This is a genomic window from Methanovulcanius yangii (assembly GCF_018687785.1).
GTDB lineage: Archaea > Halobacteriota > Methanomicrobia > Methanomicrobiales > Methanomicrobiaceae > Methanovulcanius > Methanovulcanius yangii.
This window is the reverse complement of the sequence record NZ_LTBL01000001.1, coordinates 1,834,885-1,891,403: the sequence shown is the minus strand read 5'-3', so window position 1 is coordinate 1,891,403 and position 56,519 is coordinate 1,834,885. Positions and strand designations below refer to the sequence as shown.

Below are 56,519 nucleotides of genomic sequence, written 5' to 3'. Positions count from 1 at the left end.
CACGGGCCGGAGATGTGAACGATCCAAACTGGCCCGAGCGAGCGGAGCCACAGACCGAAAGGGGCCAATCGCACCAGCGAGGGGGCTGCCGGGGAACGGCCACGTCCGCCATGGATGCATGGCTGTGACCGGAAGATCCTCAGCACAGAAATGCCCCCCACGTCAACCACGTTTACCAAACCACCTCACATTTAGGCCGGATCTGCCCCCCTCCCGCACATACACTTTAATAGTTGTACGTCAATTTTGCGTTTGACTGGGGATGGCGTATACGGGGCATTGACGACGGGCCCTGATGCCCGCCCCGGTCCGGGAAAATGTGTGCCCGGAGGCAAAAGTTATGCAACTTGGACCTTTGGGAAGAGGCGGGGCCCGCCGACGGACCCGCCGCCGCTGGAAGAGGCGCATGTCACTCATGCTGAGTGCACAGCAGAAAGCCCAAATCCGGCAGCAGACCGGGAAGAACCCGGATGAGATGACGAACGACGAACTGGATGAAGCGATTACCACGGCGGGTATCGATCTTCCGGATGAAGAACCGGACTATCTCGATGAACTCGAGAAGCTCGCCGGCCTCAAAGAGAAGGGTGTTATCACCGAAGAGGAATTTGAGGCGAAAAAAAAGCAGTTGATGGGGCTCTGACACCCGAAAGGGGACGGGGGGCAGAGGCCCGCATCACTGGTTAAGGGAACAGACACACTCCATTCCCTTATCCTCCATGACAATTTTTTATTCACTCAGGGAGCCCGTGATCTCTTCTTTCCGGTGGTGTTTGAAGTAGAAGACGCCCATGATGGCGACGAGGATGGAGCCTGCGAGGACGAACATCATATCGAGCATCGTATCGGTGAGGCCGTTTTGCATCGGACCGGCAAGCGACCCTCCAAAGAACGTGTCGATCAGGAATTCGTAGATCTCCCAGAACCCCCCGAGCGCCATCCCGAAGATGATGGTAAAACCTACGATGAAGGGGGCGGTGAGGTTCATCTTCCAGTACTTGTCGAGGAAGACGACGCCCAGAAAGCCCAGCAGGGCGACGGCGGTCCCCGAGACGAGGTGGGCCACCTTGTCGTAGTACGGGTAGTAGAGCTCATAGTACCCCTGGATATAGCCTGCCGTATGGAACCATAACGCAAGGGCGATCAGGAAGAAGACGAACCAGGGCAGGTGGATGTTCATCCGCTGGGCGACCACGTACGGGACGAGAGTGAAGATGAACATGATGAGTGCGGAGAAGAAACCGACCAGATTTCCGGTAAAGAATGCATACACACAGTTCAGACCGATGAGCGCCTGAAAGAAGTATGCAAGGTACATGCCATACTGCTTTTCCATGCCCAGAAATCCATTTTGTAGTATTTATATTTATTCACAAATCCCGCACAACGGCCAATGATGGCAAATAAATCCGATATAATCCGCCCGATTTGCAAATAATCGATAAACCGGCATTATTATAGGAATTCCGCCCTATGCCAGTACAAATGCTTCCGGATGTGGGCCTGTCACTGCCGCTTGAGATCTCCATCTATCTCTTTCTGGTCCTCACGATGTTCTCGATGGGGCTTGCCCTTACGACCCGCCGGATAGTGGAACCGCTCCGCCAGCGCCGCCTGATGGGCACGGCCTTTCTGGTCAATCTCCTCCTCATCCCCATGGCGGCGATCCTCGTCGTACGGCTTCTTCCCATGGATGCGGCGGTGGCGGCGGGCATCCTCATCGTCGCCTGCGCACCGGGATCGACGATCGGCCCGAAGCTCGCGGAGTTCTCGAAGGGCAACATCTCGCTTGCGATCAGCATCATGTTCTTTTTGAGCGTCCTTGCCATCTTCACGACGCCTGCGACCCTCACCCTCATCCTGCCGGGCGCCATCGTCGAGCGGGTGGACTTCGTCGATGTGATGACGACCCTTACCATCTTCATCATGGTCCCGATGATGGCGGGCCTTGCGATCAACACGTGGGCCGAATCGTTCGCCGACAGGATCCGGTACGGGGCGTTTCTCCTCTCGAACCTCTCCATCGTCCTCGTCGGCATCATCTTCATCACCGTGCAGATCACGGGCGAAGTGAGGTTCTACGACATGTTCCTCAAGGTCGGCATAACGGCCCTTCTCGCCGTCCTCCTCATCGTCGCCGCCTCGATGCTCCTCGGCTACTTCCTCGCGGGCCCGGATCGCGAAAACCGGCAGGTCCTCGCGACCTCGTCGGCGAACCGGAAACCTCGGCGTCTCCCTCCTCGTCGGGGCCTCGGCCCTCGCCGCCTACGGCGAGGCCTTCATCATCATCATCGTCTATGCAATCGTGCAGACGATTGTATCAGGGCTGATCGCGGTGAAGTGGGGGCGGATTGAGCGGAGGAGGCGGAAGCTGGAAGCGGCCGGATTACCTCCGGATGCTCCGGGATGAACCCAAAAAATACGGACGCACTTCATGAGTGAGGCCACCGTCAGGACCATAATAATATGATTTCCCACCCTATGCCGGAAAAGACAGGTACGGACGGACGGACGATGAATCGAATGAGGGTGGCAATGATGCCTGATGCCATATCAGGCCGGGGTGATGCCGTATGAGTTATGAAAACCCGGGCCTCCCTGATGTAGCAGTGGAGGATCTGCTATTATACCGGCTGGGTGGGGGGTTCTACCGTACCTATCTGGCAACCACCGGCCTTACCGCCGACGAGCGGGTCCTTGAGTTCGGGTGCGGCGGAGGGACGATGTCCCGGCATATCCTCGCCCGGCTTGGTGGGGACGGGCGACTGACCTGCGTGGACATATCCGCATTCTGGATGGAAAAGGCAATGAAGCGGCTTTCAGGCGATTCGCGGGCCACCTTCATCTGTGGCGATATTACGACAACCCCTCTGCCGGACGACGAATACGATGTTATTTTCATCCACATTGTGCTCCATGACGTCCCCGCCGCCGACCGGAAGGCGATCGCCACCGCCCTCGCCTCTCACCTTGCACCCGGCGGAAGAATATGCATACGCGAACCCATCAATAGGAACCATGGCATGCCTCCATCCGAGATCCGGGCCCTCATGCAGGCCGCAGGACTGGTGGAAGTGGAGGGAACCGCGGCTGCATCGAGTTCGATTTTATTTGGGCACTTGTTTTCCGGGGAGTTTCGGCGGCCGTAAGAGGAGTAACACCCCCTCTCCCGCCCGCCCTTCGGCCGGGCTCCTCCTCCCCCTGAAGGGGGAGGCAGTCATTGTGATAGTCCCTGTTCTGGAATCATTCCACATACTTCCAATAATCAAGCAGACAAAAAAACAGCTCGCCGATGAAGGGGCTATCGCAAAAGCTGGGGGGCTGCCGGGGGGACCGCAGGTCCCCCATGGCTTATCACCGTCCATCAGTTCTGAACACATTACCACCCCCCCAAACCCATAAATACCCAGCCCCGAATTATTCCGCATCAGCACGCGGAGACATCATGATACACCTGTTCGGTCGCACAAAGAAGGAAGAATCGGCGTCCGGGGCATCCGGGGAGAATGCGGGCGAAACCGGACAGCCCGGGGGGGCCGCGGGTGCCGGCGGGGCCGCCCCTGCGGTGGGGGCGGCGGCAACGGACGGCCGCAAGTGGGGCGTTCTTGCCATCATCTCCATGGCGGTCTTTATCATGGTCATCGACACCACCATCATGAACGTCTCCATCTCCGCCCTCGTCGTCGACCTGAACACCGACGTGCCGACCATCCAGGCGATCATCGCCATCTATGCCCTGACGATGGCGTCCTTCATGCTCATCGGCGGCAAGCTGCAGGACGTCCTCGGGCGGAAGAAGGCGTTTCTCATCGGGGTCGGCATCTACGGGGTCGGCACCTTTACCGCCTCGATGAGCTGGAACGCGGCCGTCCTCCTCATCGGCTGGTCCATCTTCGAGGGGCTGGGGGCGATTCTCATGATGCCCGCGACGACGACGTTTCTGACCTCCACCTACCAGGGGCGCGACCGTGCCGTCGCGTTCGGGGTGTGGGGCGGCATCGGCGCCGCGGGCGCCGCGTTCGGGCCGATCATCGGCGGGTATCTCACCACGTTCTACAGCTGGCGCTGGGCCTTTCGGATCGAACTCCTCGTCGTCATCATCATCCTTCTCATGTCCTATCTCCTCACCGACTCCCGCCCGACCCTGAAGTGGCGCGACCTCGATGTCGTCGGCACCCTCCTCTCCTTTGCGGGACTCTGTGCGATCGTAATGGGCATCCTCCTCCTGCGCAACTACGAGCTCTGGCAGTACATCTCCACCCTCATCGGCGCAGGCCTCCTCCTTATGGGAGTCTTTTTCCTCTGGCAGAAGCGGCGCAAGACGAAGGGCCGGGTCCCCCTCGTCGACGTTGCCATCTTCCGGAGCCGGTCCTTCGTCCTCGGCAACAGCATCTGTGTCCTCCAGAACCTCACGCTGGCCGGGTTCTTCTTCATCATCCCGGTCTTCTACCAGCAGGTGACGGGCATCTCCGCCTTCGAGACCGGGCTCCTCCTCCTTCCGATATCGATTGCGATCTTCATCTTCTCGATCGCCGGCGCCCGTCTTGCCGCATTCCTTTCCCCGAAGCACCTCATCATGATAGGCCTCCTCCTGGGAATCACCGGATCATTCATGCTCCGGGGCATCTTCGGGCTTGATACCGGCTCCGCCGAATTTATCCCCGGCTCCGTCGTCTTCGGGATAGGAAGCGGCATAATCCTCTCGCAGGTGACGAACCTCACCCTCTCAGCCGTCCCCGACAGGCATGCGACCGATGCCGCAGGGGTCCTGAACACCCTTCGCCAGCTCGGCACCTCGCTCGGTACGGCGCTCATCGGGGTGATCCTCATCATCTTCATCTACACGGGCATCATCGGCGAGATAGAGCATCAGGCGGCAATCGCCGGCATTCCCACAGAAGAAGTGGCAGCCGGGCTGCATGGCTGGGTGGATAAGATGCAGACCGGCACACCGGACCTTGTCGTCCCCGATGCGGTTCTCGCGCAACTCACCGAGATCATCAATTCCGCCATCAGCGCAGGTATGCTCCACTGCTTCGATGCGATCGCCATCTTCCTCGGCATCGCCTTTCTGGCGGCCCTCTTCCTGCCCCGGCGGGCGCAGCCGGCAGGCCGGGAAGAAGAGCCCTGAAATCCCCGCCGATGCGGGACATTCTCTTTTTCCCGCAGGAGCAGTCACCCCCCACCCTATTTCTCATCGGGAAGACGATAGCAGACCGCGGGATTGAACCCGCCGGATGGCCCGGATGCGGGAACCGTCCCTGCGGCATACACCATCTCCCCCTCCCGCTCGTCCAGAATCCGTGCGATCACGTCATTGTACGGCTCCCGCGGGTGGACCTTGCAGCGGTCGAGCCGGTCCTTGAGCTCCCGCGTCACCTTGATCGTCGTGGCGGCAGGTTTCATTATACCTCGGTATACCCAAGTATACCATAAACCCTTTCCGGGACCCCCGCCACCCATCACCGGAGCGATCACAACACTCATTAGACCGCCGCCCCGAAACAACAGCATGAAGACCGCGTGGTCGTCCGACCGCCTCACCTACACCTTCTGCACCCGTCCCGACCTTCCGGAGATCGCGGCGATGCTCGTAAAACCGACGGTCTGCGAGTGGCTCTTCTTCGGCCCCAACCCGCCGGAGGTGACCCACGCCTACTTCGAACCGCTCATCGACGGCATGGCGGAGGCGCTGGCCGAGGGCACCCCCCCGAAGAGCTACGTCTTCACCGTCCGCACCCGTCCGGGCCCGGAAGGGACGAGCGCCTTCGTCGGCCAGTGCGCCATCGTGGAGGACGACTTCTCCGAGGGGGCCTACCTCATCGGCTACCAGACGGACGATACGCAATGGGGGAAGGGATACGGGACCGAGATGTGCCGGTTTCTCGTCTGGTTCGCCTTCACCCTTGCAGGCGCCTACCGCCTCAACGGCGACTGTGCGGCGGGCAACGTCGCATCGGTGAAGATTATGGAGGGATGCGGGTTCGTCCGCGAGGGGCGCCAGCGCAAGTTCTGGCACGTCCGCGGGGGCTACCATGACCGCCTCCTCTACGGCCTCCTCGCAGATGATCTGCCGTCGGGCCTGCCGCCGTGGCAGGGACTTTTTTCCTGAACCGCGCCCGTTTCAGTGATAAAAAGAGAGAACAATCAGGCGACCGAGAGGAGATACTCCTCCCACCGGTCGAGTTCCGCCTCCACCTGGAACTCCTCCATCTCCCCCGCGTTGAAGACATAGAACGAGGGCACCACCTCCATCCCGCAGAACTCGAAGGTGTTGTGCCAGAGGCTCTTCAGGTGCAGGTTCAGGTCGCCGTGCGGGCCGTCCTCCGTATAGAGGTCCGCCGATGACCCCATGGTGGTCGAGATCATCGCCTTCTTCCCCTTCAGGAGACCATCGGCGTAGATCATCCCGTTCGGGAGGTCGACGACGAAGCCCTGGACAAAGACCCGGTCAAACCACCCCTTCAGGATGGCAGGCATCGAGCTCCACCAGATGGGGAACTGGAAGAGGAGCATGTCCGCCCACTTCACCTTCGCAATCTCCGCCATGACGTCCGGGGCGAGTTTGCCCCGGACAAAGCCCGCCATCATCTCATTGGGAATCGAGAAGAAACTCCTGCTGCAGGGGTCGGGGAAGTCGTCCTGGTCCAGCGCCGCCTTGAACTTCATCGCATAGAGATCCGATACCTTCACCTCGTGCCCCGCTTTCAGGAGTACATCGACCGCCCGGTCCTTCATCGCCGCATTGAAGGAGGCCGGATAGGGATGTGCATAGACTATCAGTACATTCACGCCTTATCACCTCGGTAATGAACGGGAATGGGAATGCAGGTTTATCAATCTTTCCGCCCCCTTCCCCCCCCCCTTAGTTCTGCATCCATTCCGCCTCCATTCTGCAGGATAACAGCCAATCGGGAAGGTGCGAGGTATAAATATCCCCTGTTCAAACCTTTGAAGCATGGAAATATCCTATATCGACAAGATCAAGGGGTTCCTCTTGGACCCCGTCGCAACCCTCGTCGCACACCGGGGCGAGGCGCTGGAGGACGCATTCAAATATCTCGTAGTCCTCCTCGTCATCTTCGCCGTCCTGCAGGCACTCTTCACCTCCGTCTTCATCGGGGCGATGGCCTTCCCCGGCATGACCGTTGCCGTCTTCGCCCTTCTCGGAATCGTCTTCGGCATCGTGGGCGGTCTTCTCGGCTTTGTCATCGGCGGCGTCATCCTGCACCTCTTCGTCCTCATCGTCGGGGGACGGATGGGCCTGTCCGCGACCCTGAAGGCGGTCATCTATGCGGCGACACCGGGTCTCCTCTTCGGCTGGATCCCGTTCGTCGGCTTCATCGCCTCCCTCTGGGCCCTCGTCCTCGAGGTGCTCGCCATCCGCGAACTCCACGAGATCTCCACCGCCCGTGCGGTCTTTGCGGTCGTCATCCCGTTCGCCCTTGTCGTCATCCTCGCAATCCTCGCGATCGGCTTTTTCACGATCGCCTCGGTTACCTCCGGCCCGGTGATGGGGCCCTACTAATTCTTTTTTTCGACACTTTCCGCCCCTAACGTCTGCTCCGCCGCCAGAAACCTTATCCTCCCTCCCCTGCCAATTCCGCAGTATGCAGATCGCCGTCATCGGGACCGAATCCCTCGGGGTGCGGGCCCTCTGCTGTGTGGTACAGGCCGCCGGCCGACGCATCCTCATCGATCCCGGTGTCGCCCTCGGGTATATGCGAAACGGCCGCCTCCCCCACCCCCGGCAGGTGGCGGTCGGCGCAGCCGTCCGGGAGCGGATCCTTGCGGAGGTGCCCCGTGCAACCGACATCGTCATCAGCCACTACCACGGCGACCACGTCCCCCTCAAAGACGCCAACCCCTTCCAGCTCCCGCTCGCCCGCGTCCCGCCCCTTCCAGACCGCATCCGGCTCTGGTGCAAGGGCGAAGAGGGCCTCTCCCCCCTCTCGCTCGGGCGGCGGGAGGACCTTGCGGCGCATCTCGGAAGGGAGCCTGCCCCGGCGGAGGAGACCGGCGACGATGTCCTTTGCTTCTCCCGCCCCGTCCTCCACGGAACGCCGGCATCGCACACCGGCACCGTCATGATGACCTGCATCCGTGACGGGGCGGGTACCTTCGTCCACGCCTCCGATATTCAGATGCTCAACCGGGAGGCGGTCGATATCATCCTTGGCTGGCAGCCCGACACCGTGCTCGCCGCAGGTCCGCCCCTCTATCTCCGGCGGCTCTGTGCAGATGAACTGGCCGCAGCACGGGAGAACGTCCTCGCCCTCGCGGCGTCCGTTTCCACCCTCATCCTCGACCACCACCTGCTCCGCTCGCGAGAGGGGTGGCGCTGGCTAAAGGAACTGGACACGGAGGCGGAGGGGAGGGTCTGCCCGGCGGCGGAATATATGGGCCGGACGCCGCTTCTCATGGAGGCGGACCGAAGGGAGCTCTACGAAAGGTATCCGGTTCCGCCCCGCTGGCACGACGACTATGCGAGGGGGATGGCGGAGACCGCGGCGTTTCTGGACGGGGAGCTGGAACGGGAAATCGAGCTGATACGAAGGGACTGAGAGCCAGCGGCAAAGAGGATATTTCGTACTAAAAACAGGAGAATATGGTGCCGGGACGGCCGGCAGAAGGTTCCGAAAATATTGTCCGGATTTACGCCGTCAGCACCGTCGCCCCTTCAATCGGGGAGGACGGATTGATCACGACGATCTCCGGCGGGGCGCTGGAGCGGATGTCGACGCCCACGAGGCTGGAGGAGCCGATGCCGCGGGTGATGAAGGTGGGCGTCCCCTCCCCGTCACAGAACCCGGCGATGTCGACGATCGCGGTCTCATCGAGGAGGTTGATGCCCGCCGAGCTGAACTGGCCGCCGTGGAGGTGGCCCGCGAGGATTAGGTCCGCGTCCCAGTTCGCCCGTGCGCCCGGTTCATGGATCATATAGATGGTGTAGGCATCCGTCCCGGGCACGTCCGGCGGGTCGGCAAGGCCCGCCCAGGCATCGTCCACGCCCACGAGGAGGAGCGGGGTGCCGTCCACATCGATGAGCCGGTACTCGTTTCGCAGCACATCGACGCCGTAGGACTCGAGCTCGTCTTCGACCGCGTCACCGAACGCAAAGTCGATGAGCGGGTCGTCCGCGAGCATCGAGACGTCATAGCCCTCGACCGTGAGGTTCGCCTCCTGCATCGCCAGCATCTTCGCCGGGCCGTTGAGGCCATGCACCCCTGCCACATAGTCGTGGTTCCCGAGGATCGCGTAGACCGGAGCGTCCACCTCCTCCCAGATATACTGGTTCGAGAAGTCGAGCTCATCCTCGTCGGAGGTCACGAAATCACCGCCGATGAGGACGATGGAGGGTTCAAGGGCGTTGATCTCCTGAATCACCCCTTCCAGATACTCCACATTCCCGTCCTTGACATGGGGGTCGGCGATGAAGACGATGTCATTCGGTGCTCCGGGGAGTTCGAGCACGGTAATCTCCGGTGAACTGCCTTCGACTACCATCGCCCCCCCTGCTGCGGCGATGAGAAGCAGGCCGAAGGAGAAGACGAAGTAATGCTCTTTGAGAATACGGGGACCTCGGTCGATCATGGAATCTACTCGAGATCATTTAGGAAGAGCTATATATATTGAGTAGGTTTGTGGCAATCCCGCGGACCTCAGGCACCTATCCTTAAATCCGCATACCGCCTACCAAAAAACAATGGAGTGCCCCGTATGCGGCGGAGACTGCATCCGCCCCGCAGAAGAGCTGACCCGCGGACTTGAGGAGCGGTACGCCCCCTGTCCTGACTGCAGGGACACCGTCCTCCCGAAGACGGCGCCGCCGGCGTTCACCCGCCAGCCCCCGTGCTCCTGCGGGCGCCGGCCCCTCGACGAGATCGTCGCGGACATCTGGACCATCATGGCGGAGACCGGCGACCTTGCCCCCGACGACCCCCTCATGAACGCCGGGGTGCCGCTCATCGACCCCGGATGCGTCCTCGAGGCACCCCCCCATGTGGGCAAAGACGGCCTCGTCTTCCTCTCGAAGAAGGTGACGACGGCCTCGGCAGACCGCATCATCGCCGAAGTCGCCGAGGTGAAGGGTGTCGTCCGGGACTTCGGGGGGGTGCCGGGCCTCAAAGACATCGGCGGCGAGTGGCACACCCACGAGCTCCTCGCCGGCTGCGACGTTAGGGCCAACATCTTCGAGACCGAGAACGCACCGGTCGTCACCTACCTCCAGCAGTCGGTCTTCCATATCGAGTTTCCCCGGGCCTTCGACCCGAAGATCATCAACACCTCCATGCAGACCCTGATGCACGGCCCGGAGGTCTTCTTCGATGCCTGCTGCGGCGCCGGCCGCCTCACCCTCGCCGCCGCCCAGTACGGCATCCCGCAGGTCGTCATGAACGATGCATGGTACGGCGCGGCATACTGGGCGGCGGTCAACCTCGAGGTGAACAGAACGATGCTCGGCCTCGAAACCGTTGATTACTTCTTCAGCTATGACGAATGCCGCACGACACCGGTCCGGCGCGAACCGGTGCAGATCGCAGAGGCAAACGGCCCGGAGACGGCCTTTGCCGTCTGGCAGGGCGATTTCCGCCTCATCGGGCCGCATCTCCCCGACGGCCACCTTCTCACCGTACTGGATCTCTTCGGCAAGGAGGAGCACGAACGCATGGAGCGCGAGCAGGAAGACCTCCGGCAGCGCATAGGCGGCATTGTTTTTATCCCTTAGTGCGCACATTATACGGGGACTAGTCCGGGTGGTTAGGCGTCACCTGTAACCTGAAACCGCCGATATGCGGGGGACGAACACCGGGGGCGGCTCTGTCGATCTGCCCGAATCCTTCGTTCCTGACTGAGAAGCCTTGTCCTGTGAGGTCGATGGCGAAGATCCCTTCATTCCGGAGGGAGTGAACATCTTCTTGCTGCGGGGACCGGCCGAGGCCCGGAAGGGAGCAGGCTTACCGCGGACATCCGGCGCCCATGGGGGTGCGGGGTGGAGGATGGGACGGGGGAGGAATGCAGGCACGTATTGTCAACTCCGGAAGGTCCCCATATTATTATTCGGACTGATTATTCATGGCAAAAGTGACCATCATCGGCGCATCAGGCCATGTCGGCAGATACACAGCTCTCGCCGTATCCTATATTCCCTACGTGGACGAGATCGTCCTCTATGGCAGGGAAGGGAGCGAGGAAGTGCTGCACGGCCTTGCCTGTGACCTGCATGATTCCTTTGCCGCCCGCGGGACGACACTGGAAGTCAGTTTCTCCACCACCCCGAAGGACATCACGGGGTCCGACATCGTCATCCTCACCTCGGGGGTTCCCCGAAGGGATGGTCAGGACCGCATGGACCTTGCCCATGCAAACGCCCGGCTCGTCGCCCAGATGGCGGCGATGGTCGGATGGTACGCCCCCGAATGCCTCTTTCTCATCGTGACGAACCCGGTGGACGTGATGACGGCGGTGGCCCTGAAGTACTCGGGTATGAAGCCCAACCAGGTCTTCGGCCTCGGGACCCACCTCGACTCGATGCGTCTCAAGTGGAACATCGCCCACTTCTTCGGGGTGCATGTGAGCGAAGTGCACACCCGCATCATCGGCGAGCACGGCGACTCGATGGTCCCCCTCTGGTCCGCGACGACGATCGGTGGCATCTCCATCCAGAACCTGCCGCGCTTCGAGCACCTCCCCGAGGAGCGGATCATGAGGAACGTGAAGACCGCCGGGACCCACATCATCCGCCGCATCGGGGCGACCGTCTACGGGCCGGGCGATGCCATCTCCACGATCGTACGAACGGTCCTCGGCAACGAGAACCGTATCCTCACCGTCTCCGCCCAGATATCCTCCGAGATCGAGGGTGTCGCCGATGTCTGCATCGGTGTTCCCGCCAAGCTGAACAGGGCCGGGGTCTTCCCCGTTGCCATCACCATCGACGACAAGGAGGTCGGGGAGTTCACCGCATCGGCGGACAAGATACGGGGGATCACCAAGGAAGTGCTCGACAGACTCAGCGAAGAAGGGTGCTGAAAAAAGACGGGGAGATGATAAGAGCAGGACGCAGATGAGGCGTCGCTCTTCCCCCCTATATTCTGTTTTATTTAAACTCGTAGTATTTGCGCAGCCAGTCACGGATCTGCTCGGACTCGATCCAGCCCCGATCGAGCTGGTTCACGTAGCTGTCGATGAGGTCTGCCTGCGAGAGGATCTTGTCCACGACCTCCTGGTCCTCGATGTTGAGGATGGCAAGGCCCACGATCGCCTGGAGCGGATTTCTCAGATGGTCGTTGAGGATCGCAAACTGAACCATGTTCTGTTCTATCTGGGCGAATGCCTCGCCCTTCAGCCGTTCGATCGAGCGGCGTTCGGTGATGTCACGGGCCGTGGAGACAACCGCGGGTTCACCTTCCTTCAGGTAAATGTGGGCGCTGATCTCATAGGGCGTCGTCGCCCCGTCCTTTGCGACCAGTTCCGTTTCGTAGAGGAGCGTTTCGGTGGCCTCCAGCTGAGCAATCCGGTCTCTCATGACTTCGATATCCGTCGGCACCATGATCTCCGAGGGGCGCATCGTCAGAAACTCCTCCCGGGTGTACCCCAGCGAGGAGATCGCGGCATCGTTGATATCGATGAAGGTGCCAAGAAATGCATTCTTGTTCCCCTCGCCGTCCCCTTCACTGCCGAGACGGTTGACGAGCATGACATCCTTTGTCGAGTTGAAGATGAGCTGGTACTGCTTTTCGGTCTCGCTCAGGCGCCCCTTCAGATGGTTCTGGGAGGTCTCGAGTTCCCTGAGCATCACGTTGCAGGAACGCGACAGCGATGTGATCTCATCGTCCCCGTCCTCCGGCACCCGTGCGGAGAAGTCCCTCTCGTCGCCGATCTCCTCCATGCGCACGGAGAACGTCGAGAGCCGGGAGAAGACGAAGATATGAAGGAGCCCCAGAAGGATGACGCCGAAGACGAGCCCGGTCAGGAGAATCCACCCCATGAAGTAGGCGGTGGTCTTCTCCCCCTGCAGGGAGATGTCACGGGGCATCTCCACCTTCAGGATGACCGCCGGGTCGCCGTAGAGATCGTTGACGAAGACGTAGCCCTCCATCCTCTCGTCCGTCGGCGCCGTCAGCACCACAGGAGAATTGACACCAAGGAGATCCCCGCCATGCCAGTTTAGAAACGGCTGGCCCACATTCCCTGTCGCAAGCTCCGGACTGACGACCGCAACGAGCTCCTCATAGGTAAGGATGGTGATGGGAAAGAGGGAGAGGGACTCGAGCCGGGCGATCTCCTGTTCATCAAAGACCCGCCCCATCGAGATGGTGCCGAGAAGCGTCCCGTCCTTTGCGGTCACCTGCTGGGACGAGACCATATATGGCGTCCCCGAGAGCATCAGGACCCCCAAAACCCGGCCGTCGTCGATGGCCATCGCAGGAAAGGCATAGATGGAGTCGAGGTGGTGCTCAAGGGCCTCGCCCATCGGGGTGCCGGCTCCTTTCTCCCCATCGTAGGACCGCCCTTCGATGACGGCCCCCTCCACATCAGTCAGGACGATGAAGCTCACCCCCACCTGCTCAAAGGCGGCATCATCGATGAAAGGCGGCCCGTCCCCGGCTGCACCGGACATAAAACGGACGAGGTCGTCGCGGTGGGCCCACTCCATCGTGACGGAATGGAGCATATTCATATCAGAGGCAAGGATATAGGCAACCTTGTCGGTATCCTGCATCGCCTTTTCATCCTCAACGGCATTGAACCCCTCCTTGACGAAAAGCTCTGAAGCGGCAAAGATAACGATGACAAGAGCGACGATGACGGCCACGACCATCAGTGTCGTCTTCGAAGTAATTTTCAAACGCCACACCCACTGGTACAACAGCGTCGGCCGCACCCAACCTGACTGTTGCTGTTATAGAATACTCACGGTTATTTTTAATAAAGACTCCTCATTCCGGGAGAAAGGATAAAGAATGGTGCGAACGCGAAAGAAAAAAAAGGATATGATATCCGCTTCAGGTCAGGGTGACGGAGATGATCTCGGCGGACTCGACACCTTCGAGGGTGCGAAGGGTCTCTTCTGCCTCTTCGGTCGTACCCTCGCCGTCAGGGACGACGATGGCGAGCTTAAGACTGGAAAGACCAAATCCGATGGGTTCGACGACAACGTCCTGAGTACCGGGAAGCTTCTCACGGATGAGTGCCTCGAGTGCCGCGAGGTCGACCTCGGGGGACTCGGGCATCACCTTGATGATAACTGCGACGTCACCCATGTCTCAAGGCCCCACAAATCCGCATTTCTTGCATTCGTACTGGATACTCTGGTGCCTGCAGCTGTGGCACCGGTTGATGGTTTCCCTGCACTTCGGACATTCGAAGGTGGTCCAGCCGGCCTCGGCCAGGGGGACGTTGCAGGATGTGCATTTTTCTACCGCCATGTATTCTACCTCTTGGTATCAACTGAAAGTAACCAATAAATTCGCCCTGACGAGTCTTAAACTATTGGTTTGATATATGTCCCTGTGACATCGCCCCCGCCGAGGAATGATCGTACCCGTTCGGGCCGGCGGCCGCTCACGATAGCGGCGTGCACCCGGTGTGCAAAGAGATAGGGGAGGACGCAGGGGTCCACGACATCGGTGGCGACGGGTGCCGCAATCTCCGGCAGAACACCTCCCGACGGGGCGGGGATGCCGTCCACCGATTTGAGAAGGAGGAGCGGTGCCCCCCGCCGGTCCGCCACCCACGCTGCAATCGTATCCGATGTCACCTCCCATGTGTGGGGGAGGGGGTCCTCCTCCCTCAGGGGCCCGTAGGGGAGGAGGACGCAGACGCCACGGACAGGGTCGTCGAGACCGGCGGGCCGTGCCCCCGCCGCGGCCCAGCACCACGCCATCTGCTCCATCGCGGCGACGGCCATCCAGTGGGCCTCCTCGTCGGGAACGCCCGCATCGCGGACGGCGTCCGCAAACCGTCCCCCGCCGGGGACGATGAGGAGATCGCGGCCGCTCTCTGCAAGGACGGAGACGAGTTTTGGGATGCAGTCCATGAGACTTCCCCCCGCCTTGACGACGAGGAGCCCCTCGCGAAACGGCGCCATCATGGGAGAGGGGGAAGGGGGCTCACTCCGGGACGGGGGGGCGGACGGGCGGGTCATGATCTATCCGTTGTCCGTGATGCCTCATAACCGAGACGGCCGGCGTCCTCCCCCACCGCCCCGGGGGCAGGAGCGGGAACATCCATTCGGGAAAGCATTAACGGCCTTCCCTCCAACCGGATATCATGCGTATCCCCGCCACTGCGTTCGCACTCTGCGCCATTTTTCTTCTCTGCTGCATGCATGCCTCCGGAACGGTGATGATCACCGAAATCTGCCCGGATACGTGGCTCAAGGGAGAGGCCGACGAGTTCTTCGTCATCGGCGGCGGGAGCATGGACGGGGTGCTCGTCACCGACGGAGAGGGGTCCGTCCGGTTCCCCGCGGGGACGAGGGCGACGGTGCCCCTCACCTGTGCCGCCCAGGGCACCGCCTACCATGACGTCCACGGCAGATGGCCCGACTTCGAGTGGTACGACTCCTCCCCCGGCGTCCCGGACCTCGTCCGGACCGGGCAGTTCGCCCTCGGCAATGCCGGGGATACGGTGACGGTCCTCGTCCGTGGCACGGAGATTCAGTCCGTCGGGTGGCCGGACGATGTCGTCTGCCGGGAGGGGCAGGTACACGTGTACGAGGACGGCATGTGGGATAGGCGCCCGTACTTCATCGGACAGTCCCGGTTCGCCCCCGCGACCTATACCGGTGCGACGGTCACCGCCTTTGCATCCCCCGACTGTTCGCGCGAGGTCCTGACGGAGACCCTCGCATCCGCCGACACCTCCCTCCTGATCAACGTCTATGAGTTCACCGATGCAGACATCGCGGCCGCAGCGGCAAATGCCGCCGCAGGCGGCGCCACGGTCCGCGTCCTCCTCGAGGGCGGGCCCGTCGGCGGCATCCCCGAGGGCGAGGACGGCATCGCGTGGCTCCTCACCGGCGCGGGTGCGGAGGTCCTAACGATGGCGACGACGGACGAGGCTCATGCCCGGTACCGCTACGATCATGCGAAGTATGTCGTCGCCGACGGGGAGACGGTGCTTGTTACGACCGAGAATTTCGGGGCGAGCGGATTTCCCCCGGCAGGCACTGCAGGCAACCGCGGCTGGGGAGTGGTCGTCACCCACCCCGGCGTGGCGGACTACTTCACGACGGTCTTCGTTGACGATGCGGGCGGGCCTGATGCCGCCCCCTTCCCCGGAAGCCCCCCCGGGGACGCGGACGGAGGAGGCGACGGCTCCGTCTCCCGCACCCCGGAGTTCGGCCCCGCAACCTTCACCGGCGCCACGGTCACCCCCGTCCTTGCACCCGATACGGCCGGCCTCATCCCGGCGATGATCGAGGGGGCACAGGTCTCGGTCGACATCGAACAGGCGTACATCAGTGACTGGTCGGACGGGCGGGAGAATCCGTACCTCGCCGCGGCGGTGGCCGCCGCCGGGCGCGGCGTTCCGGTGCGCATCATCCTCGACAGCTACTGGTTCAACGTGGAAGGGGAGGACGACAACGACGAGATGGCGGCGGCCATCAACGCCCGGGCGGCGGCGGAGGGCCTGCCCCTCGAAGCCCGCCTTGCCCGCACGACGGATGATGACATCGTCAAGGTGCACACGAAGGGCGTCATCGTCGACGGGGAGGAGGTGCTCGTGTCGTCGATCAACTGGAACGAGCACTCCCCCTCCTTCAACCGGGAGGCGGGCGTCATCATCCGTCACCCCGGCGTCGGGGCGTACTTCACGGCGGTCTTCGAGGACGACTGGGAGGATGCGGCGGGCACCCCGTTCACCGGGACGGCGGACGCGGATGACCGGACCCTGCGCATCCTTGCGGCCGCAGGCATGCTCGCCTGCCTCGCCTGCTACTACGCATGGCGGCAGCGGCGATGACAATCGGGCCCGTTGTATGCCGGCACCGCCCATCCCCTCTCATCCACGCCGCTGACGAGGGGCTCACCGGCCTCGAACTGCTCATCCTCTGCGCCCTTGTTCTCTGCGGCCTGTACCTCGTCCTTCACCTGACGGTCCTCGCCCCGGCCGGGGGCGACGACCGCGGGGTCGTCGTGGGCGCAATGGAGGAGGGCGGAAGCCTCCTCATAGAGGACGGCGAGGTGTACGGCTTTGCGGACGATGGCGGGCCGTACGAAGGGGTGGCCGTCACCGGTGAAGGCGGCCTGCACCCGGATATGATGGGGGCGGTCCTCGTGAGTGTTCGCCTCGCGACCGGTGATCTGGGCGGGGTCGATCTGAGCAGCGCCACCGTGACGATGACCGCAGACGGCCGGACGGCACCCCTCTCCCTTTCCGCCGCCAACCGCCCCCTTGACCGTGGGCAGTGGACCGTCGCCTCGCGGTCCCATGTGATTCCCTTCCGGCAGGCGGACGATGACCTCGTCCTCGAGCCGAACGAAATCTTCGAAGTCCTCCTCTACCCCGAAGAGCGCCTCGCCCCGAACACCCGGTTCACGGTCGGCATCACCGCAGAGGGCGGGATGCCCTTCTCCCTGCGGCGGACCGTTCCCCCGGCGATACGTTCGGTAATGGATCTGGGGTGAAGAGGAACAGGGATCGGAACACCAGAAGAAAAAAAACGATAGCGCTCACCCCCGTCCCAAATACCACTACGTGGATCGATTCAAAGATAAACGATTCAAAACGAATGAAGCAGCCGGAACGGGAATATCGCAAAAAGCGGGGGGGCTGCCGGGGGGACCGCAGGTCCCCCATGGCTCAGCACCTCCAATGGATGTGGGCAAACGAAGAGAAACGGGCGAAAAACCCCACATCCATTCTCTTCAATACACCGCAGGCCACCCGTACCCGCCCTCACCGAACATCGCCGTCACGTACCCGGCAAACTCCTCTGCAAGCGCCGGGTTCGTCGCCCCCGCCGGCACCACGACACCATAGACCACCGGCACGCCGGTCCTGACGCTCCCGATACTACTGAAGCGCTGGAAACCAAGAGTCACCTCAACGGTCCGGTAATTCTCTGCATGGACCGGGGTGCTCAGGTCGATTGCCGGCGGAAGGGAGATGTACTGCAGGCCGTGCTCCTCTGCGACGCTCTTATACTCGAAGGCATAGTCGATGCCTCCCGACTCAAGGTGGGAGAGGAGAAAGATGCTCCCGTCCCTGATGACGAGTTTCGTCCCGTCCGGCTCGAGCACCTCCGGGAGGGTGACCCTCTGCACGCCGCCCGTTTCCGTCACCGTCAGGGCCGGGGCACAGTGGTCGCCGGCGATGCCCGCGAAGAGCCCCGCCTCGCCGTAGTACTCCTCTGCAAGGAGAAGAACCATCAACGCCCGGTACCCTGCGGCATCGAGCATCGGGTTCGAGAATCCCACCCGCACATCCGGGCGGGAGAGAACTTCATACCAGTTCTCAGCTGTGATCGCATCGCCGTACCGGCTCTGCGGGGTGTAGGCGACGACCACCGCATTGCGGGCGAACGGGGTATAGGAATCTGCATAGGCCTCACCGGTGCGTTCATCCTCCCGGTACATCATATCCGGAATGAGCGTCTCGTCAGCGACGATGACGACATCGAAGTCGCGGTGAAGGTCGGTCACCTGCCGGATGCACTGGATGGACCCGTGGCCCTCCACGCGGACGTCGACGCCCGGGTGGTCCGCCTCGAAGGCCGCCTCGACCTCCCCGAGGGGGCCGAGGACACTACCCGCCGCCACCACGTTGAGGACGACCGGCTCGTCCTCCCCGCCATTCCCCGTGCACCCGCAGGTCACCAGCATGCCGGCAAGGAGGAGCAGGAGGAGGGCGGCGGGGGCGGTCCGGTCGGTCACCTTACTTCACCTCGATCGCCGATACCCACTTCACCCAGGAACTTCCCTCGGTGATGACGCCTCCTTCATCAGTGGCAACGACGACCCGGAACGGCCCGCCATCGTCATAGGAGAGGGGCTGGCCGTCCTGTTCGTACATGAGGATGACAGTGAGCGGCGGAGACGGGATCTCCTTCAGATCCTCGTCGAAGGTGATGAACCCCTCGCCCATCACCTGATCGTAATCGAAGACCCACATATACCCGTCGTCCGCCGAGATCCAGGCCTGGTTCTCTTCTTCGAAGGAGCCGGAGAGGGTGATCAGGTCGATGAGGGGGACGCCCTTTGCCTGGTACGGCCCATACTTGATGCCGACGGTCGAGACGGCATATGCCATCCCTTCCCAGGCGGGCATCGTGGCGATATCATCGTAATCATAGGTGACGGAAGTGCCTCCGTGGATTATCGTGACCGTCCCCTCAAGCGGTTCGGGCGCCGCCGGTGCCGTCTGGCCGCTGTCCGTGCAGCCGCAGGCGGCGGCAAGGACGAGGAGGAGAAGGAGCGTCCACACCGGTGCCCGTTTCATGCCCCCACCCTCCTGAGGAGAAGGCCCGCTGCTGCAAGCCCCGCAAGGCCCGCGAGCGGAGCGGGAGACTCGGTCGGAACCGGTCCGTCCGCCGCACCGTCCTCGCCGGCGAGCGACTTGACGGGCGCCGTCCGGTCGCCGCTGTAGCCGCCGCGATAGAGGCGTACCTCGTCGACCCACTTGACGGTGAAGCCGTTTGTCGAGGGGCTCAGGTCATAGAAGTGCTGGGCCGAACCCGGCATCGTCTCGTGCATGTCCCAGTTGCCGTACACATGCAGGCCCTCCGCATTCGTGGAGGTGTCGGCGAAAAAGAGCAGGTGAATCCCGTTGTAGTAGTCGTCCGGCACGTAGCCGACGCCCTGCCGGGCACCATACTCCGCCTCCTCGCCGTTGTACCAGCAGAGGACCATCGGCCCCTGCCGCGGGTCGGGGGTGTAGATGTTCTCGTACGGGAAGACGACGTTGTACCCGTCGCCCGCCTTGATCATCACCTCATCGCCGGGGGCCGCACCGCCCACGAGGTCGCAGAGGTCGGCCACGTCCGTTCCCTTCGGGGCACCGTGGTCCTTGTAATTCGCGGTCTCGTTCTGGTCCCAGGCCACCATCGGGTCCTCGGAGAAGACCGGTCCCTGATGGTAGTAATGGGTCGTGCCGTCGCCGTAGACGGGAAGGTTCGCCTCCATCCAGCGGTAATCCACGTACTTCGTTGCAAGGATGGTTTCGTTTGCCCCGTCAAGGAGGGAAATGGTGATTCCCTCCGTCGGGGTGGCGGCAGCCGGTCCTACGCCCACACAGAGGAGTGCGAGAGAGAGTACCAGGATACAGGCGATTGATCGTACATTCATTTCTTTCATCATTCAATTTCCTCATTCGTTTCTGTCTGTCCATTGCCATTCTCATCCACGAGATCGTGGAAGATGCATACCCCCTCTGCCACGCCCCCGGGGATGACGGTCACATCAACCACCCGTGACGTATCTTCGAGAGTGAACCCGACCGCATAGGTCCCGATTGCCATCCCGGAGACGGTGCAGGGCGTCCGGCACCCGATGTATCTCCCGTAGAGGTAGACCTTGGCCCCCGCCGGATCCGAGGTGAGGCACATGTCGCCCGAAGCATAGGGGGCGAGCGTAAAACCGACCTCCTCATCGACGGCCCGGGGCAGGTCCACGAGTTGTATCTCCCGTGAATCCGGCAGGTAGCCGTCCAGGTGAATCGTTACGGTGTGAACTCCCGTCGAGAGCTTTTCGACGGTGGCAGGGGTATGAAGGCCGGTCGGATACCCGTCGACGAAGATCGCCGCCCCTTCCGGCTCCGACTGAACGCGAAGGGAACAGGGGGACGATGTCATACCTGCTGCCGGAAGGACAATCTCACCATTGCGGGGTGAGAACGGGACCATCACGGAGATGAATGCCCCGTCCGTCTGCGTCGCCACCCATGAAACGGGAGTGGTAAGGGTCACATCTTTCGGGGTTTCGTAGAGGGGGTAAGCGCCATTCAAGGTGAATTCCACCGGTTCCCCATCCGCAGAGCGTATCGTCACCTCCGATTCTATGGGATCCCCCACGAGGGTGAAGTCCACCGGGACAAGCATCCCGTCATGCACCCAGACATCGGAGGTTTCCGTCCGTCCGCTTGCGCTATGCCGTACGCTCACACGGTGCAACCCCTCTTTGAGCCCGGTGAAGAGGGCGGGGGTGGTATCCCCCGTCGCCTTCCCGTCGAGGGAGATGGCAGCACCGACGGGGACGGATGTGACATACATGCCCCGGGGAGGGATGGTGGCCCCGGTCTCCCGGTCCGCCGGAGTGGCCGTTTCCTCCGGGGTCGGTACAGCGGCCGCCGGCGTCTCCTCCTGAGGAGGGGAGGTCGGCACTTCCGCTACCGGAGTCGGCGAGGTTTCTGAATTGGGGCTGTCCTGTCCAAAGAGCCCTGCCAGCCATGAGAGGATTGCACCGAACCATCCTCCGTCATCGCGGGGTTCGGGGGTCTCTTCAGTGGCGAACGCGCCCTCCATACCTTCCACGTCGCCGGAGGCCCCACTCACGAGGAGAAGATGCATCAGCGCCTCCCCGTCACCATCTGCCATGAACACGGCTCCCGTCCCGGGAACAGGAACGGGGACAAACCGTACGAGCACCGCACGCGGCAAACGTTCCACACTCGCCGTTTCCAGCCGGTGATCCCCAAGGGAAAAGTCAGGCAGGACCGAATCCGGTTTGGTGGTGAGGAGTACCTCCATTGACACATTCCCCTCGTGTGCATACGCTGCAGAAGGAAGGGTGATCTCACCGATCACGCCCGATGCAGGGGTGACTCCTTCGAAGGTTGCATACCACCCGTTCCGGGGCCCCTCGCTTGCAGTGAGGACGGCAACGGCCCCGACGATCGCCGTATCGTTGCACCCGCCGGTCCCTGTCACCCTGACCCTGCCTGCCGGTGCTTCATAGATGCCCGTAACCGCCACCGTCTCTCCAGCGGGGCCGGTAACGGAACACCCGTAGTACTCTTTTGGAAAGAGAACGGTCTCGCCGGACTGCACCTCGAACTGTGGCTGAACCCCCTCGCCACGGGTGCTGTTGTACCCGTTGGAGAGGCAGATATAGAGGCGCCCGGCCGGAGAGACCGCTTCGACAGACGCTCCCGGAGTAAGAATGTTCCCCTCTCCATCGATCAGGGAGAGGGAGGGGAGGGATACATTCTCCCCCACGGTGCCGGGGCCGAAGGAACAGAGTGTTTCGTTGGTCCTGTCCGGAATTTCAGGGGCAATGACCGGAGACAGTGCAATCAGAATCTCCGCTCCCTCGCCGTCCTCCACCCGGAAATGTCGGGTTTCGGGGACATATCCTTCCGCCGTCACCGTCACCGAATGGTTTGCGACGGTGACGGCGCCCAACGCCACCCCGGCAGGGCGCCCGATATTCTCCCCATCAAGGAAGAACACGGCATCCTCCGGCCACGTCCTGACCATGAGTGGTGCATACAGCTCCTCAAGATCAAAATGCCACTGCGCCGTCCCGTCGGCCGGGACGGTGACCCAAACTTCGCGGGGAGACGCATATCCGTCCCGGACAACGGTCACCCCATAATCTCCAACGGGCAGATCCGCAATGCTCGCATTGGTGAGGTACTCCGTCTCCTCGCCGTCGAGAATTACGGCGGCTCCGGACGGACTCGAGGTGACATTCAGGCGGCCCATCTCGGGCTTCCATGTAAAGGAATCATCACTCCCACCCCCTCCGCTAACGGGGCCGACCCCCGAGGAACCGGGATAAATTTCAATGCGGGAGAGATACTGGACCGAGAGACCCGTTGTTGTGGGATACTTGTCAGTGGGACTCCCCCAGTACCAGTGCCAGTACTCTTCAGGCAGCGTTTCCTTCATATCGGTAATGCCGAATACGTGCCATCCGTCCGGATTCGTGGAGGTATCCGCAAAAAAGACGAGCCGCATGCCTTCAAAATAATTCGGGACATACCCGTAATCAGGACGGTACCATGTCACCACCGCCGTTCCCATACGGGATGGTGGGCGATATATCGCATCATACGGGAAATATTTGTAAAAACCGTCCGATGCAATGATTTTGACAGTATCTCCGTCGGACATGCCTCCCACGAGATCACAGAGGTCCCGCACCGCCGTCCCTTTCGCCGCGCCATAGTCCTTTGTCCGGTAGTTCACGGTCTCGGCAGGGTCCCAGTAATCATAGGTCTCACCGGGATGCACCCGTTCCCATTCGCCTTCAAATACGGGCCCCTGATGGTAGTAATGGGTCGTCCCGTCGCCCTGCACCGGCAGGTTTGCCTCCATCCACTCATAGGTGACGGTCTTCTCCTGCGCAACCGCGCCCGTCGATGTGTATCGCACAACCGTCAGTTCAGTCGTGGCGGCGGCTGCAGGAACAGTTGCGAGTACCAGCATCAGGAGGAAAAGGCAGCATACGCTACACACGAGCCGGCCAACCTTCATATCACTCACGTCTGCGCCGGGTCGCATACCACCCGGCACAGAGCAGGGCGGCTGCCGCCGCGATCACGGGAGCGGGCGCGGTAGTCTCCTCCGGGGCAGGGGTGGCGGGTGCCGGCCCCTCTGCTTCGATGATCCGGAGTTCACTGACGTACTTCACCGAAAGACCGCTCGATGATGGCCATTTTCCGCTGAAATAATGCCGGTATTCGTCGGGAAGTACTGCCTGCATGTCGGTGTTCCCGAAGATGTGATTGCCATCCGGGTTCACCGAGGTGTCCGCAAAGAAGGCGAGGCGCATGCCGGTGTAGTAGTCAGGTGGATACCCCAGCCCCTGCGGCTCGGCGGCCGAGGGTTCCCCGCCGTTGTACCAGGCGAGAACCATCGGCCCCTGCCGTACCGGGGGGTCATAGACAGACGTGTAGGGGAAGTTCTTGAAGAACCCGTCCTCGGCGATGATGCGGAGGACGTCCCCTTCCTTCATGCCTCCCGCAAGGTCGCAGAGATCCGCCACATCGGTACCCTTCAGCGCACCCAGATCCCTGCTCTCCGTATTGACGGTTTCCGACGGATCCCAGAGATTTGCTTCGTCAAAGCTCGGCCCCTGCATATAGTAATGCGTACTCCCGTCGCCCATGACCGGCAGGTTTGCCTCCATCCACTCGAACGTGTAGGGACCGTTCTCTGAGAGGAGCGCCCCGTCGGAACTGTACCGCGTAACTGTGACCTCCGTCGTTGCCGCTCCTGCATGCAGAACAAATCCCGCACAGCACATGAGGATGAGGATCAGCATCACTGACTGTTTTCTTACCACGTGCCTGAACACCACCTTATCTGGTATAAATGATAGCGTTGGCCGGGGATGTGAAAAGGATTCCTTTTTTTCCTTAAAAAGTTAATTTTATTTAATTACCCCTGTTTTGTATGCGCACTCCGAGGAGGAGCCCTGCCGCCCCCCATGCCACCGCGGCAAGAGCGGGACAGGACGGATCGGCCACTGGTGGGGTCATGTCCTCGTCCGGAGCGGACGCAGGCAAAGAGAACGTATCCATCACCTGCGGTTCATCATATGGGCGTGCCGTCCCCTCGCCGGTGATCTCTCCTGCGGCGGTATAGACGCCGGTCCACCCGCCTGCACCATCATAGCCGATACGGAGGTACCCGATGGTGCGCTCGACCGCCACGATACATCCCTCCCCCTTCTCATCCGTCAGGGGATACAGGGGACCGCCCCCGGTCCCCGCAACGATCCAGACCCGTCCGTCCCGATCGTAGCGCTCGTAGGCATGGACATGGCCGGAGAGGACAAGCGGCACGTTGTGCACCGCAAAGAGCGGTTCCCACCTCTCGGCGAACTGCCGCCATCCGCCGGGGTGCTTCGCGTCGTCGGCGTACGGCGGATGGTGGAATGCAACGATGGCGGACCCTTCCGTTTCCGCCAGGGTCTCCTGCAACCAGGCGTCCTGCTCCTCAGCCCGCGGCGATGCCCAGTCGTTGCTGTCGAGCACGACCACGGGCACATCGCCGCAGGAGAAGGTGTACCACTCCGGATACCCGAAGGCGGCATACCAGACGGTGAGGTTGCGTTCATGGTTCCCCATCACCGGATAGAGGGGAATATGCGCAATGACCGGGCCCATCTCCGCAAAGAACCGCCCCCATTCGGCCTCATCGCGGGGGTCGCCGACTGTATCGCCGAGGTGGAGGAGGAACATGCAGTCTTCATCCTCCGCGATCGCCGCTGCCACGAGGGGCGTCCGCCCGTCCGGGACGGGGACCGTCGGGTCGTCCTGCGTGTCGCCGACCACCGCAAAGGTGACAGGCCCCGCCGCAGGGAATGTGGTGAAGGTGTACGGGCCGCCGCCGAGACCGTCCGCGAGGCGGTACTCATAGGTCGTATCCGGGGCAAGACCGGTGATCGGGGCATACCAGAACCCCTCCCCGGCGGAGACGGCGGATGCTTCGTTCCAGACAGTACCCCCGGGTTGCCGGTATTCCACACCGGAGACACCATCACCATGCCAGCGAACCTGAACGCTTTCGGCATCCATGCCCGTCAGGTACGGTCCCCAGAGGTCCTCCGCCCCATTCGGACCGTCGCTCCTGCCCGGAACGGCCGCCGTGCAGGGTATCAGGAGAGCACAGATCAGGAGGGCGGTGACCACAACTTTTTCCCGGTGGCCGCCCGCCCCTCCGGCCTTCACATGCATACACACCTGAAGGAATGCCCCCTTTAGGTAGATTGCGGTTCACTGCGCTGTTCAGCAGAACCCGTTGACTCCACTGGGATGAGGCGGGACCCGGTATGAAAACCGGCTCTTTTACGTCATGAAACAGAAATATTGGGATATGCTCCATCCGCAGGAGAAGACCGCCATCGCCCTTCTTACCGGTGTGATCGCCCTTCTCACCGCCGCCCATCTCGTCCTGGGGGCCCTCGGTACCGCCCCCTTTGCCGCCGCGTACAGCGGGGAGGCCGCACCGGGCGACCTCGTCATCCTCGAGGGGACGGTCGACGACGCCCGCACCACCGCACAGGGCGGCCATACCATCCTCACGATCAACGGCACGACGGTCTTCATCCCCCGGCAGGTGGCGGACGGCCGCACCTTCGCCGGAGGGCAGGTGCTTTCCGTCACCGGAACGCTGGAGCTCTACGAAGGAACACGGGAAGTGGTCCCGGCACGGCCGGACGATGTAGTCGTCCTGACATTCGCCCCCGGACCCGTCTAATCAGAAAAAATATCGGAATCGTTCTTTTTGTCGAACGAGATGCGGCCGAATCCCTTTTTCCCCTGCTTTACCTGTTCTTTCACGGCCTCTGCCTTTTCGGGCGTGTGCGGACCCCCGGCGTCGATCTTTTCATCGTGGGAGAGAGGACGCTCCGGTTCCTCCTCTATCACGGGGTGCCGTTCCGGTGGTCGCCGTCCGGAAACGCCGGTTCCCTGGTCCAGATCACTCTCGATGATCTTCTCGGTGCCCATGGTAGTTCATCGGTCATCCTCAGTGATAATACTGCCTCTTATCATCGCGAAGAGGCAAAAAAAGGTGATTTCAGGTCCCTGTCACCGGATCCAGAAGGATGGCGCAGGCGACCGTGGCGGCGGGGGTCACGGTGACGCTTCGCGAACCTGCCATGGTGCCGTTCTTCGAACATCCCACCTCATAGGTGCCGATAGGAAGGTCAGCGAAGGTCGCGGGAGTCGAGAGCCCCGTATAGCGCCCGTTCAGGAAGATGCTGGCCGCATCCGGTTCACTGGTGACGTTCAGGGTGCCTGCCGCATACTCTTTCAGCAGGAACGGGACCGTCCGGTCGCAGTCCTGAATCGTATCGGCGATATTGATCTCCTGTCCGTCGGGAAGGTATCCCTCCTTTGCAACCATCACATAGTGCCGCCCTTCGGAGACGGTGGCAATGGTGCACGGCGTCCGGTCGTCCATCAGGTAGCCGTCGACAAATACCATCGCACCTGCAGGTTCGGTCACGACCTCCACCGAGGCAAGCGGACGGCGCTTCCACTCGACGACATGGTTCATGTCCCCCACGGTGGCAACCATGCAGGAATAGAGATTCTCCCCTTCACGGAACGTGATGTAGGAGCCGGACTGCTTCACCGTCACTGCCGTCGAGGTGGAGAGTTCCGGGTAGGCGCCGTCGACGGTCATCGGCAATCCTTCATATCCCTGGTCGGGGTCCGCCGCCATCGTTGCCGTATAGACGGTGCCGACGAAATCAAAGTCCGCCGGCGTCACCGCGCCGGGATAGACCCAGACGGTCCGCGAAAGCATCGTCCGGGCCCCGGCCCCTCCGATCACCGCCACCTGGTGGGGACCGGGTTTGAGACCGGCGACGACGCAGGGGGTTCGCCCCGGCTCCGTCAGGCCATCCACCCGGACCTCCGCTCCGCCGGGGAGGGAAGAGACATACACGCCGCCGGGGAGGAGCGAGGGGGCGCATTCACCGGCATCCGGCACCGATGCGGGGGTGCCATTTACCATCGCCGCCACCGACGTCGGTTCCGGCATCAGCGCCGGTACAGACGTATCACCGGCCACTTCCGTATTTGTGCCATTCATCCCGGCGGCGTCCGCGGTGCCCTGAGATGCATCGGCCCCGAAGAGTCCGAGCAGCCATGACCACATTCCGCCAAAAAAGGAAGCATCGCCCCCGTCGCCGCCCTGCTCCGCCCCGGAAGTCCCGGCGGGAGTCCCGGTGACAATAGATGCCGTGGCAACCGGTGTTTCGTCGGGAGATGTGTCCCCTGCATCCAAGTCAGGGACGTCCCCCCCTCGGTGAAGGAGACGAATACCGTGGCCGGCTCTGCATCGGATACCGTGACGTTCCGTTCCACCGCAAGGAATTCCCCGTAGTTCATCCTGACCGTGTGGTTCCCGCAGGGAATATGAACGACGCCGTTCGTCCTGACCGGGGTCTTCACCCCGTCCACCCAGACCTCCGCCCCCGTCGGATCGGAGTAGACGTAGATCACCCCTTCCTTCGGGATGAGGGTGAAGTGGAGCGACTTCGTCGCATTGTCGCGGATGGTCACCACGGCATCGTCCGGGGTCTCATAGCCCTCGCGTTCGACCCGGACAATGTACAACCCTGACGGCAGGGTCTCGATCGTCATATTCGTCGTTCCCCCGACCGCAACCTCGTCGATGAAGATGGCAGCGCCGCCAGGAGAGGAGGTCACATTCAGGGCGCCGAAGGATGAGTCCCAGTCGGCAGGCGCAGACGGCGGGATGTACGAGGAGGCGGGGACGGCATCCGATGAGTCGCCCGAATTCCCACCGCCCGTGCTGCCGCTGCCTGCGGGAGCGTCGCCACCCCCACCGCCGCCGCTGCCGGCGACGGCGTACCCGCTGCTGCCGGCCCCGGAGAGCCGGTTCGTCCATGAGATGCCTTCACCCTGATTGGACTGTTTGCACCAGCCGTAGACGGAGAACGAGACCAGCGTGTCGCACCCTTCGACGCTGGTGTCAATGCGGACCATGCCCGCATCGATGAGACCGGAGAGACCCGAATTCAGGCCGATGGTCCCCGCGTGCAGGTCGACGAAGAGGAGGGAGAAGTCCTCCCCCGCAGCAACATTCTGGCCGTAGTAGATGGGGTAATTGAAGGGGTCGTTGTCCCCTGCGGGTTTCCACGACTGGGGGCCATAGGTAAAGTCGCCGGCCGTGAGGGTGACCGCCGCACTCTCCGCCACATAGGTGATATCCCCCATCCCCGGGGGCTGGTTGAGTTCGGGCATCGGTTCCCACTGGTACCCCCCGGCGCCGACCGTGATGCGCAGGTCGTCGGGGAGCGTCCCGTCGGCCCGGTTCTTCACCGCGACCATCAGCACGATATCGTCATCGAACCCCCTGCTCCCCGTATCCGAGGCATAGAAGGTCCCCGTGGTGGTCTCGGTCATGGTCACCTGTCCGTAGGGCTCTGCCGTGCTGGTCGTAATATGGAGGGAGTTGAGGCCGCCGCCGTCGAATTTGAGATATTTCGTTCCCCCGTTCTGCAGGGCAAGGGTTACATGCTTCACGTCGGGCAGCGGTGTCAGCGGCACATCGGCCGCCGCTACCGGGGCCGCACATATCCCGCAGAGAAGAAGAAGTACCACCCCGGCAGTACAAGCGCACTGCAGGATACGTGCCGGCGTTCTCTTCGGGATGGTTCGTCGAATGTCCTGTCTTGTCTGCATCTGATTGTCCTCTCTCATCATGATATGAGCGTCACCGCCGCCGCAATCGCGGCAAGGGCGATGAAGAAGGCGGCGTCGTGCCACCCAAAATGGTATTCGGTACTGTTCGTCGTCCGTTCCTCACGCCCGAACCCCCGGCACTGCATCGCATCGGCAACCTCATCCGATCGCCGCAGGACCGAGACCGTGAGCGGGATGAAGATGGAGAGCATCCCGGTGGTATTTCGCATAAAGCCCCGGTCGATGCCGAGCCCGCGTGAGCGCTGGGCGTCGAGGATGGAGGAGGCGTCACGGGAGAGGTGTTCGACCGATTTGAGGGCGAACCCAAGGGAGAAGGAGAAGGTGTCCGGGACCCGCATCGCCCGAAGCGCGCCCACGAAGTCGTCGAACGAGGTCGTCATCACGAAGAGAAACGAAACCCCCCCGATGGCGAAGAGACGAAGGGCCATCGCAATCGTAAAGGCGGTCCCTCCGCTCGTCAGCGCCGGGGCGAGGAGCCACCACTGCGCCGACCACCAGACGGTCCCCGACGCATGGGACGTGAAGAAGAGGTCGAGGACGATGATGACGATCATGAACGGGATGAGCATGCGCAGGGCATGGAGCCACGGCCGCATGAGCCCCGACAGTGCAGCCGCCGCGGCGACCGCAACGAGAAGAATGAGCATCACGACCGGGCTCTCCGTGAGAAGCGTGAGCAGGCTCGTCCCGAGGAGGAGGGCAAGCTTTGTCCGCGGATCGAGCCGGTGCACCACCGAATCCCCCGCAATATAGGGAATGAGATGGCCCCTGCGCCCCGTTTTTCCGGTGAAACGGCCTATCATGAGTCCCCGCTCCCCGGTGACGGTGCATTCATCTCTCCGCCGGCCATCTCCAGCACGTCGCCGCCGCACTGCGCTGCAAAAACGCGGTCATGCGTGGCAACCACCACGCAAACACCGCCGTTTGCAAGGGTTCTCAGCACCCGTGCGAGCTCCTCCTTTCGCCGCCCGTCCAGCCCGAGTGTCGGTTCGTCCAGGGCGAGGATGGGGGCGTCCATCATCAGGACCGCCGAGAGGGCCACCCGTTGGCGCTCGCCGGCGGAGAGGGAGAGGGGAGGGGTCTCCCGGTGGAGATGGGCGATGTCCATGAGGGTGCAGACCTCGTCGATGCGCCGGTCCGTCGTCCGGGAATCGATGCCCAGGTTCTCCGGGCCGAACCGCAGTTCCCGCTCGATCGTCTCCTCGAAGAGGAGGGAGTCGGCATGCTGGCCGAGGACGGCGACCGACCGGGCGATCTCTGCAACCGGACGGCCGGCGATCGTCTCCCCAAATATCCCGATCATCCCTTCGTCCGGCTGCAGGAGCCCGTTGAAGTGCCGGAAGAGCGTACTCTTCCCCGAGCCGTTCGGGCCCCGGATGATCGTGATCGTCCCGGGCTGAAGCGCCAGATCAATTCCCTTCAGGGCCGGACGCGTCGCTCCCGGATAGGTATAGCTCACCCCTTCAAGCCGGATGGCAGCCGGCCCGGCGGCCCGCCCGGCATCCATACCCGCCGCCCTCCTTCCGTCCGGCTCCGGTATCTCCGGGTCTGCCATACCGGTGGCCACCGGATGATGAGGACAGGGGTCCGCCGTCCGCTGCCCGCCGTCATAGATCACCCGCCCCTCCTCCATGACAATCTGACGGGTGAAGAACCCGGGAAAGAGCGAGAGGCGGTGTTCGACGAGGATGATGGTGATGCCGTCCTCTTTGTTGAGGGAGACGAGCATTGATTTGAGAAGCTCTGCACCGTCTGCGTCGATTCCGGAGAACGGTTCGTCGAGGATCAGCACCGAAGGGTGCATCACCATCACCGATGCAACGGCAACCCGCTGGCGCTCGCCCCAGGAGAGGGCCGTGGTTTCGCGTCCGAGAAGATGCGCCATTCCGAGCCGGTCTGCCGTCTCTGCCACGGCGTCGCGGATGGCAGCCGGGGCCCATCCCGCCTGTTCCAGGGCAAAGGCGCATTCCGCATCGACGTTGGTGCAGAGGATCTGGCTGTCGGGGTTCTGGAAGACGTAGCCCACCTGCCGGGCGATCTCGTGAACCGGGGTTCTCCGGGTGTCCTGCCCGCAGACGGTAACCCTCCCGGCCATCTTTCCCCGGCGTTTGCCGGGGATGAGGCCGGTGAGCGCCCGGCAGAGGGTCGATTTTCCCGACCCGCTCTCTCCCGAGAGGAGGATCATCTCACCGGGCCCGATTGTGAGGGTCACAGAATCAAGAGCCTTCCCCTGCCGGCGTACGCCCGCACGTGGATAGGTATACGAGAGGTCATCGACGGTGATGAGCGGATCACTCGTCGCCACCATGAATCACCCCTGCCCGCATGAGGCGCCCGGCGATGTACGCGGCGATCATGCCGCCGAGGCCCCCGAAGATCAGGTGGGTCACCGACGAGAGGCCGATACCGAGGAGGATGAACCCGGCGTTGATGCCGAAGAAGACCTGCACGGCGTAGTTGACGACCATCTTGACGATGTTGCCCGTCGCCCCGACGATGAACCCGACGGCCGGGTTCTCCAGCCGGTAGCCAAAGCCGAAGGAGGTTAGATCAATGGCGAGACCGATGGCGCAGTACTTGAAGATCGAGAAGATATGCACCGGATCGAAGCCGAAAAATGAGGCCAGAATGCCCGATATGAGGCCGATGTAGGTGCCGGAGCCGAACTTCCTGACAACAGCAACGCCGATGATGATGGGGATCACCCAGAACGCTCCGGAATGACCGGGAAGGGCAAGGGGGATCTTCAGGACGATCTTCAGGACAAAGACGAGCGCCCCGCAGAGGGAGAGGAGGGCGATCTCATTGAGGGTGAAAAAGCCTCCCGCCGCCCTCTCCTCCTTCGGGTCATCCCGGATGCGGGTCTCTACCATCCCTCTTCCTCCACGAACCGTGATGTGATCGCAACCGAAAAATCGTCATTCTGCATTCCCCGGCAGGCAACGAGAAGTGCTGTCGCCCCCATCGTCGACCCGCCCGTATGGGTGATATACAACGTCCCCTCTGCCGGCCCGTCACGGGTGATCTGCCCCTTCTTCATTGCGGGAATCGTCGTAATATGGATGGCATCCATACCGCCACCCTCCTTGAAATTCACCGGATATCCCACGGCCACCTCCTCGTCCGCATCCACAGGGACACCAGACCCGGAGATCTGCAGCACAAACCTGTTCGACTCCGACATCGGGGCGGTTGCCGGCATGCTGCTTCCCGGAGCCGCTTCTCCCGGGACGGCATACCAGGACGCACCCCACCCGTCATGCCGGTTCGTCCGCGTCTTCACCTCGCTGTCCTGGAACCCGATGACATGAAAGACCGCCATATCCGAAAGCCCGCTGAAGGAATAGTTCACTTCGATATACCCCCGCCGGCCCAGAAGGGGGTTGCCCCCATACGGCACCCCGTGCAGGGGAACTACCAGAATATACCAGTCATCCCCGGCGGAGGGGTCATTCTCTGCAGGCGTATAGACCGGAAGAGAATACCAGCACGGCCGGAAATCCTGCGGACCATAGACGAAATCCTCCTTTGTGTAGGTTTCTTTTATCTCGACGGTGGGAAGGGTGCCCCCGGTTTCGATGAAGAGATCCCCCACGATCTGGGCGAATATCATCACCATCGCAAAGACGCCCAAGAGGAGGGCTGCAATGATTATCCGCCGGTTCAGGTCCATCGTGCCTCAGGTCTTTAGTGCCGTTTCAGCGCCGTCCAGCCGCCGTCGCAGGCTTCCACCATGAGGACGACGCGGCCGCCGACCATATTCGCCTTCACCGACTTTCCTGTCTGGGTGAAGATCGTCCCGTCGGTGACCCGCTGCCCGTCAAGGCTCCAGATCTCATCGATGCCTGCGGCGAGGAGCACCTGCGCATCCTGAGGGCCGGTATGGTCACGGATGGTGCCTTTCATCAGCAGCCTGCCGTCATTTCCTGTCGAGGCAAGGCCGAGCCCGGCAAGTGAACCGATGACACCATCCTCCGTCCCCCCGAGACCCTTGAGGGCGATGCCATGGTTCTTTGCAAGGGTCCGGGCACGCTCCTGGGTAAGGACCGTCACCTTCGCATCCCACCCATAGGCCTGCAGCGCCGGAGTGATGGCCGATGCATGCGCCGCACAGAGGCCGGGATCGCTCCCCTCGATGAAATCCTCCAGCATCATCTCCTCTGCGATGTCAAAGACCTCAGGCACGACCGATGGTTCATCGGATTCTATGTGAAGCACGGCACAGCTGTTGTGCGACGTGAAGGGAATGTCTGCGTGAACGTAGAGCTGATGGCGGGTTACGCCGCTGACAGGGTAATGCTCATCGATGGCCTTTGCGACCGCACGTGCAAGCCTCCCGGTTCCGCGTGATTCGAGGTTGTCGGTGTCATCCATCCCAAGAAATATTGTCATATATACCTACTCAGAATGTTTCCATCCATTCAGTAATAATGGCTGGCATTGCTCTTTAGGTTAAATAAATTACATTTACTTATCGAACAGACATTTCCTTTCATCCGCCCATATGCCACGGATTTCCGAACAGATGGTATCGAATTCGCCGGCATCCGGCTTGCCTTTTGCATACCCCACCTCACTGCACCGGCGAAGGATTGCCGCCGCCCGTTCCCGCCGGACGGGGTCTGCGAAACCTTGCAGATACTCCCCGTCGGTGATTCCGGCATGGAATGGACCATCGGCATATATTCCGTCGGGAGGGGTCGCCCGGAGGCATCGCCCTGCGGCAAGGTACGCCGACTTGTACTCACCGCGCCCGAACGCATCCTCGGCCGCCCGCAGGCGGTCGGAAAGGGTGAATTCGCAGTCGGGGGGCGCCATGCCGGGATCGGGGGCGGTCATCCCGCCCTCCTTCCGCCTCCGGATCCTCCACCCGATGATGCCCGCCAGACAGACCATTGCCAGTCCCATGAAAAGAGAGATCAAAAGATCCCCGCCGGGGGTCGTCTCCTCGAAAAGAACATTGGTAACGGTTCCGTCCGGCACAAGATGCGCCGAGAGCACGGCTTCCATGCCCTCCCCCGAGGTGAAGACCTCACGAGTCGCCGTCCCTTCGCCGTTCATCTCCATCTCCGAGGAGACGCGGCGGTAGCCCGATGAGGCAATCGTCGCTTCGGCGGAGCGATAGGTCGCATTGGCCTCTAGGGAGGGGATGCGGGGGAGCGGTCCCGATGACGAGAGCTCGAGACGGATGATCGACCCGCCGGCGACCGTCCCGTTCATCAGCACCTTCTGTGTTCCCAATGCGTCGGTCCGTTCGAACGTTCCGTCCTGCGGCGATGCCGCTGCAACGAACAGATTCCCGGCCCCGTACCCGGCATCCGCAAGAAGGGCTCCCGCCTGCGTATAGAGAGGATTGCTGGTGATGGCATCCCGGAGCAGGGCCTCCATCGTATTCTCCACTTCATCGGTCTCCTCCATCCTGTCGAGGCGCGTGGCCATATCCTCGGGAAGGACGGCAGAAGATGAGGGCGAATCTTCGGTCCCGGAGAAGAGGAGATCTTCGACCACCGACGAGGGGGAGGCTTTCGCGGAGGAAGATGAGACCGGTGAGGAAGCGCTGCCGGGAGGGGTCACCGATCCTTCGGCGGGCGTGCTCACGAGCGGTTCCCCGGGGGAGCCCTCCGCCACCCCTTCGGGAAGGATATGGACTCGGATCCCCTCGAGGGCGACGGTCCATACCCGTCCTTCGTCCTCGTAGGTGAAGACGATCGCAAGGTCCGTCTCCCGGGGCGTTTCGGCTACACCGGCGGGATAGACAAAACCCTTCATCCCGGCAAAGACGGCAAAGGAGCGGGTGCTGCTGCTCCGCTGCGCCTCCGTTTCGCCGGCGGGGATGACCGATGCCACGCCCGAGAGCGTTCCCGTCACATCCTTCCCGAACGTCGTGGTCACGGCGACCGGAATGCCGACATTCTCCCCGACGGCAAAATAGTAGTCGGACCGATCCGTTGCAAAGGTGATCTCCCCCGCACTGCAGGATACCGTGCAGAGGACAATGATGAGAGCGGCTGCGAGGAGCGCCCGGGGCGCCCTTCTCATGGCAGAATCCTCCCCCTGCCATACCGCAGGGAGAATTCCGCGATGATCACGCCTACGGCGCAGAGGTAAAAGACATATCCGATGTCCGTCTCCTGCGGTTCGCGGGGAATCTCTCCTGCAATGCCCTCGTAGATCGTCCTGAGCGTGGTTGCATTGACCGACCGGTAATAGTCCCCGCCGGTTTCGGCGGCAATCCGCTGCAGGGTTGTCTCATCCAGTTCGGCGTACTCCGGGGTTCCAAAGGCGTCATACCCGGTGATGACCGGCCCGTCGGAGCCGATCCCGACGGTATGGACCGGTATGCCCCGCTCCAGTGCAACGGCGGCAGCCTCATCGGGCGAGACGGAACCGGCATTGGCGACCCCGTCGGAGAGGAGGACGACGACCTTCCTCCTGCCCGGGATGGCGTCGGCCATGTCAATTCCCAGGAGAAGCCCGTCGCCGAGCGCCGTGGAGCCGGTCCGTGGTGCGATGGCATACAGGTCTCGGATGACCCGGTCCCGGTCGGGCGAGAGGTAGGCGGCACTCCGGGCGCCCGACTCGAAGGTGACGACCCCCGCATAGTCCCCCTCCCGCAGCCCCTCGAGGAGCGCCTTTGCGGCGCTCTTTGCGGCATCGAGACGGGTAGGGGCATAATCCGTCGCCTGCATGCTCCCCGAGACGTCCATTACGAGGACGACGCTCACTCCCTCCTCGGCCTGGTCCAGCGGGACATGGGGGCCGGCAAGCCCGATGAAGATGAGCGAGAGGGCGAGGAGCGGGCATGCAAGGAGCACGAGCGGCCGTCGGGAAGTCCGTGTCCCCTCGGCCGCCTCCCGTATCGCCGCCACCCGCGAGAAGGCAAGCGCCGCACGGCGCCGCTGCCGGACCGCCCGCCGGTGCCAGAGTACGAGCACCGGCACGAGGAGAAGCCCGGTCAGCCAGAGCGGATGGAAGAATCCTGCCATCTACCCCCTCCTCCCGGAAATGTTCCCATAGAGGAGGCGCAGGGGAAGGTCCCAGGCACCGCCTGCGTCCACCCGTATCTGCGGGATGCGGCAGCGGCCGAAACGATCGTCCAGCACCCTCTCTTCCTCTGCGATGATGCGGCGGTAGGCCTCCCGCAGCACAGGGTCCGTCGTGTCGGCAAGGACCGCCTCGCCGGTCTCGGGATCCTCGAGCCACACGAGGCCGACCGGAGGCAGTGCATGCTCATGCGAAGCGTTCACTTCCACTGCCCGGACGTCATGCCTGCGGGCAAAGACGGCAAGCTCCCTTGCGGGGAGGGGGGAAAGAAAGTCCGATATCACGGCGACCGCACTCTCCCGCGGCACGCGGGCGGTAAAGTGGCGCAGCGCCGGCCGCATGTCGCTCCCCTTGGAGTGTGGACGGACATCAATGAGCCTTTGGATCAGAAAGAGTGCATTCCTGCGCCCCTTTCTGGCAGGATAGAACCCTTCCACCCGGTCGCTGTAGAGAAGGAGGCCGGCACGATCACCCGACCGGACCGCCCCGAGGATGAGGGAGGCCGCAATGCGCACGGCGGTGTGCCACCGGGCAACATCCGCACCCGTCGCCATCGAGGCCGAGCAGTCCACCATGAGGTAGAGCGTCTGCTCCCGCTCTTCGGTGCATACCCTGACGAAGGGACGGCCGTGCCGGGCGGAGACGTTCCAGTCGATCGCCCGGACATCATCGCCGGGGACATAATCGCGAATCTCGGCAAACTCAATGCCCTGCCCCCGCAGCCGCGTTGCATGCGCCCCGGCATACGGGCTCTTTGCCAGTCCTTCCTGCAAAAGGACGGCACGGGTGTCCCGGAGCACCGCCGCAAGGGTCTCGTCATCCGCCAGATGGTGCATACGAACACTCCTTCTTACGGCACCGGCACCCGTAAGAGCACCTCATCGATGATGGTATCGGGCGCGATGCCCTCCGCCTCTCCTTCGTAGGTGAGCATCAGGCGGTGACGGAGAGCATCCCTGGCGATGCCCTTGACATCATCCGGGATGACATACCCGCGGCCCGCACGGACGGCATTTGCCTTGGCGCCGAGGAGGAGAGATAGCGAGGCACGGGGCGATGCCCCGAAGGCGAGATACCCCCCGCTCTCCACCGCGTACTCCGCCGGATGGCGGGTCGCATCCACGAGCGAGGCGACATAGTGCATCACCTCGGCGTCGGCGTAGACCTCGCGGCAGAAGGCCTGCACCGCGGCCACGTCGGCGGCGCTCAATGCCGGTGACGGAAGGTGGACCTCGCCCCCCGTGAACCGCTCCAGTATGGCGATCTCTTCGTCGCGGGAGGGATAGGTCATCAGGGTCTTGAACATGAACCGGTCCACCTGCGCCTCGGGGAGGGGATAGGTCCCCTCCGATTCGATGGGATTCTGTGTCGCGAGCACGAAGAAGGGGTCGGGGAGAGGCCAGGTCTCCCCCTGGATGGTCACCTGCCGCTCCTGCATCGCCTCGAGGAGCGCCGACTGCACCTTCGGCGGGGCACGGTTGATCTCGTCTGCGAGGATGCAGTGGTGAAAGACCGGACCTTTCACCGTCGCAAAGGAGCAGGTGTCCTGCCGGAAGACCGTCGTTCCCGTGATATCAGCGGGGAGGAGGTCGGGGGTGAACTGGATGCGGGCAAACGAGCAGTCGATCGTCTGCGCAAGGGTGCGCACGAGAAGGGTCTTTGCGATGCCGGGAACCCCCTCGAGGAGGACGTGTCCGCCGGCCACGAGGGCGGTGAGGAGACGGTCGGCCGCTTCCTGCTGCCCGACCATCACCCGGGCAATCTCAGCTGCCGCTGCCGCGAGGGAGCGGGAGTACTCCCCCGCCTGGCGGTTCAGGACCTCAATCTGTTTGTCAGTTGTCATATCTGTGTCTCCGGACAGCCTCCCGGACCGGGACCGGGAGCCGTCAACTCTGTAAACTTATTTTAATTAACATTGTGAGGAAAACGCCAATTTATTAACAGCTTTTTCCTCCATATATTTCTAGATATGGTTTTCCCCAGAGGAACCTGATGCCCCACTGACAGGGACACCCGGCCATATCCCGCCTGTTCAAAATGAAGAAAGTAACTTTCGAGGAACCGATGATGAGACGAAATAATTACCCGCCGAACAGGAGCGGCACGGCCGTGCTCTGTGCCTTCTGCCTGTTCCTGTGCGTGATCATGATGAGCGGGGCGGCATCTGCCACCCCCGGACCGATCAACCCCTACAACAACACCTACGTGATGGTGGCAAACGACGCAGGGGCGAAGTACGATGACTATGGCGACAACACCTACCTGATCCAGTTCAAGGGGGCAACGAAGGGACTCAAATCCCTCCACATCAGCGATGCCTATGACAATCCCTCCGGGGAGTCAATGGTGACGGATGCCAAGAGCGGCACCTTCTTTGTCACCTCGACCGACGGGACCGGATATTACCAGGACAATCTGCTCCTCGTTGCCGTGAACGGGACCATTGCCGATGATTTCTCCCTTACGCTCAATGTTGCGGGGTACAACTGGACCGTCGAGGGGGCGCCCCTCTTCGAGAACCTGACCTACGAACCAAACGCCCTTGATGAGACCTTCACCGCAGGGGACTTCGGCTATGGCCCCCAGACATGGAAGCCGGCCGGGGCCGAGGACTATCCCCTTGTCGTGGGACAGGACATGTCCGATACGACGAACACCTTCCACCTTGCCCTCATCGATCTCAACGTCGGGGCGCTCAACGGCGCAAATGCGAATTATGAAAACTGCACCGACCTCGGCGCCATCCGTGTCGACTATGCAATCAGCGGCCTCGGCGCATCCTGTGCGTTCAATGCCTACGCCTACACCGCGGGTCTCGTCCAGTGGACCAACGATGTCACCGGCGACCAGACGACTCCGAGCGGCCTCCTCGTCATGCGGGAACTCCCCGGCCCCGTACCAGTTTCCGACACCTATGTGTGGGTCGCCAATGACGCCGGCGCCCGGTACGACATCTTCGACAACGGCACTTACCGCATCAAATTCAAGGGAGAGGACAAGGGCCTCAACTCGCTCCATCTCGCGCAGTCCGCCGACTCGGTGACCGGCGAACCCTCCGTCACCGATGCCCAGTCCGGGACGTTCTACGTGACATCATCCGCTGAAAAGGACTTCTGGGACGAGCTGGTGCTCATGGTCGCGGTGGGCGGCGATGTCCCGGCCGACTTTACGCTTGCCCTCAACGCCTCGGGATACGTCTGGACAGCAGCGACGGACGGCAGCCAGCCTGACCATTCATCTGCCACATACACCCCTGGAGCCCTCGACGAGTCCTTCGGCAAGGCCGATCTCTTCTACGGTCCGCAGTACTGGAAGCCGACCGGCAACGCGGACCCCTACCCCATCTACCACGGGCAGGACATGACCGATACGACGGACAACTTCTCGGTGATGTTCGTTGACCTGAACTGCGGCCTGCTGCACAACAGTACCCTTACCAACAACGGGTTTGTGCAGATCGACTATGCGTTCACGAACCTGCCGGAGACCGCGTCCTTCAACCTCTACGGATACTCGAACCAGACCGACGTCACCTGCTTCCAGTGGACGAACCGTCTCGACGACGAGTCCTCCACCACCCCCAGCGGATACATCGTGCAGACGACCGCCCCTGTGCCGGTGGGAATGGACATTCTTCCGGCATCGTGGGGGATGGGGGTCGGTGACACCGTCCAGTTCATCGCCCATCTCCTCGACAGCGGCGCAAACGCCATCGTGGGCGCCCTCATCGACTGGGAGTCCTCCGTTCCGGGAGTCGGATCCATCACCGCTGGCGGACTTTTAAACGCCCTCTCGGCAGGTACGACCGTTGTGACTGCTTCCTCCGGAGGATTTTCCGCAGAAGCCCCGGTCGCCGTCTCCCTGCACCCGATTGCCTACAACACTATCTTTGTCGAGGTCGCAAACGACGACGGCCCCCACTATGACGACTACGGCAACGGCACCTACTTCATCGGCGAGGACATCGGCTACAACTCGATGCATATCACGACCAACCTCTCCGAAGCCTCCGGCCAGGTGACCACGACCGAGGCAACTTCGGGCACCTTCTATCTGACCGACACCGGTGGAAAGGGCTACAAGGACGACGCCATCCTGATGATCGCGGTCAACGGGACCGTTCCGGCGGACTTTGCCCTGACCCTTGAGGCGGCAGGTTACCAGTGGACGCCGAATGTCATCGAAAACACCGCTCCGCCGGAGGGTGCCGTCACCTACAACGCCTCCGCCCTCGCGGAGACCTTCACCGTCGGGGACTTCATGTACGGTCCCCAGTACTGGAAACCTGCGGATGACGACAGTGCCCCCTACCCGATCTTCTACGGGCAGGACATGACCGATCTCACCAACACGTTCTCGGTGATGTTCGTCGACCTGAACTGTGGAATCCTCGGCAAGTACCCGGACCTAGAAAACGGCGGTGCCGTGCAGGTGGACTATTCCGTCACCGGGCTGGAGTCGCAGATGACCTTCAACCTCTACGGCTACTGCAAGAACCCGAACGCAGAGGACGGGAGCGACATCGTTCTCTGGACGAACAGCCTCGCCGAGGGATCGGCATCCGGCTACTCCGTCGTCACCCCCCTCCCTCCCACCCCAACTCCAACGCCGACACCCGTGACCCCGTCGGGCGGCGGCAGTTCCAGTACTGTTGCGGCCTCTTCCTACGGCATGACGGCAGGCGTTCCCGCCACTCTCGCAATGCCCGGCTCCTCCATCGTACATCAGATCGTGGTGACCCCGTCGGAGAATGTCAATAAGTTCCTGATCACCGTCAGGACCACCGGGCTGCCCTCATACATGGAGGGCCCGGATGCCGACGTCTGGAAATACCTGCTTTTCACCCTCTACGACGCCACCGATGACCAGATCGGAAGCGGAATCATCGAATTCACCGTGCCCGCCTCGTGGTTCACGGACCTCGGCTATACAGTGGATGATATCCGCCTGATGCGATATGTGGACGGCGTTTGGGTGGAGCTTCCGACCACCTGGGTCGGCACCACGGAAGATACCGCCACCTTCACTGCAGAGACTCCCGGATTCTCGTATTTCGCGATCGCTGCCATGAAGGCGGAAGTCCCGCCGCCAATAACCACCGGTGAGCCGACCACTGCACCCACCACGAGCCCGACGGCAACCGGTGCCACACCAACCGCCACCGGCACCGTGCCCGCCACCGAACCCACGGAGACACCCGCACCGGTGTTTGCAGCCCTTGGCGGACTGGGAGCGGCAGGACTTCTCCTTTCCCGGAGAGAGTCCAGATAATTCCGGAAACCATTATTTTTTTATTTTTCAACGCCCCTGACCGTTCTTTTCGGTGAGAAGCGATCACCCCTTCGAACCACCGGCGTCAACAGCTATTTCTTATCAGTGCCACCCTGCAGAATCGCAGGACCGCCCCCGCGGACAGGATACTGCTGACCACGGTTGAAAAGTGCATGTGAGCGACCTCTTGTCGATACAACGGGCCCCATTCCGGAAAAACCATTCAGGAATCTGCCCTTTCTTTGTCGTGAATATCCCCGGAATCCCGCTCCTCATGTCCGGCTCATTGTTCCTCCCATGAAGCGGCATCAGGAGATGGGGAATGTGAGGATGGCCTGTTCAGGGTCCGGCATTGAATCGGCAATCACTCGGAAGAGAGGAGTTCTCACCCACGGGCGAGGGAAAAAAAGGAATGTGGTCCTACAACCCGAGATTGGGGGTGAGCGCCCAGTCGGGGATTGCAACCCCGAACCCGAGGACCCACATGAAGACCGTAAACATCATGACCGTCAGGATGCCGATGCCGATGAAGTTGAGGACCCAGCCGGTCTTGATCATATCCTGCATGCTGATGTAGCCGCTGCCGTAGGCGACGGCGTTCGGCGGGGTTGCCACCGGGAGCATGAACGCAAGCGAACAGGCGAAGGTCGCGGTCAGCATCAGAATCCACGGGTGAATCCCCATCGATATGGACGTGACCGCCATGATAGGAATCATCACGGACGCCATCGCGGTGTTCGACGTCACCTCGGTGAGAAGCGAGATGATGATGCCAACGATGAGGACCGCCACAACCACGGAGAGGGCATTGAAGACGGTGAAGTTGTCGATGATCACCTGCGCAAGTCCGGACGCGATGAAGGCCTTGGAGAGCGCGATACCGCCGCCGAAGAGGATGAGAATTCCCCACGGGATCTTCTTTGCCCACTCCCAGTTCATCGTGTAGACGCCGTTTGCCCGGTCCACCGGGAGGAGGAAGAGAAGGACGGCGCCTGCAATCGCGATCGTGGAGTCATGGACCATCGGGAGAAACGTGTTGATTCCCGGTATGATGAAGTCACCAATACTCTTCTCCGTGCGCATGATCCAGGCAAGTGCCGTCAGGACGAAGACAACAAGCGTCCACTTCTCGCCGGCGCCCATGGGCCCGAGCTCCTTCAGTCGCTGTTCGATGATCTCCCTTCCGTGCGAGATCTTCTTCGGCATGTGCCGGTACGGACCGTAGACGAGCCAAAGCCACGCAATTGGCAGGAAGACAACCACGAGCGGCAGACCGATCTTCAGCCAGGTGAAGAAGTCAATCGGAGGGACGCCGGGGAAGAGCGTCTCCATCTGTGCAAGGAATATCCCGTTGGGCGGTGTGCCGATGACGGTTGCAAGTCCGCCGATGGAGGCGGCATACGCAATCGAGATGACCATGCACTCGGCAAATTCCCGTTGGGTCTCCTCCATCTCCTCCAGCCGGACATCCGAGCGGGGGAGAATGGTCGCGATGATCGCAATGGCAATCGGGATCATCATCATCGCACAGGCGGTGTTTGAGATCCACATCGACAGAAACGCCGTCGCCACCATGAAGCCGAAGATGAGCATCCGTGAACTGGACCCCATCCTGCTCAGGATAGCGAGGGCAATACGTTCATGCAGCCCCCAACGCTGCATGGACATGGCAATGATGAAACCACCCATGAAGAGGAAGATTGTCTTGTCTGCATAGGGGGCCGCAGCGTCACCGGACGAGAGAACACCGAGCGCAGGGAAGAGGACCAGCGGCAGGAGCGCCGTTGCCTGAATGGGTATCGCCTCGGTGATCCACCAGATGACCATCAGTGCAGTCGACGCGGCAGTCGCCTGTACCGGGAAGAATGACGGGTCCGCCGGCCACAAGAGAATGGCGAGGAATACAACGATCCCGAGAATTCTTCCTATTGTTTTCTTCATATCAGAACTTTTTAGATAGTATTGATATAATAGGCTATCTTTTCGAAAATAAAGCTAAAATCAAGGTTTTTTTCGTTTTCGTCCTATGTTAGGGAACATATTTCCCGGCGGCGATTTTTCGGGGTTGAAAACGAATTTCATTGGCTAAATCAATTTCATTTCTGAAAAAAGGACTGAAATACGCCAAATTAGTGTGACGATCGATCTCGTCCGTATTCACTGAGTCCTGCATCGCCATACCGCTGTTTTTCCGCGTGTGCGCGGTTCCCGGCCGGGGAGTCGGCACAACGGGCACGGGAGGCACCCCGCGTGACAGTGATTTATGGGGTGATATTTCCATAAGTACATCCGGTTATCACATACCACCCGGAGTTGAAGACCTATCGACTATGATGCAGACCTCGTCTCGATCTCGCAGGGACCCCTCCTGCACATGAACCCTGTCAGCGATACGGCCCTCGTTGCCGCAGGAGAAGCGGCCGGCCTTGATGAGGCGACGACGGTGATCGATTTCGGATGCGGAAACGGCACCGCCCTCATCCTCTTTGCCGGGGTCTTCGGGGCGTCCTGCACCGGCGTCGAGGCACGGCCCGATGCATGCGACACCGCAAGGGCGGCGGCAGCGGAGGCGGGGTGCGGGGACGGCATCACCATCATCTGTGCCGATGCCGCCGCCTACACCTCCCCGGCCACGGCGGACTGCGCCGTCGCACTCGGGGCTTCCCAGATATGGGGAGGCGTCCCCGAGGCGGTCACGGCACTCGCCGCTGCCACGGGTGGTACGGGACAGATACTCTTCGGGGAGCGGTACTGGAAATCGACGGCGGTGCCCCCGGAGTTTGCGCGGGAATGGCCGGAGATCCGGAGTGAATATGAAATTCTCACCGCCTGCCGGGACGAGGGCTATGATCTCGCATGGGTGTGGCACGCCCCTGTGGAGGAATGGGACCGGTATGAAGCGGGCATCTGGCGAAACTGCCTTGCATGGGTACGCTCCCACCCCGGCGATCCCCGCCGGGAGGACATCCTCGACTACGTCCGCACCATCCAGGAGGAGTACCTCGCCTACGGGCGCGAACATATCGGATGGGGGCTCTACCTCCTCACCCCGTCCCCATAGACCAAGGAATCATACCATGAACAGGCATTCATTCATCGCACAGGTTCCCACCAGCCCCGGTTCGCTCCAGCGCGGGGTCGCGATCATCACCGAGCATCACGGAAACATCAACCGAATCCACTATGACCGGCAGATCGACCCGCACACGGTCTTTTTCGAGGTGACGGCAACCGGGGACGGATTTGCCCGAATCCGGGAGGAACTTGGCGCGATCGGGTATCTCCAGACCACGATCACCCCGCTTGCCACCCTCACCTTCCATGTCGGCCTCCCCCATGAACCGGGCGCACTGGACACTTTTCTCACCTATATCACCGGAGCAGGAGCGGCAATCGGGAGGATCGCCTTCGACGATACCGGGACCCACCCGGACCGCGTCACCGTCACCATCATCATCGAGAAGAGCGGCCCCGCAGACGAACTCCTCGGGGCACTGACGGCACGCTACCCCATCGAGGTGGTGGAGTACGACAAGACCGGCGAGCACCTCGACGATACCGTCTTCTATCTCCGGTTTGCGCAGAAGATGCGCACCCTCATCGACAGGGACGACGACGATTTCCTCCTCACCTTCATGGCGGACATCAACCACACCGTCCATGAGCTGACGAACCTTGGGGAAGACCCGAAGAAGGTGTTCAAAAATGTCCTCGAGGCGGGGGAATATATCCGGGAGACCTGCGGTGACGGGTTCTACGCGGATGTGCAGATCTTCGAGGCTTCCGAAGAGGTCACGGTCTTCGCGTTCCAGCTGCCGGGCGGCGGCAACATCTACCTCTTCCGGACGCTCGATGAACTGGTGATGCTTGACACCGGCTACGCCGTCTACTATCCTGACGTGATGCAGATGCTTCCGGTCTATGGTCTCAACCTCCACGAAGGGCTCTCAAGGATCATCGTCAGCCACGGGGATGCGGACCACTGCGGAGCGGGCGGCTTCTTCGACGTCCCCGCCCTGATGCACCCGGCGACCCTCGAGGTGATCCGTTCGGGCAACCGTGCCTGGGGCTCGGTGAACGAGGACCTCATCCTCGAGGAGGTCTATACGACGATGATCGCCCTCTACTCCCGCTGGAACCCCTCCGCAGAGGAGAACATCACCCTCCTCCCCGAAGAGAGCGATATGAAGCGCTCCATCTTCCCTGTCCTCGGGACGACCACAATCGGGGATCTCACCTTCGAAGTCCTCCTGTCCCTCGGCGGCCACCAGGTCGGGCAGACGATACTCTGGTGCCCGGAGAAGGGATACCTCTTCCCGGCTGACAGCCTGATGAACTTCGCAAGCCTCACCCCCGACCGCCGCCGGTACAACTCCTATGCCGACTATCTCGTCACCTCGGTGAACGTGGACTCCAATCTCGCCCGCACCGAAAGAAAAGCGCTCTTTGCGATGGCGGAGGAGTACGAACGCGAGAGCGGTGAGCCCTGTACAATCTTCGGCGGCCACGGGGCGATCTCCTTCTATGCGACCGGCACGATGGAGATCGCAGGGGAGGTGGAGCACTACACCCACATGGACGGCAGGGGTGCTCCCATACGCACCCCTCCCGAGGAGCGCTAGGAGCGGACCGCGGTGATGCCGACAGGGCAGGACCCGGAGGAGAGGGGACGGACATGATGGGATTGGGAGCAGCAGACGAGGAGATCCCCCGCATCGCAGGAGAGATGCGCCGCCTTGAGACGAAGGGCGGGCTCGGCGCCTTTCTCGCCGAACTTGCCGGGCGATACTCCATGTTCGACCTTCAGGTGATCGCGGGGGGGCTGCGCCATGACATCGACCTCCTCCCGATGCCCTACCGGGAGGCGTTTCGCCCCTACGCCGAGGAGTGGTTCTGGGGCCGGTATCACCGACTCCTGAAGATGGCGCGGGACGGCTCGTTTCACGGCGCCGCAGTGCAGCAGGGGATCACCGACCCGGCGACCTTTCATGCCTTCTGCGACATGCTCCCCGACGGCTGCCTGCGGGAGAACGACGAGGGAGAGATCGGCTGGAGGGCGAACCCCGCCATGGCCCCCTGGTATCAGCTCTTCTACTACCTTCTCTGCGCCTTCGGGATGTACGTCCTCGACGAACCGGGCCACCCCGTCGGCACCCCGTTCCCCGGCGGGTTCGAGGTCTATTACAAGGACGGCAACTACTATTGCGCCATCCGGGACAAGGAGGAGGAGATCATCCATTCGATCTGCAACTTCTGCCCGGCCCGTCAGGATCCGGCGAACCTCTGATAACGAGCATCTTCGCTGAGGTCCGCGAAGACCGGACTGTTCCCACGCTCAATAATCTTTATACCCCTTCATGCCGATGTCGAGAAGTGATATCCATGGAAGGAGACGAACTGTTCAAATATGCGGTCGATGAACTCGACCATCTCATCAATGCCAACACCGTGATGGGGGACCCCATCGAGTCGGAGGACAAGCTGATCATCCCCGTCGCCTCGTTCGGGTTCGGCTTCGGCGGCGGCACGGGGGCAAACGAGAAGGGGGCCGGCGGGTCCGGCGTCGGGGCAGGGGGCGGCATCACCCCGGTGGCGCTCGTCGTCATCCAGAAGGGGGCCACCGGATTCGACAGCGTCCGCGTCCTCTCGCTCAAGCGCGGCGGGGTCATCTCCGAGGTCATCGCGACCATCGGGGAGAGCATCCTTCCGCAGGTCACCGAGGCGATCGCGGCGATGAAGGAGAAGAAGGCAGAGGAAGGCGAAGGATCAGCACAGGAAGCATAACCCCTCCCACATTTTTTCCATGCCCTCCGTTCTCCTGACCATCCTTGGCCTGCTCCTTGCAGCTGCAGCACTCCTCCTCGTTCTCCTGTGGGCGGTCCCCGTCCGGGCGGGGGGGAGATGGTCCTGCAGCGATGAGAAGGGCCTCTCGGCCGCGGTGTACGGGGGATGGGGGGCGCTCTTCGTGAGCGTCGAATTCGTCCGTGAACGGACCGCACGGGTGACGCTCTTCGGCCGGACGGTGAAGGAACTGCCGTTGCCGGAACGGGCGGAGGAGGCAGCCCCGAAGACCCCGGCCGGGGAGACCGGAGCGGAGCCGGAACCCCCCGCAGGGGAAGAGGGTGGTTTTCAGGTCGATGAGGTGACGGCGCTCGCCCGGCAGGGGATCTCCCTCTGGCCGCAGGTGAGCCCCCATCTTCTCGCGATGCTCCGGCAGGTCTCCTTCGGGCACCTGACGTCTGAATGCCGGTTCGGACTGGGGGATGCGGCAGCGACCGGCCAGGCCTTCGGAGCGTTCGCCGCAATCCGGGGGGTGCTTGCCGTCTGCGCACGCATCGACCTTAAGGCGGAACCCGTCTTCACGGACCGTCTCCTCGAGGGGGAGGGGGAGGGCGAACTCGTGATACGCCACCCGGCGGCTCTCCTCCCCCCAACCGTCCGCCTGATCATGATCAAGGACCTCAGGGAGATGATGAAACAGTGAGGGAGAGATGCGCTTCAGCCGGGAAGGGGATGCTCCCTGCGACCACCATCACCGCCGGGCCGGTCCGCCGCCACGGCCGCCTCGTCATCATCCCGGTCGCTCGGACGGTCCGCTGGAGCGTCCCCCCCGGCTATGGGGCATCATCGGAGCCTCTCGGCCTCCTCCTCATTGAGGAGGGGGAGGGGGAGATGAGGATACTCCCCTTTGCCGAGACCTCGTCGTGGTGGGAGGCGTTCTGCACCTGCCACCCCGCCTTTGCCGGCATCGTGCCGGAGACCCCGTCAGCGAATGAGGGGACACCGGCGGGAGCGGACGCCTGATACCCGGTCTCAGCAAACAATCATCAGACCAGATACCGGAAAGATTTCTGAAACAGAGTCCTGATTTTTCCTGCCTTCCTGTCCTGAACGGACGAAATGAGGAACCGGATTTTTTTTTAAAAAAAAGGAGGAGAAGCTACTCGTACCTGAGCGCCTCTATCGGGTTGAGATTGGCGGCCTTCCACGCAGGGTAGAGCCCCGAGAGGAGGGTGACGGCGAGGCCGATGCCGATGGCATATGGGATGTAGACGAGGGTCGACGGGTAGAAGAGGTACTCCGTCGTCTGGAGCATGATGATCGAGACAAGATACCCGCCGGCAAAGGAGAGGATGCCGCCGATGCCCGCCCCCACGCCGCCCAGAATGAGCGACTCGTAAATGAACATGCGCAGCACCTCGCCCCGTTTCGTCCCGATGGAGCGGATGATGCCGATCTCCTTGATCCGCTCGGTGACCGACATCATCTGGACGTTGAAGATGGAGACGCCCGCCACGAGGAGCGATATTCCGCCGATCGCGGTCGTGAAGAGTGCTATCTGGTTGAATGCCTCGGTGATGACCTCGAGGATCGCCCGTGAATCGTAGACCGTCACCACATCATCACCGCGCCGGTTCAGGGTCCGGTCGATGGCGTCCTTCACATCGTCGATGTCATTGATGTCGCGGACCTTGACGATCACCATGTCATAATCCTCCTGTTCGTACATCTGCGAGTAGAACCGGTCGGAGACGATGAGGGCGAAGTCCGGGTTGATGTCGAATCCCATCCCCTGCTCCTCGAGGATGCCGACGACGCGGACGGTCTCCTCGCCGAGGGTGAGGCGGCTGCCGGGCTTCAGGTCGTTCTCCTCGGCAAAGGTGGCCCCTGCAAGGGCTCCGCCCGTCGTCCGCGGATAGACACCGTCGGCGATGTCGACGAGGATGGGCATCTCCTCCGGTGAGATGCCGTAGACCGCCACCACGCCCTTGTCTCCGCCTATCTCATACCGATCGGCCCCCGAATAGAGGGGGACGACGTCGTTCGGGGCGGCCACCCGGCGGATCTGCTGGACCTGCCGGTCGGTGATCAGTTCATTCGCCGTCGTCGGACCTCCCATACCCCCGCCCCCGATGGAGGGGACGACCGTCACCGAGTCGCCGACCGACGAGAGGGATTCGGTGACCGAGAGGGTGAGGGAGTTGCCCAACATGCCCATCGACGCGATGGCAATCACGCCGATGACGATCCCCGTGACCGCAAGGAGCGACCGGAGCCAGTTGAGCCGGATATTGCGCCGGGAGAGCTCGAAGAATATCATACGATCCTCCCGTCGACGATGGTGATCGTCCGGCTGGCATAGGTGGCCACATCGGGGTCGTGCGTGACCATGATGACGGTCTTGCCCGAGGCGTTCACCTCTTTGAGGAGATCCATGATCAGCTCCCCGGTCTTCGTGTCGAGGTTGCCCGTCGGCTCGTCGCAGAGGAGGATTGCAGGGTCGTTGATGAGCGCCCGTGCGATGGCGACCCGCTGCTGCTGGCCGCCGGAGAGCTCCTTGGGCTTGTGGGCGAGCATCGACTCGGTCAGCCCGATGCGCAGAAGGAGATCGTGCGCCTTGGGGCTCTTTTTGATGCTCCGCCGGGTCTTGAGGATCATCGGGTATTCCACGTTCTCGAAGACGTTGAGGAGCGGGATGAGGTTGAACTGCTGGAAGATGAAGCCGATGCGGTCCCGCCGCAGTTCGGTCAGCTCATCGTCGGAGAGCCCGCTCGTATCCCGCCCGTCGATGAAGAGGCGGCCGTGGGTCGGGACGTCCAGCGATCCGATGAGATTGAGGAGCGTCGACTTTCCGGAACCCGACGGCCCCATGATCGCAATGAACTCCCCCGGCATCACGGACAGGCTCACCTCGTCAAGGGCCACCACATCGCCGAAGGGGAGGGAGTAGACCTTGGTGACTCCCTCCAGCCGGATGACCGGTTCCGCCCCGTTGCCGGGACCTGCCGGGCCTATCGCTTCTTCCATGAGTAGAATATGATGCCGCCCACGACGGCGACGATCACGATGACAAGGCCGATCCAGAGAACCGGCATCCCGGAGTCGGCGACCGGCCGGGAATCGCTCACCTTGGCACCGGTCGTCAGGAGGATCTCGTCCTCGTAGATATTGCCGTCCACATCCTTGTAGATGGCGACGAGCGGCACCTCCTCGCCGGGTTCTGCATCGAAGGTCACCTCGAACCCGGCGAAGTCGTCAGGCTCAAGGGCGCCGACCACGTAGGAGCGGTAGGGATCGACGGGGATGCCGGGCTCCGCAACGGTGATGACGACCGATTTTGCATCCTCGAGGCCCGCGTTCGTTACATCCCCGGTGACCATGTACGAGGTGCCGGAGGATTCGACGACGATGTTGTTCAGGACGATCTCCGCCCGTTTCTTGTCCTCGCCGAAGACGACGGGGACATCCACGAGGGTCTGGTGGTCATTGATCCCGTTTCGGTAGTTGACGGCGAACGTCATCACCGTCTCCTCCGATGGGGTCGCCTCGAAGGTCACTTCCGCCGCCTGGTCGGGGACGAGGGTGCCGATGAAGGAGGCCGTCTGGACGGTGGTGTACCCGTTTTTGATCGGGACCACTTCCACGGCATTCACCGTATTCTCGCGGGGATTGCCGACGAGGATGGTGATCTCCTCCTTCTTGCCCGGCGAGAAGACATCCGGCTTCGACATGACCGACGCCGTCAGGCCGGTGGAGTCGACGGTCACGGGGATGCGATAGCGCAGGCTGCCGGCATCGCGGAGATCCACGTAGAAGAACGGGTAGTAGATGCCGTCCAATGTGTCCGCGACGACCGTGAAGGTGAAGGCGAGACTGTTGCCCGCCCCGATGGTCCCCACGGAGTCGTAGTTTCCGTCATCATAGACCGAGAGGTCGTTGGAGTAGAGCTTGACGCGCGAGATCGCAACCGGCGTTGTGCCCGTGTTCGTCACTGTAACCTTGATCGTACCGGTGTCGCCGTAGATGAAGACGGCGGGGTCGACCTCATAGGCGGTGACCGCAAGCTGCGAGGCCTCCTCGGCGGGAGTGAGCTGCGCCGCTGCAGGCCCGGTCAGGAGGCCGAGGAGGATCACCGCACACAGAAGATACACATATCCCTTCATGACGTCACCCGATGAACTGCCAGAGAGTAAAGGCCACGGAGACCGCGACCGGGATGAGAACGGCGATTGCCGCATCCTTTGCCCCGATGCGCCGTGCCTCCATGAGCCCGAATATCCAGATATTGGCGCTCCAGACGAGGAAGACCATGCCGATGGCAGAGATGGCCATCAGTTCCGGTGCCGCCATCATCTCTTCGACGACCGCCTGTATCTGCAGGGGATCGGTCACCACCGGCACCGTGACGCCGGAGAAGTACCACCACGAGAAGACGGCACCGATGGCCCCGGAGATGATCTGCGGGGCAAGCCCGTAGCCGGCTACGGCAAGGGTGTTGGAAAAGCTCCCCTTCCCCCCACGAAGAGCGGATATCCCGTGGAAGACCGCCGCCCAGATGATCCACATCAGAAATGACATGATGAAGGCCGCAATGAACCCGATGGCGCTCATGACCGTCCCCATCCCGGCAAGGTCAGCAGGCATGAGCTGGGCGGTGACGGACGAGACCGTCATCGCGGTCACGCCGCTGAGAAGGGCCAGCACCACGACGATTGCAACAGGTATCTTCAGGTCAGGTTTCTCCCCGGTAAACATCCCGTCAAAGAAGGCACGGGGGTTTATGAGGAGATCACGATAGGTTCCCATAATACCAGCATATTTCGCACGGTTCATTTATAAGGACTCACCCCCGGATGGTGAAACGGAGACGCAAGCCTCTTCAGCGTGAAGGGAGAACACGGTGTCTGGTGAAGGTGTAGCGGCGGATGCGTGCCCCGCCCCGTCCACCGGTTGCCATGCCACGACTGTTTCCCAAGACCGACGATGAAGACTGGCTCCTCAGGTTCCTCTACCCTATTCTCATTGCTGCGGTGTTTCTCATCGCGTTCGTACTCATCACCTTCTCACCGGGGCCGGGAGGATAACCTCCGGGGCGGTCACCTGCTGCCCAATATGGCATTGGAGAGGAAGGATACGAAAGGCCGGGCAGGTATCCCGCCATATCGCCATACCGATGGCGTTCCCCCGGAGATGACGTGATGTTCGCACTATTCAAAAAAATGAGCTACAGCCCCGCCGCACGGCGGGCGGCAAGACGGAGGACCGATTCGGGGATGCCCTCATAGCGGCGCTGCCCCGTGCATTCCGCCTCCGACCCGTCGCAGGACCCGCAGAGGCTGCAGGTCTTCGGGACATAGATGGGGACGATCTCCTCGAAGGGGATGCCGTCCAGGAGGATGGCCATCGGGCCGTCCTCCTCTACGATCCGGCAGGCGACGTCCTGTGCTTCGAGCATGGCGGTGATGCCTGCAAAGGCCTCGGTGAGGGGGCGGCCGGTATCGGAACAGAGCACCGCAGGCGGCATGGGGCTCTCCGGGCGGCGCCAGGTGATGACAAGGGGGACGTTCTCAGTCATCCGCATCACCGAACGTCTCATCGACCCACGCGAAGACGAGGTCGCGCACCTCACGGAATCCCCGCATGATCTCGTCATCCGAGCCGTAGAACTGTGACGGATCGGGGAAGAGCATGTCCAGTACCCGGTCTGCCGGCGGGAGGAGGGGGCAGGTGTCCGCACAGTTGCAGAGGCGGGCGGCCACGGCGAAGCGCTCTGCCTTCAACCCGTCCAGCGGTTTGGGAGCATGCCCGTCCATCGGGATGCCTGCCTCGGCCATCACCCGCAGGGTGTACTCGTTCATCCGGCTGCTCGGTGAATTTCCGGCGGAGTATGCCTCGTACCGGTCGCCGTACCGGGCGTTGAGATACGCCTCGGCCATCTGCGAGCGGCCGGCATTGTGGTTGCAGACAAACAGGACCTTTTGCTTCGTCATTTCGCCTCTTTATCAGGGGTTTCTCCGGAGGCGGTATTATCCTTTGTTTCAGTACCCCTCGCGGGGTCGATGTGGACGACGACGTCGACCATTCCCTCGATATCATCCTTTATCCCGTCCCTGACCGCATTGCCAATCCTGTGGGCATCCCTGACGGTGATCTCCGGGTCGACGACGATATGCAGGTCACAGAACATCTCGCTCGCCTTCCCCCGGCACCGGAAGTCATGATACCCGAGGACACCGGGGATGCGGCGGACGACCCCGGCCACCTGCTCCTCGATATGGACATCCGAGGTGTCGATGAGGACGAGCACCGCGTCCCTGAGCACTTCGATACCCATCTTTGCGATGAGGAGACCGATGAGGACCGCCACCGCCGCATCCCCGAGCTGAAAGCCCGCCGCGACGAGAGCGAATCCGCCAAGGACCGAGAAGGAGACGAAGACATCCGAGAGCGTGTGCTTTGCATCGGCGAGGAGGAACTCACTGTTCTCCTCGACCCCAACTTTGCGCTCGTACCGGTTGACGCCGATATTGATGAGAATCGTTATCACCATCACCCCGACCATCACGGGGGTGATCGTAAGATACGTATCCTCCAGTGCCCGCATGAGCGCCTCGCGGACGACCTCGATGGAGGTGAAGACAAGAAGTCCCCCGACGACGAGCGTCCCCATCGTCTCCACCTTCCCGTGACCGTACGGGTGTTTCCGGTCCGGCGGGAGGGAGGCGAAGCGTATGGATATGAGGCCGACAATATTCGAGACCGAATCAAAAAGCGAGTGGAAGGCATCTGCGATCATGCCCACGGACCCCGTCAAAAATCCCGTCACGCCCTTGAGGACGGCGACGATGATATTGAGAATGAGGGTTACGACGAGGGTCCGGGTTACTCTGCTGCTGTCCATGTCTGCCCCTGCTTCGTTAATTAGGCATCCAGCATCCCATAATGTTTTCTTAAAAATTCCCGGATTTTTTCGGATTCCAGGTACCCGATATCGAGACGGCGGATGATCGCATCGATCTCTTTTACATGCTTGTAAATGAGGTCATAATGTTCGATTCCGTCCAGTTCGCATATGCCGAGAATCCCCTGCAGCGGATTTCTAATGTGATCGTTGAGGATGGCAAACTGCTCCATGTTCCGCTCGATCTGCTCGAATGCCTCTCTTTTTAGAATTTCAAGCTCATGTACCGCGGTGATGTCGCGCATCAGGACCGCCACCTCTACCACCGTCCCGTTTCTGATGACCGGCACCCGGTTGACCGCCATGATCCAGTGGATCTCACCGAGACTGACCTCTTCGACCGTATCGAGCGGTTCGGCAAGGGCAAAGACCTGTTCGATTCTCGTGCATTCCTTCGTCGTACTGAACGGAAGGACATCCGTGATCGTCCGGCCGGTGATCTCCCCCCTGTGTCCCAAATTTTCCAGCCACCGGGTAAAGGCACGATTGCTGACCCGGACCCGCAGTTCCCGGTCGACCACAAAGACCAATTCGGCGAGGGCGTCGATCGTCCGGCGGTACTGCTTCTCCGAATCCTCGAGAGCCCGGCGGGCCTGCTCGACCTCGGTCATGTCCTCGGCGAGGGACATCACATACTGCTCGCCATCACGCGGATCGGTAAAGGGGTTGTGGAACCAGTTGAGGTTGACCCTCTGACCGGTGGCGGTACCGCACAGTGACCGGACCACACCGGGACGCTGGAACCAGGCAATCTCTGCAAGGGCATCGTAAATGGCGTCGGCGACCCGCACCGGAATGACCTCACCGAGCATCTTTCCCACGATCTCCTCCGGCTGCCACCCGAGGATCTTCGCCATCGAGTGGTTCCAGTCGGCAACCTGTACGCCATCCGCTGTCAGGTGGAAGAGCGCCATCCCCAGGGGGGTGTTTCTGAGGGAGGCGGAGAGAAGAGAGGTGGTATACTGCACCTCGAGTTCGGCCCTCTGCGCCCGCTCCATCGCAGAGATGTCCCTGACGACCGCCATGGCGCCGACGGATTTGTCGTCACGAAAGATGGGGCCCGAGTTCAGCTCGACCAGGATTTCCGAGCCGTCAGGACGTCTGTAGGGAAACCGAATCCCCTCGAAGACCTCTCCCGCAACGATCTTTGCGAATATCTGCTCCGCCCTTCCCTGCCGGTCGGGGGGAAAGAGGGCGATGCAGTTCGCCCCGAGGATCTTCGTCATGGGAATGCCGAGGATACGCTCCGACGAGGGTGAGGCGTAGGTGATCGTCCCGCCGATGTCACTCGAGATGATCCCATCGAAACTGCCGTCGGTCACCATTCGGAGCTGTTCACGCGATTCACGCAGGGCCCGCTCGGAACGGCGGGCATCGGTGACATCGAGAGCGGTCCAGCTCAGCCAGGTAAACGATCCATCATCCCCATAGCCGAGGGAGGCACGCCATGCAAGACAGATACGATCCCCGTCGGCACTGGTGAAGCACTGCTCGCCTTCGAGATCCCTCTCTCCCTCACGGATCGCCCGCTGCAGGTGCTCCTTTCGACCGGTATCGTCATTCTCTTCATAGGCGATGAGGTCGGCAAAACTGCTCCCGACGAGCTCCTCCTCGCCCCACCCGAGCCGTTCGACCGCATGGCGGTTGGCGTAGCGTATGATGAGATTCTCGTCGGTCTGGAGGATGATCGCGCTCGCGTGGTCCGCCAGGGTGCGGTACTTCTTCTCCGCCAGGATGAGTTGCGATTCGGCCTCCAGACGCTGAAGGGAGACGGAAACCATCCGGGCAAAGGCCTTGAGCACGGTCGGTTCGGGGAGACATGCCCCTCTCGGACAGATGATGGGAGCGGCCCCGTACAGTCTGCCTTTCCAGACAAAGGAGATGATACGAATGGTCCCGATGTCGAGCACCCGGTCGAATTTTTTGCAGAGCCCGGCGGGAATGAAATGATTGGTAACGCTTGCAAGACTGGGGGGCACCGTGATCACGGTCTCCTTCTTCAGGGCGTTGATGCGTTCCTGCGGAAGACTGACGACCGCGGTCAGGCCCTCCATGCCAAGGTCACCAAGAAACTTCTGGATCACTTCCGGATTGCCGCCGAGTGCCTGAAGCGAGAGAAGGCGCTTCTCCTCCTCGATGCGGGAGACCATCACGTAACAGCCGGGGCAGAGGGTGGTGACGGCATCGGCAATGAGGTCATAAATGCCTTCCCCGGCGGGGGCTTCGAGAAATGAAGTGGCGATGTCCGAGAAGAGGGCCATCCCATCGGGTGTTCCCGAATGCCATGATATTGTATCGCTCACCTGATTCCCCCGGACGT

55 protein-coding genes and 1 other RNA gene are annotated in these 56,519 nt (G+C 62.0%); 21 read left to right on the top strand and 35 right to left on the bottom strand.

Going from position 1 to position 56,519, the window contains the following annotated elements; genetic code table 11:
- Positions 1-340 precede the first annotated feature (340 nt).
- Positions 341-643 carry an SHOCT domain-containing protein gene (locus tag AZH53_RS09485; RefSeq protein WP_319643278.1) on the top strand — a complete coding sequence of 101 codons (303 nt, stop codon included), beginning with the start codon at positions 341-343 and terminating at the stop codon, positions 641-643.
- A gap of 87 nt (positions 644-730) precedes the next feature.
- On the opposite strand, the gene AZH53_RS09480 is transcribed toward AZH53_RS09485, so the two are convergent.
- Positions 731-1,336, bottom strand: coding sequence for a hypothetical protein (locus AZH53_RS09480; protein ID WP_319643277.1), 606 nt, complete (start codon positions 1,334-1,336; stop codon positions 731-733).
- A 137-nt stretch (positions 1,337-1,473) separates the two neighbouring features.
- Between AZH53_RS09480 and AZH53_RS09475 the strand changes: the two genes are divergently transcribed.
- The 3 genes from AZH53_RS09475 (at position 1,474) to AZH53_RS09465 (ending at position 5,131) form a co-directional block, all read left to right on the top strand.
- Complete coding sequence (locus AZH53_RS09475; protein WP_319643276.1) at positions 1,474-2,355, top strand: bile acid:sodium symporter family protein; 882 nt, start codon at positions 1,474-1,476, stop codon at positions 2,353-2,355.
- Positions 2,356-2,573: 218 nt separating this feature from the next.
- Positions 2,574-3,149 (top strand): class I SAM-dependent methyltransferase, encoded by a 576-nt coding sequence (locus tag AZH53_RS09470; RefSeq protein WP_319643275.1) that lies wholly within the window; start codon positions 2,574-2,576, stop codon positions 3,147-3,149.
- Between the two features lie 296 nt (positions 3,150-3,445).
- A complete protein-coding gene (locus AZH53_RS09465) occupies positions 3,446-5,131 on the top strand; it encodes an MFS transporter (protein WP_319643274.1) in 1,686 nt (561 codons plus the stop codon).
- A gap of 56 nt (positions 5,132-5,187) precedes the next feature.
- On the opposite strand, the gene AZH53_RS09460 is transcribed toward AZH53_RS09465, so the two are convergent.
- Positions 5,188-5,406: a hypothetical protein gene (locus AZH53_RS09460; RefSeq protein ID WP_319643273.1), complete on the bottom strand. Its 219-nt coding sequence runs from the start codon at positions 5,404-5,406 to the stop codon at positions 5,188-5,190.
- A 106-nt stretch (positions 5,407-5,512) separates the two neighbouring features.
- On the opposite strand from AZH53_RS09460, the gene AZH53_RS09455 reads away from it, so the two are divergent.
- On the top strand, positions 5,513-6,112 hold the full coding sequence (locus AZH53_RS09455; protein WP_319643272.1) for a GNAT family N-acetyltransferase: 600 nt from the start codon (positions 5,513-5,515) through the stop codon (positions 6,110-6,112).
- Positions 6,113-6,147: 35 nt separating this feature from the next.
- On the opposite strand, the gene AZH53_RS09450 is transcribed toward AZH53_RS09455, so the two are convergent.
- Entirely contained in the window at positions 6,148-6,792 is a 645-nt protein-coding gene (locus tag AZH53_RS09450) for an NAD(P)H-dependent oxidoreductase (RefSeq protein ID WP_319643271.1), read from the bottom strand.
- A 166-nt stretch (positions 6,793-6,958) separates the two neighbouring features.
- On the opposite strand from AZH53_RS09450, the gene AZH53_RS09445 reads away from it, so the two are divergent.
- Positions 6,959-7,528 (top strand): Yip1 family protein, encoded by a 570-nt coding sequence (locus tag AZH53_RS09445; protein ID WP_319643270.1) that lies wholly within the window; start codon positions 6,959-6,961, stop codon positions 7,526-7,528.
- An 82-nt stretch (positions 7,529-7,610) separates the two neighbouring features.
- Positions 7,611-8,564, top strand: coding sequence for an MBL fold metallo-hydrolase (locus AZH53_RS09440; protein ID WP_319643269.1), 954 nt, complete (start codon positions 7,611-7,613; stop codon positions 8,562-8,564).
- 91 nt (positions 8,565-8,655) lie between these two features.
- Here the strand turns inward: AZH53_RS09440 and AZH53_RS09435 are convergent, their stop codons facing one another.
- Complete coding sequence (locus AZH53_RS09435; RefSeq protein ID WP_319643268.1) at positions 8,656-9,594, bottom strand: metallophosphoesterase; 939 nt, start codon at positions 9,592-9,594, stop codon at positions 8,656-8,658.
- Between the two features lie 112 nt (positions 9,595-9,706).
- Here AZH53_RS09435 and AZH53_RS09430 point away from each other — a divergent pair, with 112 nt between their 5' ends.
- From AZH53_RS09430 to AZH53_RS09420, 3 genes are all read left to right on the top strand, one after another.
- Entirely contained in the window at positions 9,707-10,729 is a 1,023-nt protein-coding gene (locus tag AZH53_RS09430) for a hypothetical protein (RefSeq protein WP_319643267.1), read from the top strand.
- Positions 10,730-10,741: 12 nt separating this feature from the next.
- An RNA gene (gene ffs / locus AZH53_RS09425) (signal recognition particle sRNA) lies at positions 10,742-11,053 on the top strand.
- A 23-nt stretch (positions 11,054-11,076) separates the two neighbouring features.
- On the top strand, positions 11,077-12,033 hold the full coding sequence (locus tag AZH53_RS09420) for a malate dehydrogenase (protein WP_319643266.1): 957 nt from the start codon (positions 11,077-11,079) through the stop codon (positions 12,031-12,033).
- Between the two features lie 67 nt (positions 12,034-12,100).
- Here AZH53_RS09420 and AZH53_RS09415 read toward each other — a convergent pair whose 3' ends face one another.
- The 4 genes from AZH53_RS09415 to AZH53_RS09400 form a co-directional block, all read right to left on the bottom strand.
- Positions 12,101-13,852, bottom strand: a complete 1,752-nt coding sequence (locus tag AZH53_RS09415; protein WP_319643265.1) for a PAS domain S-box protein — start codon at positions 13,850-13,852, stop codon at positions 12,101-12,103.
- Between the two features lie 157 nt (positions 13,853-14,009).
- The gene (locus AZH53_RS09410; RefSeq protein ID WP_319643264.1) at positions 14,010-14,267 is read right to left on the bottom strand and encodes an elongation factor 1-beta; all 258 of its coding nucleotides are present in this window, start codon (positions 14,265-14,267) and stop codon (positions 14,010-14,012) included.
- A gap of 3 nt (positions 14,268-14,270) precedes the next feature.
- Positions 14,271-14,432, bottom strand: coding sequence for a zinc finger domain-containing protein (locus AZH53_RS09405; protein ID WP_319643263.1), 162 nt, complete (start codon positions 14,430-14,432; stop codon positions 14,271-14,273).
- Between the two features lie 56 nt (positions 14,433-14,488).
- Positions 14,489-15,151 carry an amino acid kinase family protein gene (locus tag AZH53_RS09400; protein ID WP_319643262.1) on the bottom strand — a complete coding sequence of 221 codons (663 nt, stop codon included), beginning with the start codon at positions 15,149-15,151 and terminating at the stop codon, positions 14,489-14,491.
- A gap of 125 nt (positions 15,152-15,276) precedes the next feature.
- Here AZH53_RS09400 and AZH53_RS09395 point away from each other — a divergent pair, with 125 nt between their 5' ends.
- Together AZH53_RS09395 and AZH53_RS09390 are read left to right on the top strand one after the other, a co-directional pair.
- Positions 15,277-16,974 carry a phospholipase D-like domain-containing protein gene (locus AZH53_RS09395; protein ID WP_319643261.1) on the top strand — a complete coding sequence of 566 codons (1,698 nt, stop codon included), beginning with the start codon at positions 15,277-15,279 and terminating at the stop codon, positions 16,972-16,974.
- On the top strand, positions 16,971-17,639 hold the full coding sequence (locus AZH53_RS09390) for a hypothetical protein (RefSeq protein ID WP_319643260.1): 669 nt from the start codon (positions 16,971-16,973) through the stop codon (positions 17,637-17,639). Before AZH53_RS09395 ends, AZH53_RS09390 begins: the two co-directional genes overlap by 4 nt.
- A gap of 240 nt (positions 17,640-17,879) precedes the next feature.
- Here AZH53_RS09390 and wtpA read toward each other — a convergent pair whose 3' ends face one another.
- From wtpA to AZH53_RS09360, 6 genes are all read right to left on the bottom strand, one after another.
- Positions 17,880-18,887, bottom strand: a complete 1,008-nt coding sequence (gene wtpA / locus AZH53_RS09385; RefSeq protein WP_319643259.1) for a tungstate ABC transporter substrate-binding protein WtpA — start codon at positions 18,885-18,887, stop codon at positions 17,880-17,882.
- A 1-nt stretch (position 18,888) separates the two neighbouring features.
- On the bottom strand, positions 18,889-19,452 hold the full coding sequence (locus AZH53_RS09380) for a molybdopterin-dependent oxidoreductase (protein WP_319643258.1): 564 nt from the start codon (positions 19,450-19,452) through the stop codon (positions 18,889-18,891).
- On the bottom strand, positions 19,449-20,309 hold the full coding sequence (locus AZH53_RS09375; RefSeq protein WP_319643257.1) for an argininosuccinate synthase: 861 nt from the start codon (positions 20,307-20,309) through the stop codon (positions 19,449-19,451). The genes AZH53_RS09380 and AZH53_RS09375 overlap by 4 nt, the downstream gene beginning before the upstream one ends.
- Positions 20,306-23,380 carry a PEGA domain-containing protein gene (locus AZH53_RS09370; protein WP_319643256.1) on the bottom strand — a complete coding sequence of 1,025 codons (3,075 nt, stop codon included), beginning with the start codon at positions 23,378-23,380 and terminating at the stop codon, positions 20,306-20,308. The genes AZH53_RS09375 and AZH53_RS09370 overlap by 4 nt, the downstream gene beginning before the upstream one ends.
- 49 nt (positions 23,381-23,429) lie before the next feature.
- The gene (locus AZH53_RS09365) at positions 23,430-24,239 is read right to left on the bottom strand and encodes an argininosuccinate synthase (protein WP_319643255.1); all 810 of its coding nucleotides are present in this window, start codon (positions 24,237-24,239) and stop codon (positions 23,430-23,432) included.
- 91 nt (positions 24,240-24,330) lie between these two features.
- On the bottom strand, positions 24,331-25,635 hold the full coding sequence (locus tag AZH53_RS09360; protein WP_319643254.1) for a metallophosphoesterase family protein: 1,305 nt from the start codon (positions 25,633-25,635) through the stop codon (positions 24,331-24,333).
- 118 nt (positions 25,636-25,753) lie between these two features.
- Between AZH53_RS09360 and AZH53_RS09355 the strand changes: the two genes are divergently transcribed.
- A complete protein-coding gene (locus AZH53_RS09355) occupies positions 25,754-26,158 on the top strand; it encodes a hypothetical protein (RefSeq protein ID WP_319643253.1) in 405 nt (134 codons plus the stop codon).
- Here the strand turns inward: AZH53_RS09355 and AZH53_RS09350 are convergent.
- The 12 genes from AZH53_RS09350 to AZH53_RS09295 all read right to left on the bottom strand — a co-directional run bounded on the left by AZH53_RS09350 (position 26,155) and on the right by AZH53_RS09295 (position 38,029).
- Positions 26,155-26,409 (bottom strand): hypothetical protein, encoded by a 255-nt coding sequence (locus tag AZH53_RS09350; protein ID WP_319643252.1) that lies wholly within the window; start codon positions 26,407-26,409, stop codon positions 26,155-26,157. The two genes, AZH53_RS09355 and AZH53_RS09350, sit on opposite strands and share 4 nt — an antisense overlap.
- Before the next feature lie 70 nt (positions 26,410-26,479).
- The gene (locus AZH53_RS09345) at positions 26,480-27,502 is read right to left on the bottom strand and encodes a PEGA domain-containing protein (RefSeq protein ID WP_319643251.1); all 1,023 of its coding nucleotides are present in this window, start codon (positions 27,500-27,502) and stop codon (positions 26,480-26,482) included.
- Positions 27,499-29,121 carry a PEGA domain-containing protein gene (locus tag AZH53_RS09340; RefSeq protein WP_319643250.1) on the bottom strand — a complete coding sequence of 541 codons (1,623 nt, stop codon included), beginning with the start codon at positions 29,119-29,121 and terminating at the stop codon, positions 27,499-27,501. The genes AZH53_RS09345 and AZH53_RS09340 overlap by 4 nt, the downstream gene beginning before the upstream one ends.
- Before the next feature lie 17 nt (positions 29,122-29,138).
- Positions 29,139-29,945, bottom strand: a complete 807-nt coding sequence (locus AZH53_RS09335) for an energy-coupling factor transporter transmembrane component T family protein (RefSeq protein ID WP_319643249.1) — start codon at positions 29,943-29,945, stop codon at positions 29,139-29,141.
- A complete protein-coding gene (locus AZH53_RS09330; RefSeq protein WP_319643248.1) occupies positions 29,942-31,450 on the bottom strand; it encodes an ABC transporter ATP-binding protein in 1,509 nt (502 codons plus the stop codon). The genes AZH53_RS09335 and AZH53_RS09330 overlap by 4 nt, the downstream gene beginning before the upstream one ends.
- Complete coding sequence (locus AZH53_RS09325) at positions 31,434-32,015, bottom strand: ECF transporter S component (RefSeq protein WP_319643247.1); 582 nt, start codon at positions 32,013-32,015, stop codon at positions 31,434-31,436. The genes AZH53_RS09330 and AZH53_RS09325 overlap by 17 nt, the downstream gene beginning before the upstream one ends.
- Positions 32,009-32,815, bottom strand: a complete 807-nt coding sequence (locus AZH53_RS09320) for a hypothetical protein (protein WP_319643246.1) — start codon at positions 32,813-32,815, stop codon at positions 32,009-32,011. The genes AZH53_RS09325 and AZH53_RS09320 overlap by 7 nt, the downstream gene beginning before the upstream one ends.
- Before the next feature lie 14 nt (positions 32,816-32,829).
- Positions 32,830-33,534: an ABC transporter substrate-binding protein gene (locus tag AZH53_RS09315; RefSeq protein ID WP_319643245.1), complete on the bottom strand. Its 705-nt coding sequence runs from the start codon at positions 33,532-33,534 to the stop codon at positions 32,830-32,832.
- A gap of 75 nt (positions 33,535-33,609) precedes the next feature.
- Complete coding sequence (locus AZH53_RS09310; protein WP_319643244.1) at positions 33,610-35,181, bottom strand: hypothetical protein; 1,572 nt, start codon at positions 35,179-35,181, stop codon at positions 33,610-33,612.
- Positions 35,178-36,128, bottom strand: coding sequence for a vWA domain-containing protein (locus AZH53_RS09305; protein ID WP_319643243.1), 951 nt, complete (start codon positions 36,126-36,128; stop codon positions 35,178-35,180). The genes AZH53_RS09310 and AZH53_RS09305 overlap by 4 nt, the downstream gene beginning before the upstream one ends.
- Positions 36,129-37,022: a DUF58 domain-containing protein gene (locus AZH53_RS09300; protein WP_319643242.1), complete on the bottom strand. Its 894-nt coding sequence runs from the start codon at positions 37,020-37,022 to the stop codon at positions 36,129-36,131.
- A gap of 14 nt (positions 37,023-37,036) precedes the next feature.
- Positions 37,037-38,029, bottom strand: a complete 993-nt coding sequence (locus AZH53_RS09295) for an AAA family ATPase (RefSeq protein ID WP_319643241.1) — start codon at positions 38,027-38,029, stop codon at positions 37,037-37,039.
- Positions 38,030-38,250: 221 nt separating this feature from the next.
- On the opposite strand from AZH53_RS09295, the gene AZH53_RS09290 reads away from it, so the two are divergent.
- Complete coding sequence (locus AZH53_RS09290) at positions 38,251-41,457, top strand: PGF-pre-PGF domain-containing protein (RefSeq protein WP_319643240.1); 3,207 nt, start codon at positions 38,251-38,253, stop codon at positions 41,455-41,457.
- 420 nt (positions 41,458-41,877) lie between these two features.
- On the opposite strand, the gene AZH53_RS09285 is transcribed toward AZH53_RS09290, so the two are convergent.
- The gene (locus AZH53_RS09285; protein ID WP_319643239.1) at positions 41,878-43,398 is read right to left on the bottom strand and encodes an SLC13 family permease; all 1,521 of its coding nucleotides are present in this window, start codon (positions 43,396-43,398) and stop codon (positions 41,878-41,880) included.
- 433 nt (positions 43,399-43,831) lie between these two features.
- On the opposite strand from AZH53_RS09285, the gene AZH53_RS09280 reads away from it, so the two are divergent.
- From AZH53_RS09280 to AZH53_RS09255, 6 genes are all read left to right on the top strand, one after another.
- Positions 43,832-44,518 carry an SAM-dependent methyltransferase gene (locus AZH53_RS09280; RefSeq protein ID WP_319643238.1) on the top strand — a complete coding sequence of 229 codons (687 nt, stop codon included), beginning with the start codon at positions 43,832-43,834 and terminating at the stop codon, positions 44,516-44,518.
- A 16-nt stretch (positions 44,519-44,534) separates the two neighbouring features.
- Complete coding sequence (locus AZH53_RS09275; RefSeq protein ID WP_319643237.1) at positions 44,535-46,079, top strand: MBL fold metallo-hydrolase; 1,545 nt, start codon at positions 44,535-44,537, stop codon at positions 46,077-46,079.
- A 53-nt stretch (positions 46,080-46,132) separates the two neighbouring features.
- Entirely contained in the window at positions 46,133-46,744 is a 612-nt protein-coding gene (locus AZH53_RS09270) for a DUF2115 domain-containing protein (protein ID WP_319643236.1), read from the top strand.
- A 95-nt stretch (positions 46,745-46,839) separates the two neighbouring features.
- Complete coding sequence (locus tag AZH53_RS09265; protein ID WP_319643668.1) at positions 46,840-47,241, top strand: GerW family sporulation protein; 402 nt, start codon at positions 46,840-46,842, stop codon at positions 47,239-47,241.
- Between the two features lie 19 nt (positions 47,242-47,260).
- Positions 47,261-47,941, top strand: coding sequence for a DUF2953 domain-containing protein (locus AZH53_RS09260; RefSeq protein WP_319643235.1), 681 nt, complete (start codon positions 47,261-47,263; stop codon positions 47,939-47,941).
- The gene (locus tag AZH53_RS09255; protein ID WP_319643234.1) at positions 47,938-48,261 is read left to right on the top strand and encodes a hypothetical protein; all 324 of its coding nucleotides are present in this window, start codon (positions 47,938-47,940) and stop codon (positions 48,259-48,261) included. Before AZH53_RS09260 ends, AZH53_RS09255 begins: the two co-directional genes overlap by 4 nt.
- A gap of 136 nt (positions 48,262-48,397) precedes the next feature.
- Here AZH53_RS09255 and AZH53_RS09250 read toward each other — a convergent pair whose 3' ends face one another.
- Genes AZH53_RS09250 through AZH53_RS09235 form a run of 4 tightly spaced genes read right to left on the bottom strand, consistent with a single transcriptional unit; the run spans position 48,398 to position 52,044 of the window.
- Positions 48,398-49,558 (bottom strand): ABC transporter permease, encoded by a 1,161-nt coding sequence (locus AZH53_RS09250; protein WP_319643233.1) that lies wholly within the window; start codon positions 49,556-49,558, stop codon positions 48,398-48,400.
- Positions 49,555-50,265 carry an ABC transporter ATP-binding protein gene (locus tag AZH53_RS09245; protein WP_319643232.1) on the bottom strand — a complete coding sequence of 237 codons (711 nt, stop codon included), beginning with the start codon at positions 50,263-50,265 and terminating at the stop codon, positions 49,555-49,557. Before AZH53_RS09245 ends, AZH53_RS09250 begins: the two co-directional genes overlap by 4 nt.
- Positions 50,250-51,401 carry a CARDB domain-containing protein gene (locus tag AZH53_RS09240; protein ID WP_319643231.1) on the bottom strand — a complete coding sequence of 384 codons (1,152 nt, stop codon included), beginning with the start codon at positions 51,399-51,401 and terminating at the stop codon, positions 50,250-50,252. Before AZH53_RS09240 ends, AZH53_RS09245 begins: the two co-directional genes overlap by 16 nt.
- A gap of 4 nt (positions 51,402-51,405) precedes the next feature.
- Entirely contained in the window at positions 51,406-52,044 is a 639-nt protein-coding gene (locus tag AZH53_RS09235; protein WP_319643230.1) for a YIP1 family protein, read from the bottom strand.
- Positions 52,045-52,163: 119 nt separating this feature from the next.
- Between AZH53_RS09235 and AZH53_RS09230 the strand changes: the two genes are divergently transcribed.
- Complete coding sequence (locus AZH53_RS09230; protein ID WP_319643229.1) at positions 52,164-52,322, top strand: hypothetical protein; 159 nt, start codon at positions 52,164-52,166, stop codon at positions 52,320-52,322.
- Between the two features lie 140 nt (positions 52,323-52,462).
- Here AZH53_RS09230 and AZH53_RS09225 read toward each other — a convergent pair whose 3' ends face one another.
- The 4 genes from AZH53_RS09225 to AZH53_RS09210 are packed head-to-tail and all read right to left on the bottom strand — an operon-like array spanning position 52,463 to position 56,502.
- A complete protein-coding gene (locus tag AZH53_RS09225; protein ID WP_319643228.1) occupies positions 52,463-52,813 on the bottom strand; it encodes a DUF2703 domain-containing protein in 351 nt (116 codons plus the stop codon).
- Positions 52,806-53,228: an arsenate reductase ArsC gene (locus AZH53_RS09220; protein WP_319643227.1), complete on the bottom strand. Its 423-nt coding sequence runs from the start codon at positions 53,226-53,228 to the stop codon at positions 52,806-52,808. The genes AZH53_RS09225 and AZH53_RS09220 overlap by 8 nt, the downstream gene beginning before the upstream one ends.
- Positions 53,225-54,139 carry a cation diffusion facilitator family transporter gene (locus tag AZH53_RS09215; protein WP_319643226.1) on the bottom strand — a complete coding sequence of 305 codons (915 nt, stop codon included), beginning with the start codon at positions 54,137-54,139 and terminating at the stop codon, positions 53,225-53,227. Before AZH53_RS09215 ends, AZH53_RS09220 begins: the two co-directional genes overlap by 4 nt.
- 20 nt (positions 54,140-54,159) lie before the next feature.
- Positions 54,160-56,502 carry a PAS domain-containing protein gene (locus AZH53_RS09210; RefSeq protein WP_319643225.1) on the bottom strand — a complete coding sequence of 781 codons (2,343 nt, stop codon included), beginning with the start codon at positions 56,500-56,502 and terminating at the stop codon, positions 54,160-54,162.
- Positions 56,503-56,519: the final 17 nt, after the last annotated feature.

Bases quoted from the DNA above. Each gene is read 5' to 3' on its own strand.
- AZH53_RS09485 (WP_319643278.1), top strand. From the start codon at position 341: ATGCAACTTGGACCTTTGGGAAGAGGCGGGGCCCGCCGACGGACCCGC.
- AZH53_RS09480 (WP_319643277.1), bottom strand. From the start codon at position 1,336: ATGGAAAAGCAGTATGGCATGTACCTTGCATACTTCTTTCAGGCGCTC.
- AZH53_RS09475 (WP_319643276.1), top strand. From the start codon at position 1,474: ATGCCAGTACAAATGCTTCCGGATGTGGGCCTGTCACTGCCGCTTGAG.
- AZH53_RS09470 (WP_319643275.1), top strand. From the start codon at position 2,574: ATGAGTTATGAAAACCCGGGCCTCCCTGATGTAGCAGTGGAGGATCTG.
- AZH53_RS09465 (WP_319643274.1), top strand. From the start codon at position 3,446: ATGATACACCTGTTCGGTCGCACAAAGAAGGAAGAATCGGCGTCCGGG.
- AZH53_RS09460 (WP_319643273.1), bottom strand. From the start codon at position 5,406: ATGAAACCTGCCGCCACGACGATCAAGGTGACGCGGGAGCTCAAGGAC.
- AZH53_RS09455 (WP_319643272.1), top strand. From the start codon at position 5,513: ATGAAGACCGCGTGGTCGTCCGACCGCCTCACCTACACCTTCTGCACC.
- AZH53_RS09445 (WP_319643270.1), top strand. From the start codon at position 6,959: ATGGAAATATCCTATATCGACAAGATCAAGGGGTTCCTCTTGGACCCC.
- AZH53_RS09440 (WP_319643269.1), top strand. From the start codon at position 7,611: ATGCAGATCGCCGTCATCGGGACCGAATCCCTCGGGGTGCGGGCCCTC.
- AZH53_RS09435 (WP_319643268.1), bottom strand. From the start codon at position 9,594: ATGATCGACCGAGGTCCCCGTATTCTCAAAGAGCATTACTTCGTCTTC.
- AZH53_RS09430 (WP_319643267.1), top strand. From the start codon at position 9,707: ATGGAGTGCCCCGTATGCGGCGGAGACTGCATCCGCCCCGCAGAAGAG.
- AZH53_RS09420 (WP_319643266.1), top strand. From the start codon at position 11,077: ATGGCAAAAGTGACCATCATCGGCGCATCAGGCCATGTCGGCAGATAC.
- AZH53_RS09410 (WP_319643264.1), bottom strand. From the start codon at position 14,267: ATGGGTGACGTCGCAGTTATCATCAAGGTGATGCCCGAGTCCCCCGAG.
- AZH53_RS09405 (WP_319643263.1), bottom strand. From the start codon at position 14,432: ATGGCGGTAGAAAAATGCACATCCTGCAACGTCCCCCTGGCCGAGGCC.
- AZH53_RS09400 (WP_319643262.1), bottom strand. From the start codon at position 15,151: ATGACCCGCCCGTCCGCCCCCCCGTCCCGGAGTGAGCCCCCTTCCCCC.
- AZH53_RS09395 (WP_319643261.1), top strand. From the start codon at position 15,277: ATGCGTATCCCCGCCACTGCGTTCGCACTCTGCGCCATTTTTCTTCTC.
- AZH53_RS09390 (WP_319643260.1), top strand. From the start codon at position 16,971: ATGACAATCGGGCCCGTTGTATGCCGGCACCGCCCATCCCCTCTCATC.
- AZH53_RS09380 (WP_319643258.1), bottom strand. From the start codon at position 19,452: ATGAAACGGGCACCGGTGTGGACGCTCCTTCTCCTCCTCGTCCTTGCC.
- AZH53_RS09375 (WP_319643257.1), bottom strand. From the start codon at position 20,309: ATGATGAAAGAAATGAATGTACGATCAATCGCCTGTATCCTGGTACTC.
- AZH53_RS09370 (WP_319643256.1), bottom strand. From the start codon at position 23,380: ATGCTGGTACTCGCAACTGTTCCTGCAGCCGCCGCCACGACTGAACTG.
- AZH53_RS09360 (WP_319643254.1), bottom strand. From the start codon at position 25,635: ATGCATGTGAAGGCCGGAGGGGCGGGCGGCCACCGGGAAAAAGTTGTG.
- AZH53_RS09355 (WP_319643253.1), top strand. From the start codon at position 25,754: ATGAAACAGAAATATTGGGATATGCTCCATCCGCAGGAGAAGACCGCC.
- AZH53_RS09350 (WP_319643252.1), bottom strand. From the start codon at position 26,409: ATGGGCACCGAGAAGATCATCGAGAGTGATCTGGACCAGGGAACCGGC.
- AZH53_RS09345 (WP_319643251.1), bottom strand. From the start codon at position 27,502: ATGAATGGCACAAATACGGAAGTGGCCGGTGATACGTCTGTACCGGCG.
- AZH53_RS09340 (WP_319643250.1), bottom strand. From the start codon at position 29,121: ATGCAGACAAGACAGGACATTCGACGAACCATCCCGAAGAGAACGCCG.
- AZH53_RS09335 (WP_319643249.1), bottom strand. From the start codon at position 29,945: ATGATAGGCCGTTTCACCGGAAAAACGGGGCGCAGGGGCCATCTCATT.
- AZH53_RS09330 (WP_319643248.1), bottom strand. From the start codon at position 31,450: ATGGTGGCGACGAGTGATCCGCTCATCACCGTCGATGACCTCTCGTAT.
- AZH53_RS09325 (WP_319643247.1), bottom strand. From the start codon at position 32,015: ATGGTAGAGACCCGCATCCGGGATGACCCGAAGGAGGAGAGGGCGGCG.
- AZH53_RS09320 (WP_319643246.1), bottom strand. From the start codon at position 32,815: ATGGACCTGAACCGGCGGATAATCATTGCAGCCCTCCTCTTGGGCGTC.
- AZH53_RS09315 (WP_319643245.1), bottom strand. From the start codon at position 33,534: ATGACAATATTTCTTGGGATGGATGACACCGACAACCTCGAATCACGC.
- AZH53_RS09310 (WP_319643244.1), bottom strand. From the start codon at position 35,181: ATGAGAAGGGCGCCCCGGGCGCTCCTCGCAGCCGCTCTCATCATTGTC.
- AZH53_RS09305 (WP_319643243.1), bottom strand. From the start codon at position 36,128: ATGGCAGGATTCTTCCATCCGCTCTGGCTGACCGGGCTTCTCCTCGTG.
- AZH53_RS09300 (WP_319643242.1), bottom strand. From the start codon at position 37,022: ATGCACCATCTGGCGGATGACGAGACCCTTGCGGCGGTGCTCCGGGAC.
- AZH53_RS09295 (WP_319643241.1), bottom strand. From the start codon at position 38,029: ATGACAACTGACAAACAGATTGAGGTCCTGAACCGCCAGGCGGGGGAG.
- AZH53_RS09290 (WP_319643240.1), top strand. From the start codon at position 38,251: ATGATGAGACGAAATAATTACCCGCCGAACAGGAGCGGCACGGCCGTG.
- AZH53_RS09285 (WP_319643239.1), bottom strand. From the start codon at position 43,398: ATGAAGAAAACAATAGGAAGAATTCTCGGGATCGTTGTATTCCTCGCC.
- AZH53_RS09280 (WP_319643238.1), top strand. From the start codon at position 43,832: ATGAACCCTGTCAGCGATACGGCCCTCGTTGCCGCAGGAGAAGCGGCC.
- AZH53_RS09275 (WP_319643237.1), top strand. From the start codon at position 44,535: ATGAACAGGCATTCATTCATCGCACAGGTTCCCACCAGCCCCGGTTCG.
- AZH53_RS09270 (WP_319643236.1), top strand. From the start codon at position 46,133: ATGATGGGATTGGGAGCAGCAGACGAGGAGATCCCCCGCATCGCAGGA.
- AZH53_RS09265 (WP_319643668.1), top strand. From the start codon at position 46,840: ATGGAAGGAGACGAACTGTTCAAATATGCGGTCGATGAACTCGACCAT.
- AZH53_RS09260 (WP_319643235.1), top strand. From the start codon at position 47,261: ATGCCCTCCGTTCTCCTGACCATCCTTGGCCTGCTCCTTGCAGCTGCA.
- AZH53_RS09250 (WP_319643233.1), bottom strand. From the start codon at position 49,558: ATGATATTCTTCGAGCTCTCCCGGCGCAATATCCGGCTCAACTGGCTC.
- AZH53_RS09245 (WP_319643232.1), bottom strand. From the start codon at position 50,265: ATGGAAGAAGCGATAGGCCCGGCAGGTCCCGGCAACGGGGCGGAACCG.
- AZH53_RS09240 (WP_319643231.1), bottom strand. From the start codon at position 51,401: ATGAAGGGATATGTGTATCTTCTGTGTGCGGTGATCCTCCTCGGCCTC.
- AZH53_RS09235 (WP_319643230.1), bottom strand. From the start codon at position 52,044: ATGGGAACCTATCGTGATCTCCTCATAAACCCCCGTGCCTTCTTTGAC.
- AZH53_RS09230 (WP_319643229.1), top strand. From the start codon at position 52,164: ATGCGTGCCCCGCCCCGTCCACCGGTTGCCATGCCACGACTGTTTCCC.
- AZH53_RS09225 (WP_319643228.1), bottom strand. From the start codon at position 52,813: ATGACTGAGAACGTCCCCCTTGTCATCACCTGGCGCCGCCCGGAGAGC.
- AZH53_RS09220 (WP_319643227.1), bottom strand. From the start codon at position 53,228: ATGACGAAGCAAAAGGTCCTGTTTGTCTGCAACCACAATGCCGGCCGC.
- AZH53_RS09215 (WP_319643226.1), bottom strand. From the start codon at position 54,139: ATGGACAGCAGCAGAGTAACCCGGACCCTCGTCGTAACCCTCATTCTC.